This window comes from Micromonospora sp. SD19, assembly GCF_054462275.1.
The window spans coordinates 115,023-171,756 of sequence record NZ_JBTLMN010000007.1 but is presented as its reverse complement, the minus strand read 5'-3'; the positions used below and the strand labels follow the sequence as shown (position 1 = coordinate 171,756).

General features: G+C 72.0%; 54 protein-coding genes (2 of these 54 only partly in view). 20 read left to right on the top strand and 34 right to left on the bottom strand.

Annotation, left to right across the window (positions count from 1 at the left end; translation table 11 throughout):
• The 3 genes from ACX27O_RS22795 to disA form a co-directional block, all read left to right on the top strand.
• A protein-coding gene (locus ACX27O_RS22795) for a hypothetical protein (protein ID WP_458940047.1) crosses the window boundary here: on the top strand, positions 1-100 show its 3' end. The gene continues 650 nt to the left of window position 1, outside the view; only the last 100 of its 750 coding nucleotides appear in the window; its start codon lies beyond the left edge, outside the window; its stop codon occupies positions 98-100.
• 85 nt (positions 101-185) lie between these two features.
• Positions 186-1,643: a DNA repair protein RadA gene (radA, locus tag ACX27O_RS22790; RefSeq protein ID WP_030327919.1), complete on the top strand. Its 1,458-nt coding sequence runs from the start codon at positions 186-188 to the stop codon at positions 1,641-1,643.
• 131 nt (positions 1,644-1,774) lie between these two features.
• Positions 1,775-2,959 (top strand): DNA integrity scanning diadenylate cyclase DisA, encoded by a 1,185-nt coding sequence (gene disA / locus ACX27O_RS22785; RefSeq protein WP_030327921.1) that lies wholly within the window; start codon positions 1,775-1,777, stop codon positions 2,957-2,959.
• 6 nt (positions 2,960-2,965) lie between these two features.
• On the opposite strand, the gene ACX27O_RS22780 is transcribed toward disA, so the two are convergent.
• The 3 genes from ACX27O_RS22780 to ACX27O_RS22770 all read right to left on the bottom strand — a co-directional run bounded on the left by ACX27O_RS22780 (position 2,966) and on the right by ACX27O_RS22770 (position 4,882).
• Positions 2,966-3,682: a hypothetical protein gene (locus ACX27O_RS22780; RefSeq protein ID WP_358127909.1), complete on the bottom strand. Its 717-nt coding sequence runs from the start codon at positions 3,680-3,682 to the stop codon at positions 2,966-2,968.
• A 106-nt stretch (positions 3,683-3,788) separates the two neighbouring features.
• Entirely contained in the window at positions 3,789-4,373 is a 585-nt protein-coding gene (locus ACX27O_RS22775; protein ID WP_458940046.1) for a peptide deformylase, read from the bottom strand.
• Positions 4,370-4,882, bottom strand: a complete 513-nt coding sequence (locus ACX27O_RS22770; protein WP_030327926.1) for a glycine cleavage system transcriptional repressor — start codon at positions 4,880-4,882, stop codon at positions 4,370-4,372. The genes ACX27O_RS22775 and ACX27O_RS22770 overlap by 4 nt, the downstream gene beginning before the upstream one ends.
• Before the next feature lie 96 nt (positions 4,883-4,978).
• Between ACX27O_RS22770 and ACX27O_RS22765 the strand changes: the two genes are divergently transcribed.
• Positions 4,979-5,890 carry an HhH-GPD family protein gene (locus ACX27O_RS22765; protein ID WP_030327928.1) on the top strand — a complete coding sequence of 304 codons (912 nt, stop codon included), beginning with the start codon at positions 4,979-4,981 and terminating at the stop codon, positions 5,888-5,890.
• Positions 5,891-6,162: 272 nt separating this feature from the next.
• Here ACX27O_RS22765 and ACX27O_RS22760 read toward each other — a convergent pair whose 3' ends face one another.
• The 3 genes from ACX27O_RS22760 to lysS all read right to left on the bottom strand — a co-directional run bounded on the left by ACX27O_RS22760 (position 6,163) and on the right by lysS (position 11,256).
• Positions 6,163-8,706, bottom strand: a complete 2,544-nt coding sequence (locus tag ACX27O_RS22760; protein WP_030327930.1) for an ATP-dependent Clp protease ATP-binding subunit — start codon at positions 8,704-8,706, stop codon at positions 6,163-6,165.
• 583 nt (positions 8,707-9,289) lie between these two features.
• A complete protein-coding gene (locus ACX27O_RS22755) occupies positions 9,290-9,634 on the bottom strand; it encodes a histone-like nucleoid-structuring protein Lsr2 (RefSeq protein WP_081883668.1) in 345 nt (114 codons plus the stop codon).
• A gap of 113 nt (positions 9,635-9,747) precedes the next feature.
• Positions 9,748-11,256, bottom strand: coding sequence for a lysine--tRNA ligase (gene lysS, locus ACX27O_RS22750; RefSeq protein WP_458940045.1), 1,509 nt, complete (start codon positions 11,254-11,256; stop codon positions 9,748-9,750).
• 89 nt (positions 11,257-11,345) lie between these two features.
• Here lysS and ACX27O_RS22745 point away from each other — a divergent pair, with 89 nt between their 5' ends.
• Positions 11,346-12,086: a class I SAM-dependent methyltransferase gene (locus ACX27O_RS22745; protein ID WP_210864863.1), complete on the top strand. Its 741-nt coding sequence runs from the start codon at positions 11,346-11,348 to the stop codon at positions 12,084-12,086.
• Between the two features lie 36 nt (positions 12,087-12,122).
• Here the strand turns inward: ACX27O_RS22745 and ACX27O_RS22740 are convergent, their stop codons facing one another.
• The 8 genes from ACX27O_RS22740 to ACX27O_RS22705 form a co-directional block, all read right to left on the bottom strand.
• Complete coding sequence (locus tag ACX27O_RS22740) at positions 12,123-12,881, bottom strand: type III pantothenate kinase (RefSeq protein ID WP_030327937.1); 759 nt, start codon at positions 12,879-12,881, stop codon at positions 12,123-12,125.
• Positions 12,882-12,898: 17 nt separating this feature from the next.
• Complete coding sequence (gene nadC, locus ACX27O_RS22735) at positions 12,899-13,801, bottom strand: carboxylating nicotinate-nucleotide diphosphorylase (protein ID WP_247675554.1); 903 nt, start codon at positions 13,799-13,801, stop codon at positions 12,899-12,901.
• Between the two features lie 11 nt (positions 13,802-13,812).
• Positions 13,813-15,510, bottom strand: a complete 1,698-nt coding sequence (locus ACX27O_RS22730; protein WP_210859461.1) for an L-aspartate oxidase — start codon at positions 15,508-15,510, stop codon at positions 13,813-13,815.
• 108 nt (positions 15,511-15,618) lie between these two features.
• Positions 15,619-16,515, bottom strand: coding sequence for a septum formation family protein (locus ACX27O_RS22725; RefSeq protein ID WP_358127916.1), 897 nt, complete (start codon positions 16,513-16,515; stop codon positions 15,619-15,621).
• Between the two features lie 96 nt (positions 16,516-16,611).
• Complete coding sequence (gene panD / locus ACX27O_RS22720; protein ID WP_030327945.1) at positions 16,612-17,040, bottom strand: aspartate 1-decarboxylase; 429 nt, start codon at positions 17,038-17,040, stop codon at positions 16,612-16,614.
• Between the two features lie 44 nt (positions 17,041-17,084).
• Entirely contained in the window at positions 17,085-17,933 is an 849-nt protein-coding gene (gene panC / locus ACX27O_RS22715) for a pantoate--beta-alanine ligase (protein WP_210864865.1), read from the bottom strand.
• The gene (locus tag ACX27O_RS22710) at positions 17,930-18,904 is read right to left on the bottom strand and encodes a Rossmann-like and DUF2520 domain-containing protein (protein ID WP_458940044.1); all 975 of its coding nucleotides are present in this window, start codon (positions 18,902-18,904) and stop codon (positions 17,930-17,932) included. The genes panC and ACX27O_RS22710 overlap by 4 nt, the downstream gene beginning before the upstream one ends.
• 111 nt (positions 18,905-19,015) lie before the next feature.
• Positions 19,016-19,591 (bottom strand): TetR family transcriptional regulator, encoded by a 576-nt coding sequence (locus ACX27O_RS22705; RefSeq protein ID WP_210864866.1) that lies wholly within the window; start codon positions 19,589-19,591, stop codon positions 19,016-19,018.
• Between the two features lie 118 nt (positions 19,592-19,709).
• Here ACX27O_RS22705 and ACX27O_RS22700 point away from each other — a divergent pair, with 118 nt between their 5' ends.
• From ACX27O_RS22700 to ACX27O_RS22690, 3 genes are all read left to right on the top strand, one after another.
• On the top strand, positions 19,710-20,624 hold the full coding sequence (locus tag ACX27O_RS22700; RefSeq protein WP_210864867.1) for an SDR family oxidoreductase: 915 nt from the start codon (positions 19,710-19,712) through the stop codon (positions 20,622-20,624).
• Between the two features lie 81 nt (positions 20,625-20,705).
• Positions 20,706-21,983 carry an SAM-dependent methyltransferase gene (locus tag ACX27O_RS22695; protein ID WP_458940075.1) on the top strand — a complete coding sequence of 426 codons (1,278 nt, stop codon included), beginning with the start codon at positions 20,706-20,708 and terminating at the stop codon, positions 21,981-21,983.
• The gene (locus ACX27O_RS22690) at positions 21,980-23,167 is read left to right on the top strand and encodes an NADH-quinone oxidoreductase subunit D (RefSeq protein ID WP_209444462.1); all 1,188 of its coding nucleotides are present in this window, start codon (positions 21,980-21,982) and stop codon (positions 23,165-23,167) included. The genes ACX27O_RS22695 and ACX27O_RS22690 overlap by 4 nt, the downstream gene beginning before the upstream one ends.
• An 18-nt stretch (positions 23,168-23,185) precedes the next feature.
• Here ACX27O_RS22690 and ACX27O_RS22685 read toward each other — a convergent pair whose 3' ends face one another.
• The 4 genes from ACX27O_RS22685 to ACX27O_RS22670 all read right to left on the bottom strand — a co-directional run bounded on the left by ACX27O_RS22685 (position 23,186) and on the right by ACX27O_RS22670 (position 27,585).
• Positions 23,186-24,847, bottom strand: a complete 1,662-nt coding sequence (locus tag ACX27O_RS22685) for a hypothetical protein (RefSeq protein ID WP_210864868.1) — start codon at positions 24,845-24,847, stop codon at positions 23,186-23,188.
• 109 nt (positions 24,848-24,956) lie between these two features.
• On the bottom strand, positions 24,957-25,961 hold the full coding sequence (locus ACX27O_RS22680) for a glycine betaine ABC transporter substrate-binding protein (RefSeq protein ID WP_357596764.1): 1,005 nt from the start codon (positions 25,959-25,961) through the stop codon (positions 24,957-24,959).
• Positions 25,962-26,161: 200 nt separating this feature from the next.
• The gene (locus tag ACX27O_RS22675; protein WP_210858995.1) at positions 26,162-26,896 is read right to left on the bottom strand and encodes an ABC transporter permease; all 735 of its coding nucleotides are present in this window, start codon (positions 26,894-26,896) and stop codon (positions 26,162-26,164) included.
• Between the two features lie 2 nt (positions 26,897-26,898).
• Complete coding sequence (locus ACX27O_RS22670; RefSeq protein WP_210858987.1) at positions 26,899-27,585, bottom strand: ABC transporter permease; 687 nt, start codon at positions 27,583-27,585, stop codon at positions 26,899-26,901.
• Between the two features lie 2 nt (positions 27,586-27,587).
• Between ACX27O_RS22670 and ACX27O_RS22665 the strand changes: the two genes are divergently transcribed.
• Positions 27,588-28,592 carry an ABC transporter ATP-binding protein gene (locus ACX27O_RS22665; protein ID WP_210858990.1) on the top strand — a complete coding sequence of 335 codons (1,005 nt, stop codon included), beginning with the start codon at positions 27,588-27,590 and terminating at the stop codon, positions 28,590-28,592.
• A 39-nt stretch (positions 28,593-28,631) separates the two neighbouring features.
• Here the strand turns inward: ACX27O_RS22665 and ACX27O_RS22660 are convergent, their stop codons facing one another.
• The 7 genes from ACX27O_RS22660 to folP all read right to left on the bottom strand — a co-directional run bounded on the left by ACX27O_RS22660 (position 28,632) and on the right by folP (position 33,225).
• Entirely contained in the window at positions 28,632-29,135 is a 504-nt protein-coding gene (locus tag ACX27O_RS22660; protein WP_210858991.1) for a hypothetical protein, read from the bottom strand.
• Between the two features lie 53 nt (positions 29,136-29,188).
• Positions 29,189-29,497: a hypothetical protein gene (locus ACX27O_RS22655; protein ID WP_030327972.1), complete on the bottom strand. Its 309-nt coding sequence runs from the start codon at positions 29,495-29,497 to the stop codon at positions 29,189-29,191.
• A 53-nt stretch (positions 29,498-29,550) separates the two neighbouring features.
• On the bottom strand, positions 29,551-30,765 hold the full coding sequence (locus ACX27O_RS22650; RefSeq protein WP_030327973.1) for an ABC transporter permease: 1,215 nt from the start codon (positions 30,763-30,765) through the stop codon (positions 29,551-29,553).
• 118 nt (positions 30,766-30,883) lie between these two features.
• Positions 30,884-31,420 (bottom strand): DUF3180 domain-containing protein, encoded by a 537-nt coding sequence (locus tag ACX27O_RS22645; protein ID WP_030327975.1) that lies wholly within the window; start codon positions 31,418-31,420, stop codon positions 30,884-30,886.
• A 19-nt stretch (positions 31,421-31,439) separates the two neighbouring features.
• Positions 31,440-31,967, bottom strand: a complete 528-nt coding sequence (gene folK, locus ACX27O_RS22640; RefSeq protein WP_030327977.1) for a 2-amino-4-hydroxy-6-hydroxymethyldihydropteridine diphosphokinase — start codon at positions 31,965-31,967, stop codon at positions 31,440-31,442.
• Positions 31,964-32,332, bottom strand: a complete 369-nt coding sequence (gene folB, locus ACX27O_RS22635) for a dihydroneopterin aldolase (protein WP_210864870.1) — start codon at positions 32,330-32,332, stop codon at positions 31,964-31,966. Before folB ends, folK begins: the two co-directional genes overlap by 4 nt.
• Positions 32,329-33,225, bottom strand: coding sequence for a dihydropteroate synthase (folP, locus tag ACX27O_RS22630; protein WP_030327980.1), 897 nt, complete (start codon positions 33,223-33,225; stop codon positions 32,329-32,331). The genes folB and folP overlap by 4 nt, the downstream gene beginning before the upstream one ends.
• Positions 33,226-33,581: 356 nt before the next feature.
• Here folP and ACX27O_RS22625 point away from each other — a divergent pair, with 356 nt between their 5' ends.
• From ACX27O_RS22625 to ACX27O_RS22595, 7 genes are all read left to right on the top strand, one after another.
• A complete protein-coding gene (locus tag ACX27O_RS22625; protein ID WP_030327982.1) occupies positions 33,582-33,896 on the top strand; it encodes a hypothetical protein in 315 nt (104 codons plus the stop codon).
• A gap of 13 nt (positions 33,897-33,909) precedes the next feature.
• Positions 33,910-34,272, top strand: a complete 363-nt coding sequence (locus ACX27O_RS22620) for a hypothetical protein (RefSeq protein WP_030327985.1) — start codon at positions 33,910-33,912, stop codon at positions 34,270-34,272.
• Positions 34,273-34,342: 70 nt separating this feature from the next.
• Entirely contained in the window at positions 34,343-37,741 is a 3,399-nt protein-coding gene (locus ACX27O_RS22615) for an ATP-binding protein (protein ID WP_358127923.1), read from the top strand.
• A gap of 1 nt (position 37,742) precedes the next feature.
• Positions 37,743-39,755, top strand: a complete 2,013-nt coding sequence (locus tag ACX27O_RS22610; RefSeq protein ID WP_358127925.1) for an MFS transporter — start codon at positions 37,743-37,745, stop codon at positions 39,753-39,755.
• Positions 39,752-40,309, top strand: coding sequence for a hypothetical protein (locus ACX27O_RS22605; protein WP_036410627.1), 558 nt, complete (start codon positions 39,752-39,754; stop codon positions 40,307-40,309). The genes ACX27O_RS22610 and ACX27O_RS22605 overlap by 4 nt, the downstream gene beginning before the upstream one ends.
• Entirely contained in the window at positions 40,306-41,478 is a 1,173-nt protein-coding gene (locus tag ACX27O_RS22600) for a M23 family metallopeptidase (protein WP_030327993.1), read from the top strand. Before ACX27O_RS22605 ends, ACX27O_RS22600 begins: the two co-directional genes overlap by 4 nt.
• Before the next feature lie 13 nt (positions 41,479-41,491).
• A complete protein-coding gene (locus tag ACX27O_RS22595) occupies positions 41,492-42,091 on the top strand; it encodes a hypothetical protein (protein ID WP_030327995.1) in 600 nt (199 codons plus the stop codon).
• Positions 42,092-42,093: 2 nt separating this feature from the next.
• On the opposite strand, the gene ACX27O_RS22590 is transcribed toward ACX27O_RS22595, so the two are convergent.
• Positions 42,094-42,657: a hypothetical protein gene (locus ACX27O_RS22590; protein WP_081883661.1), complete on the bottom strand. Its 564-nt coding sequence runs from the start codon at positions 42,655-42,657 to the stop codon at positions 42,094-42,096.
• A 194-nt stretch (positions 42,658-42,851) separates the two neighbouring features.
• On the opposite strand from ACX27O_RS22590, the gene ACX27O_RS22585 reads away from it, so the two are divergent.
• Both ACX27O_RS22585 and ACX27O_RS22580 read left to right on the top strand, forming a co-directional pair.
• Positions 42,852-45,413 (top strand): FtsK/SpoIIIE domain-containing protein, encoded by a 2,562-nt coding sequence (locus tag ACX27O_RS22585; protein WP_458940043.1) that lies wholly within the window; start codon positions 42,852-42,854, stop codon positions 45,411-45,413.
• Positions 45,414-45,441: 28 nt separating this feature from the next.
• Positions 45,442-46,161, top strand: coding sequence for a hypothetical protein (locus ACX27O_RS22580; RefSeq protein ID WP_210860355.1), 720 nt, complete (start codon positions 45,442-45,444; stop codon positions 46,159-46,161).
• A gap of 70 nt (positions 46,162-46,231) precedes the next feature.
• Here ACX27O_RS22580 and folE read toward each other — a convergent pair whose 3' ends face one another.
• The 4 genes from folE to ACX27O_RS22560 all read right to left on the bottom strand — a co-directional run bounded on the left by folE (position 46,232) and on the right by ACX27O_RS22560 (position 50,294).
• Entirely contained in the window at positions 46,232-46,897 is a 666-nt protein-coding gene (gene folE / locus ACX27O_RS22575; protein WP_458940074.1) for a GTP cyclohydrolase I FolE, read from the bottom strand.
• Between the two features lie 35 nt (positions 46,898-46,932).
• Complete coding sequence (gene ftsH / locus ACX27O_RS22570) at positions 46,933-48,951, bottom strand: ATP-dependent zinc metalloprotease FtsH (protein ID WP_279515393.1); 2,019 nt, start codon at positions 48,949-48,951, stop codon at positions 46,933-46,935.
• A 529-nt stretch (positions 48,952-49,480) separates the two neighbouring features.
• A complete protein-coding gene (hpt, locus tag ACX27O_RS22565; protein WP_030328005.1) occupies positions 49,481-50,056 on the bottom strand; it encodes a hypoxanthine phosphoribosyltransferase in 576 nt (191 codons plus the stop codon).
• 100 nt (positions 50,057-50,156) lie between these two features.
• On the bottom strand, positions 50,157-50,294 hold the full coding sequence (locus ACX27O_RS22560; RefSeq protein WP_210864874.1) for a hypothetical protein: 138 nt from the start codon (positions 50,292-50,294) through the stop codon (positions 50,157-50,159).
• Between the two features lie 150 nt (positions 50,295-50,444).
• Here ACX27O_RS22560 and ACX27O_RS22555 point away from each other — a divergent pair, with 150 nt between their 5' ends.
• Entirely contained in the window at positions 50,445-51,407 is a 963-nt protein-coding gene (locus tag ACX27O_RS22555; RefSeq protein ID WP_030328007.1) for a GlxA family transcriptional regulator, read from the top strand.
• A gap of 9 nt (positions 51,408-51,416) precedes the next feature.
• Here the strand turns inward: ACX27O_RS22555 and tilS are convergent, their stop codons facing one another.
• From tilS to dacB, 3 genes are all read right to left on the bottom strand, one after another.
• The gene (tilS, locus tag ACX27O_RS22550; RefSeq protein ID WP_210864875.1) at positions 51,417-52,397 is read right to left on the bottom strand and encodes a tRNA lysidine(34) synthetase TilS; all 981 of its coding nucleotides are present in this window, start codon (positions 52,395-52,397) and stop codon (positions 51,417-51,419) included.
• A 10-nt stretch (positions 52,398-52,407) separates the two neighbouring features.
• A complete protein-coding gene (locus ACX27O_RS22545; protein ID WP_030328010.1) occupies positions 52,408-53,478 on the bottom strand; it encodes a zinc-dependent metalloprotease in 1,071 nt (356 codons plus the stop codon).
• Between the two features lie 92 nt (positions 53,479-53,570).
• Positions 53,571-55,061 carry a D-alanyl-D-alanine carboxypeptidase/D-alanyl-D-alanine endopeptidase gene (gene dacB / locus ACX27O_RS22540; protein ID WP_307857756.1) on the bottom strand — a complete coding sequence of 497 codons (1,491 nt, stop codon included), beginning with the start codon at positions 55,059-55,061 and terminating at the stop codon, positions 53,571-53,573.
• A 497-nt stretch (positions 55,062-55,558) separates the two neighbouring features.
• Here dacB and ACX27O_RS22535 point away from each other — a divergent pair, with 497 nt between their 5' ends.
• Positions 55,559-56,065: an inorganic diphosphatase gene (locus tag ACX27O_RS22535; RefSeq protein WP_210864877.1), complete on the top strand. Its 507-nt coding sequence runs from the start codon at positions 55,559-55,561 to the stop codon at positions 56,063-56,065.
• A 32-nt stretch (positions 56,066-56,097) separates the two neighbouring features.
• Here ACX27O_RS22535 and eccD read toward each other — a convergent pair whose 3' ends face one another.
• Positions 56,098-56,734: the end of a type VII secretion integral membrane protein EccD gene (gene eccD, locus ACX27O_RS22530; RefSeq protein WP_458940042.1), read on the bottom strand. Its footprint extends 767 nt past the window's final position; 637 of the gene's 1,404 nt are visible here — the last part of the coding sequence; its start codon lies off the right edge, out of view; the stop codon is at positions 56,098-56,100.

Below are 56,734 nucleotides of genomic sequence, written 5' to 3'. Positions count from 1 at the left end.
GCCGGTCGCGGTGCCGCTCACCCCGGCGGCCCCTCCGTCGCCGATCATCGAGCGCGAGGGCGGCTACGAGGGCGACGAGGGCGGCACGACCCACGAGTGACCCGTAGCGCACATCGACGAACGCCCCGGCGTGGTGACCACCACGCCGGGGTGTTTTCGTCGTACGCGGGGGCTAGCGTCCTGATGTGACCACGTCCCGATCGACCCCTCCGCGTGGCGGCACGGCCGGTGCCGCCCGTGCTCGGTCCGCCGCCCGCGAGCCGCGTCCGGCCTACCAGTGCGACGCCTGCGGGCACCAGCCGCCCAAGTGGGTGGGGCGCTGCCCGGAGTGCGGCGAGTGGGGGGCGGTGGTCGAGAGCACGGTGACCGGCCCGACCGTCTCCGGTCGGGTGGTCAGCTCCCGGATGCCGGCCGAGCCGGCCCGGCCGATCGCCACCATCAGCGCCGCTCCGGCCCGCGCCCGTCCCACCGGGGTCAGCGAGCTGGACCGGGTGCTCGGCGGCGGCCTGGTCCCCGGTGCCGTGGTGTTGCTCGCCGGCGAGCCCGGCGTGGGCAAGTCGACCCTCCTGCTCGATGTGGCACAGCAGTGGGCGGTCAATGCCGGCAGCCCTTCGCTGGTGGTCAGCGGCGAAGAGTCGGTGAGTCAGGTGCGGCTGCGCGCCGAGCGGATGGGCACCCTGCACGAGCAGCTCTACCTCGCCGCGGAGAGCGACCTGGCCTCGGTGCTCGGGCACCTCGACGCGGTCAAGCCGGGCCTGTTGGTGCTCGACTCGGTGCAGACCATCTCGACGACCGGCACCGAAGGGGTGCCCGGTGGGGTGACCCAGGTCCGCGCGGTCACCGCGGCGCTGGTGTCGGTCGCCAAGGAGCGGGGCATCGCCACCGTGCTGGTCGGGCACGTCACCAAGGACGGCCAGGTGGCCGGGCCTCGGGTGCTTGAGCACCTGGTCGATGTGGTGCTGCACTTCGAGGGCGACAAGCACTCGTCGCTGCGCCTGGTGCGCGGCGTGAAGAACAGGTTCGGCGCGGCCGACGAGGTCGGCTGCTTCGAGATGCACGAGGGCGGCATCAGCAGCCTGGCCGACCCGTCCGGGCTGTTCCTGACCCGCTACGCGGAGCCGGTCCCGGGCACCTGCGTCACGGTGGCAATGGAAGGCCGGCGGGCCCTGGTCACCGAGGTGCAGGCGCTGATCGGCGCGACGGTGGCGGGCTCTCCCCGACGCACCGTCTCCGGCCTCGACTCGGCGCGACTGGCGATGGTGCTCGCGGTGCTGCAACGGCGCACCGAGCGGCTGACCCTGCACGACCGGGAGGTTTTCGCCGCCACCGTGGGCGGGATCCGGGTGGTGGAGCCGGCCGCCGACCTGGCAGTGGCCCTGGCGGTCGCCTCCGGCGGGCTCAACCTGGCGATCGCGCCGCACCTGGTGGCGATCGGTGAGGTGGGGCTGACGGGCGAGGTGCGGCGGGTCGGGGCGGTGCCGCGCCGACTGGCCGAGGCGGCCCGGCTGGGGTTCAAGGTGGCCCTGGTGCCGCCCGGCTGCGGCCCGGCCAGCACCGGCGCCGGGCCCGAGCAGATGCGGGTGACCGAGGTCACCGACGTCCGTTCGGCGCTGCACCATGCGGCCCGTGCGTCCGCCGAGTGACCCACCGTGCCGACGAGGGCGGCGAAACCGGACAGCGGGTCGTAAGCGGGAAACGCCGGAGAGGGCGGCATCGTGACACATCACAGTAACCACGACAGCACCCACCGCACGGCAGTCCGTAGACTGTGCCCGTGCCGATCGACCGCGATACCACCAAGCCAGCCGGCGCGCCGCCCCAGGCCCGCACCGGCGCCGTGGGCTCGCCCGCCCGCCCGATCAGCGTGAGCGTGACTGCGGGGGCCGCCGGGAGCGCCGGAGATCCGCTGCGGGCCAACCTCGCCCTGATGGCCCCGGGCACCGCCCTGCGCGACGGTCTGGAGCGCATTCTGCGGGGTCGCACGGGTGCGCTCATCGTGCTCGGCTACGACAAGGTGGTCGAGGGCCTGTGCACCGGCGGCTTCCCGCTGGACGTGGAGTTCTCCGCGACCCGGGTGCGCGAGCTGTGCAAGATGGACGGCGCCGTTGTGCTCTCCAGCGACGGCACCAGGATCGTCCGGGCCGCCGTGCACCTGATGCCTGACCCGTCCATCCCGACCGAAGAGTCCGGCACCCGGCACCGCACCGCCGAGCGGGTGGCCCGCCAGACCGGCTATCCGGTCATCTCGGTCAGCCAGTCCATGCGGATCATCAGCCTCTACGTCAACGGCCAACGACACGTGCTCGACGACTCGGCGGCCATCCTCTCCCGCGCCAACCAGGCGCTCGCCACCCTGGAGCGCTACAAGCTCCGGCTGGATGAGGTCTCCGGCACGCTCTCCGCCCTGGAGATCGAGGATCTGGTCACCGTGCGCGACGCGGTGGCAGTGGTGCAGCGACTGGAGATGGTCCGCCGGATCGCCGACGAGATCGCGGGCTACGTGGTGGAGCTGGGCACCGACGGCCGCCTGCTCGCCCTGCAACTCGACGAGCTGATGGCCGGCGTGGACGCCGACCGGACCTTGGTCATCCGGGACTACCTCCCGGTCGGCCGCAAGTCCCGCACCCTGGACGAGGCTCTTGTCGAGCTGGACCTGCTCGGTGCCACCGAGCTGATCGACCTGGTGTCGGTCGCCAAGGCGATCGGCTACCCGGCGGCGTCCGACGCGCTCGACGCCGCGGTCAGTCCGCGCGGCTTCCGACTGCTGGCCAAGGTGCCCCGGCTCCCGGTGGCGGTGGTCGACCGCCTGGTGCTGCACTTCGGCAGCCTCCAGCGGCTGCTCGGCGCGACAGTGGAGGACCTGCAAGCCGTCGAAGGGGTCGGCGACGCCCGGGCCCGTGGCGTCCGTGAAGGGCTGTCCCGGCTCGCCGAGGCATCCATCCTGGAACGCTACGTCTGAGCGGGCTCAGCCGGTGACGGTCAGCTTCACCGGCTCGCTGAGCTTCGTGCCGACCCTGGCGAACACCTGATACGACCCGACCGGCGCGAACGGCCCACCGGCCAGCGCACCGTCGCAGCGGCTGGTGTCCCGCCCGTTCCACGGAACCTCGTAGGAGCGCACGAAGCCCGGCGTGAAGGACTGCACGTCCGACCCCTGGACCTTGCCGCAGGTGTCCGACGACCAGACCTTCTCGGCACCGGACTTGATGAAGATCTCCTGCAGGTCGGCGCCGACGTTGCGACTGCACGTCCGGTCCGACGTGTTCTTGATCTTCAGTTGCAGCTCGACCACCGCGCCTCGCTGCACCGAGGTCTGGCTCGCCGACGAGACCACGCTGATCTCCCCGTCGGTGCAGGTGCCGTCGTCCTCCGAACCGGCCGCCGCGCCCAGCGGCGGGGTGTTGCTGGTGATCGCCGGGCTCGGAGTCGTCGCAGTCGAATCAGCGGGCGCGGGCGGTGACGGAGACCCGGTCTGCGGTGTCAACACCGGCCCGCCGGGATCAGACGTCGCGGAGGACGTCGCCGACGGGGTGCCTCCCGCCGTCGGCTTCTGACCGCCGGACCGATCCGAACCGGTGCAGGAGTAGAGCAGGACAATCAGGAACAGAAACCCCGCTCCGAGTACGACGGCGCGACGCCGCCAGTACACGGCGGGTGGCAGGGGGCCGACCGTCAGACGCATGATGCCCTCCACCGTAGCCGCGCCGTACCCGGCAGTGCGGCGCGACGCGCCGGAACCGATTCGAGGGGTACGCCCCACCGTCCACTGAGGACGGACGACGCACTGGTCACAGGTAGACCTTGCGCTGATAGATCGCGTGCGCACCGGCCACCCGGTCCAGGAAGAGCAGCCCCGCGCAGTGGTCGATCTCGTGCTGCAACGCCCGAGCTTCGAAGCCGTCGGTCACCAACCGGACCGGCTCGCCACTGCCCGGCAGGTCACCCTCCACCACCAGCCGGCTGGCCCGCTTCACGTCACCGGTCAGGTCCGGCACCGACATGCAGCCCTCCCGGCCCGGCTTCCACCGGGTCGCCTCGACCACCCGCGCGTTGCACAGCACGAACGTGCCGTGCACCGTCACCGCCTTCGGATGCCCGGTCACGTCGACAGCGAAGACCCGAGCGCCCACCCCGACCTGCGGTGCGGCCAGCCCGACGCAGCCCGGCGAGACCCGCATCGTGGCCACCAGGTCGGCCGCCAACTGGACCGTCTCCGCGGCGGTGGGATCGACCTCGTCAGCGGCCCGGCTCAACACCGCGTGCGGGGCGGACACCACCGGCCGCACCACGCCGGGCACCAACAGCGAGTCCGGCGTCCAGTCACCCAGACCGGTGTACGCCTCGACGTCCGGCACGCGCTCCTCGCCCGTCACAGCAGATCCGGGTCCGCCGGCCGGAGGGTGACCTCCACGCCCAGCTCGGCAGCCGTCCGGTGTAGCCGGTCAACCAGAGTGTCCGCCACCCCGGCCGGCAACTCGACCTCCGCCAGGACCACGTAGAGCTCACCGGTCAACCGGGTGCTCAGGTCGGTGACATTCCCCCCGGCGTCCACCAGCACCCGGGTCATCGCCGCGACGATCCCCATCCGGTCCGAACCGTGCACCGCCATCACGTACGGCTCACCGGCCGGCGGCACGTCGCCGTCCGGTGTGACCGCGCGTACCGTCGCCAGCAGCTGGCCCTCGGCGGTCAGTGACGCCAGTGCGGCCTCGACCTCGGCGGCGGCCGGGCCGGTGCAGATGAGGGTCATCGCGAAATGCCCCCGCAGCCGCGTCATCGTGCTGTCGGTGAGGTTCGCGCCCAGTCGGGCCAGCACCTCCGCGACGTCGGCCACGATGCCCGGCCGGTCCCGACCGATGACGGTGATCGCGAGCTCGTTCATCCGGGCATTCTCCCCCGTCCGCCGGACGACGTCGTGGCACCCCGCCCGAGCCGCCCACCCAACGGGAACGCCGGGCGTGACATCATCGACGACGCCATGACTCAACCCGACTTCGCCACAGCGGTCAGCCGATGGTTCCAGCAGCACGCCCGGGACCTGCCGTGGCGCGAGCCCGGTGTCACCCCGTGGGCCATCCTGGTCAGCGAGGTCATGCTTCAGCAGACGCCAGTCGTCCGGGTCGTGCCGGCCTGGGAGGCCTGGCTGGCGCGATGGCCGGAGCCGGCCGCGTTGGCGGCGGACACCCCCGCCGAGGCGATCCGGATGTGGGGACGCCTCGGCTACCCCCGTCGGGCGGTGCGGCTGCGCGAATGCGCGGTCGCGATCGTCGACCGGCACGCCGGCCAGGTGCCGGACCGGCTGGAGCACCTGCTGGCACTGCCCGGCGTCGGCACCTACACCGCGCGGGCGGTGGCCGCCTTCGCGTACGGGCAGCGGCACCCGGTGGTCGACACCAATGTACGCCGGGTCGTGTGCCGGGCAGTGGCCGGTGAACCGGACGCCGGGCCGGTCACCCGACCCGCCGACCTGGTCGCCACCGAAGAACTGCTCCCACTGGAACCGGCAGCGGCAGCGCTGGCCAGTGCCGCGTTCATGGAGCTGGGAGCGGTGATCTGCACCGCCCGGTCGCCGCGCTGCACGGCCTGCCCCGTCGAGTCGACCTGCGCCTGGCGGGCGTCCGGCCAGCAGGCACCGGCGGGGCCGACCCGTCGGCCCCAGCGGTACGCGGGTACCGACAGACAGGTACGCGGCCTGCTGCTCGGGGTGCTGCGGGACAGCACCGGACCGGTTCCGCACCAGCGGCTGGACCAGGTCTGGACCGACGACGTGCAGCGCGCCCGCGCCCTCGCCGGCCTGGTGCAGGACGGGCTGGTCGAGCCCGCCGGCACCGACTCCTTCCGCCTGGTCGGTGACGGCCCCTCCCTGCCAACGGCCGACCTCACGACCTGACCGTCCGCAAGATCGTGCTCGATCCTGGAAGTAGTGGTGTCAGGCGCGACGGATGCCACTACATCCTGGATGTTGTGCGATCTTGCGGGCGGAAGCGCTCCACCGGGACGAGGCCACCGCCGAGCGGGTGCGACGGGTCGGGCGGGTCGGGCGGTCCTGGAGGGTGGTCGGCCGGGCGGCGGCGGGGTGGCGGGTGTTGTTCGTGCGGGTGGCGCACGAAGGCGGGGCCCCGGTGGCTTGCGCCACCGGGGCCCCGCCCCTTGCCGGTTGTGCTACTCGTCCACGCCTGCGGCGGCGGTGCCAGCGGCAGTGCCACCGAGATCGGCCGGGACGGCGTCCGGAACTTCGACCGGCTTGTCCGAGCCCCGGAAGACGAGCTTGGACTTGTCGATGTCGTCCGGGTCGCCCTCGCAGTCGACCACCACGATCTGACCGGGGGTCAGCTCGTTGAACAGGATCCGCTCGGAGAGGTTGTCCTCGATGTCGCGCTGGATCGTGCGACGCAGCGGACGGGCACCGAGCACCGGGTCGAAGCCCTTCGCGGCCAGGTACTTCTTGGCGTTGTCGGTCAGCTCCAGACCCATGTCCTTGTTCCGCAGCTGGCCCTCGATCCGCTGGATCATGATGTCCACGATCGAGAGGATCTCGGTCTGACGCAGCTGGTGGAAGACGATGGTGTCGTCGATCCGGTTGAGGAACTCAGGCCGGAAGTGCTGCTTGAGCTCGTCGTTGACCTTCTGCTTCATCCGGTCGTAGTTGGACTCGGAGTCCTCCGACTGCTGGAAGCCCAGCGACACCGCCTTGGCGACGTCTCGGGTGCCCAGGTTGGTGGTCAGGATGATGACCGTGTTCTTGAAGTCCACGATCCGACCCTGACCGTCGGTGAGCCGACCGTCTTCGAGGATCTGCAGGAGCGTGTTGAACACGTCCGGGTGGGCCTTCTCGATCTCGTCGAAGAGGACCACCGAGAACGGCCGACGCCGCACCTTCTCGGTCAGCTGCCCGCCCTCGTCGTAACCGACGTAGCCGGGAGGGGCACCCACGAGCCGGGAGACCGTGTAACGGTCGTGGAACTCGGACATGTCCAGCTGGATGAGGGCGTCCTCGCTGCCGAAGAGGAACTCGGCGAGCGCCTTGGACAGCTCGGTCTTACCGACACCGGACGGGCCGGCGAAGATGAACGAGCCCGACGGGCGCTTCGGGTCCTTCAGGCCGGCCCGGGTACGCCGGATCGCCTTCGAGACCGCCTTGACCGCGTCCTCCTGGCCGATGACGCGCTTGTGCAGCTCGTCCTCCATGCGCAGCAGGCGCGAGGTCTCCTCCTCGGTCAGCTTGTAGACCGGGATGCCGGTCCAGTTGCCGAGCACCTCGGCGATCTGCTCGTCGTCAACCTCGCTGACGACGTCCAGGTCACCGGCCTTCCACTCCTTCTCCCGCTGGGCCTTCTGGCCGAGCAGCTGCTTCTCCTTGTCGCGCAGCTGGGCGGCGCGCTCGAAGTCCTGCGCGTCGATCGCGGACTCCTTGTCGCGACGCACCTGGGCGATGCGCTCGTCGAAGTCACGCAGGTCTGGCGGCGCGGTCATCCGGCGGATCCGCATCCGGGCACCGGCCTCGTCGATCAGGTCGATCGCCTTGTCCGGCAGGAAGCGGTCGGAGATGTACCGGTCGGCCAGCGTCGCGGCGGCCACGAGCGCCGCGTCGGTGATGCTCACCCGGTGGTGGGCCTCGTACCGGTCGCGCAGACCCTTGAGGATCTCGATGGTGTGGGCCAGCGACGGCTCACCCACCTGGATCGGCTGGAACCGGCGCTCGAGAGCGGCGTCCTTCTCCAGGTGCTTGCGGTACTCGTCGAGGGTGGTGGCACCGATGGTCTGCAGCTCGCCACGGGCCAGCATCGGCTTCAGGATGCTGGCGGCGTCGATGGCGCCCTCGGCGGCACCCGCACCCACCAGGGTGTGGATCTCGTCGATGAACAGGATGATGTCGCCGCGGGTGCGGATCTCCTTGAGCACCTTCTTGAGGCGCTCCTCGAAGTCACCGCGGTAGCGGGAACCCGCGACCAGCGCACCCAGGTCGAGCGTGTAGAGCTGCTTGTCCTTGAGGGTCTCGGGCACCTCGCCCTTGATGATCTTCTGGGACAGCCCCTCCACCACAGCGGTCTTACCGACGCCGGGCTCACCGATCAGGACCGGGTTGTTCTTGGTACGGCGGGAGAGCACCTGCATGACCCGCTCGATTTCCTTCTCGCGCCCGATGACCGGGTCGAGCTTGCCCTCGCGGGCGGCCTGGGTCAGGTTGCGGCCGAACTGGTCCAGCACCAGGCTGGTCGACGGCGCGGCCTCACCCGGCGCGGCGCCCGCCGCGGCAGGCTCCTTGCCCTGGTAGCCGGAGAGCAGCTGGATCACCTGCTGGCGGACCCGGTTGAGGTCGGCGCCGAGCTTGACCAGCACCTGGGCGGCGACGCCCTCGCCCTCACGGATCAGCCCGAGCAGGATGTGCTCAGTGCCGATGTAGTTGTGGCCGAGCTGCAGCGCCTCGCGCAGCGACAGCTCCAGCACCTTCTTCGCCCGCGGCGTGAACGGGATGTGCCCGCTCGGCGCCTGCTGGCCCTGGCCGATGATCTCCTCGACCTGCTGGCGGACGCCCTCCAGGGAGATGCCGAGGCTCTCCAGGGCCTTAGCCGCGACGCCTTCACCTTCGTGGATCAGGCCCAGCAGGATGTGTTCCGTACCGATGTAGTTGTGGTTGAGCATCCGGGCCTCTTCTTGGGCCAGGACGACAACCCGTCGCGCTCGGTCGGTGAACCGCTCGAACATGCCCTCGTGCTCCTCACGTGCCGTGCGCCTTGATGGTCAAGATCTTGGCGGGGCCGGTGCACGAACGTCCAGGACGGGCGTCCGTGCCTCCTTACTCTATCGTCGCTGACCGACTCAGCTGAGGTCGTGTGTCTCCGGTCTGGGTCAGTTCCACGTCGTTTTGAACAACCGTCCGCGCTCAGGAGGTGTTCCGGTAGCCCTGTCGCTACGCGCAGAGCGAAATCCGACTGGCGCCACCGAAGCCCGATCCGGGGTCCGGAAGCGCTCCCGGAGGCTCCGGGCGGCCGGACCGGCGGTCGCGACAAGCGTCGCGCCGGACCCTGGGGAGGTTGTCCACAGGTTGTGGACAGCTGGTCCACTGGTTGTGGACAACGACGGTCGGCTCGAATTGCTTCCCGGCCCGGACCGGACCCGACGACGCCGCCCCCGAGCGGCCACCGCGACCCCAGCGGCGAAACGGTCACTCACCCCGAACGGGCACACGACGCGACATCCCGGATACGGCGACGCCGGCCCGGAGAACTCCTCCGGCCCGGCGTCGGTGTCGCCTGCGGTGGCGGCTGGCCACCACGCTGCTGACAGGTCAGCGCTTCGCGTGGAACTCGTCCACGATCTCCTGGGGGATACGACCCCGGTCCGAGATGTCCTTGCCGGCCTTCTTGGCCCACTCCCGGATCGCCTTGTTCTGTTCCCGATCGGCGGTCGCGCCACCGCGACCGCGGGCAGCCCGCCCACCGATCACGACACCACCACGGCCGACCTTGGTGCCGGCGCCAACGTACGCGGCAAATGCATCACGCAATTTCGCGGCGTTGGCGCTCGACAGGTCGATCTCGTACTGAACGCCGTCGAGGGCGAACTTGACGGTCTCGTCCGCGTCCCCGCCGTCCAGGTCATCGACCAGCTTGTGAATGATCTGCTTGGCCACGTCCCACATTCCTTTCGAGCAGGGCGCTCCTGCTAACTAGAGCACAATAACCCCCGCGCCGCTCGTCGCGTCAATAGGACCCCGTTACGGCCCGCCGTGAGCTCCGGCCCGGACTACTCCTGGCGGACCAAGGGGAAGAGGATCGTTTCCCGAATTCCGAGGCCGGTCAGCGCCATCAACAGCCGGTCGATTCCCATTCCCATACCGCCGGCCGGCGGCATTCCATACTCCATCGCCCGAAGAAAGTCCTCATCGAGACGCATCGCCTCGTCGTCGCCACGGGCGGCCAACTGCGCCTGGGCGACCAGCCGCTCCCGCTGCACGATCGGGTCGACCAGCTCGGAGTACCCGGTGCCCAGCTCGAAGCCGAGCACGTAGAGGTCCCACTTCTCGGCCAACCCCGGCTCGCTGCGGTGGCCCCGGGTGAGCGGGCTGGTCTCCTCCGGGTAGTCCCGGACGAAGGTGGGCGCCTCCAGGCCGGGAACGACCAGCTCCTCGAACAACTCCTCGGCCAGCTTGCCCGGGCCCCACTTCGGGTCCACCGCCAATCCGACCTTGTCCGCGTACTCCACCAGGCGTGAGCGTTCGGTGCGGACCGTGACCTCCTCGCCCAGCGCTTCGGAAAGCACACCGAACAACGTCACGGACCGCCACTCGCCGCCGAGGTCGAACTCGCGCCCGTCGGCGTGGGTCACCACAGTCGAACCGCTCACCGCGATCGCCGCCTGTTGCACGAGATTACGGGTCAACTCGCCGATCGTGTCGTAGTCGCCGTACGCCTGGTACGTCTCCAGCATCGCGAACTCCGGCGAGTGCGAAGAGTCGACACCCTCATTACGGAAGTTGCGGTTGATCTCGAAGACGCGGTCGACGCCGCCGACCACAGCGCGCTTGAGAAACAGTTCGGGAGCGATTCGCAGATACAGATCGGTGTTCAACGCATTGCTGTGGGTCACGAACGGTCGAGCCGTCGCGCCGCCATGCAGCAGTTGCAACATCGGCGTTTCCACCTCGATGAAGCCCTGCCCGTGCAGTGAATCGCGCAGACTGCGTACGGCGGCGGCCCGGGTACGCACCATCTCCCGTGCCTGCGGCCGGACAATCAGGTCGACGTAACGCTGCCGGACGCGCGCCTCCTCGGACAGCGGCTTGTGGGCCACCGGCAACGGTCGCAGCGCCTTCGCCGTCATCTCCCAGTGCTGGGCCAACACCGACAGCTCACCCCGGCGGCTGGTGATCACCTCACCGGTGACGCCGACGTGGTCGCCGAGGTCGACCAGGCGCTTCCACGCCTCCAGCCGCTCCGGCCCGACCCGGTCCAGCGAGAGCATCGCCTGCAACTCGGTGCCGTCGCCGTCCCGCAGGGTCGCGAAGCAGAGCTTGCCGGTGTTGCGTACGAAGATCACCCGGCCGGTGAGAGCGACCTGGTCGCCGGTCGCGGTGTCGGTCGGCAGGTCGGCGTAGGCCGCCCGGACCTGCGCCAGGGTGGTGGTGCGGGGGAAGCCGACCGGGTAGGGCTCGACACCCTCGGCGAGCATCCGGTCCCGCTTCTCCCGGCGGACCTTCATCTGCTCGGGAAGGTCGTCGGCGGGGTCCACTGGCACGGGGTTCTGCTCGCTCACGGCACGCTTCCTCGTCACGATGACTACGGGGGGTCAGGCCCGAGCGTACTCAAGCGCTCAGGTGGCTGTTACCGGATAACCTGCCCGTCATGGCGGATCACACTCACGCCCTGTCCTTCGGCGTCGCGGCGAGTGACTATGACCGCTTTCGGCCACGTTATCCCGAAGCTGCGGTCCGCTGGGCCCTCGGCGGGCTGCGGGCGGGCCAGGTGGTGGATCTCGCGGCCGGCACCGGCATCCTGACCCGCGCCGTGCTGGCCCTGGGCCACCAGGTCGTACCGGTCGAGCCCGATCCGGGGATGCGGGCGCAACTCGCCGTCAGCACCCCGGGCACGACCGCGCTGGCGGGCACCGCCGAGGCCCTGCCGCTGCCCGACTCGGCCGCGGACGCGGTGCTGGTGGGCACGGCGTACCACTGGTTCGACCGGGAGCCCGCGCACGCCGAGATCGCCCGGGTGCTCCGTGGCGGTGGCACCTTCGCCCCCCTGTGGAACATCCGTGACGACAGCGTCGACTGGGTGGCCGAGCTGGGTCGTATCGCCCACTTCGGCGACAACTCAGCCAGCCTGGCGGGCAACGACCACCCCGACTTCGGCTCCGCCTTCGACCCGATCGAGCGGCGCGAGTTCCGGCACCACAGCACGCTCACGCCGGACGAGCTGCGCGGCGTGGTCCGCACCCGTTCGTACTGGCTCACCGCCACCACGGACGATCAACGGCGGGTCGAGCGGGAACTGACCGAACTCCTGAACACCCACCCCGCCCTCGCTGGCCGGGACACCATCGAGCTGCCGTACCGGACGCTGGTGCTGCGCGCCCGACGCCGCTGAGGCCCACCCGACGGCCGCCCCCGACGGCGGCCGGGGTCACCGGTTGCGCTCGTAGACCATCCGCAGGCCGATCAGCGTGATCATCGGCTCGTGGTGGGTGATGGTGCGGCACTCGTTGATCACCAGGGAGGCGAGGCCGCCGGTGGCGATCACCGCCCGCACCTCGCCCAACTCCTCGGTCATCCGCTCGACGATCCGGTCCACCTGCCCGGCGAAGCCGAAGTACAGGCCGGCCTGAAGGCACTCCACGGTGTTCTTACCGATCACCGAGCGGGGCTTGGTGGCCTCCACCTTGCGCAACTGCGCCGCCCGAGCGGCCAGCGCGTCGAAGGAGATCTCGATACCCGGGGCGAACGCGCCGCCCAGGAACTCACCGCGCTCGCTGATCACGTCGAAGTTGGTGGTGGTGCCGAAGTCCACAACGATCGACGGGCCGCCGTAGAGGGTGTACGCCGCCAGGGTGTTCACCACCCGGTCGGCGCCCACCTCCTTCGGGTTGTCGATCGCCAACTGCACGCCGGTCCGCACACCGGGCTCCACGATCACGCTCGGCAGGTCGGCGTAGTAACGGCCGAGCATCGTCCGCAGCGACCGCAACGCGGCCGGCACGGTGGAGCAGGCGGCCACGCCGGTGATCTCGACGTTGTCCCCGGCGAGCAGACCCCGGAACTTCAGGCCCAGCTCGTCCGCCGTCGAGCGGGCATCGGTCTTGATCCGCCAGGAGTGCACCAGCTTGTCGCCGTCGAAGGTCGCCAGCACGGTGTTGGTGTTTCCGATGTCGATGCAGAGCAGCACGCACGCAGCCTAGACAACTAGTCGGTACGCAGGTCCATCGCGATGTCCAGGATCGGCGACGAGTGCGTCAACGCGCCCACCGAGAGGAAGTCCACGCCGGTGGCCGCGTACCGGCCGGCCACCTCCAGGGTCAGCCCGCCGGTCGCCTCCAGCTCCGCCCGGTCACCCACCGCGGCCACCGCCTCGGCCAGCGCCTCCGGCGTCATGTTGTCGCAGAGCAGGAAGTTCGCCCCGGCCTCCACCGCCTCCACCGCCTCGTCGACGCTGGTCACCTCGACCTGCACCGGCACCTCCGGGAACGCCTCCCGGACCCGCCGGTAGGCCGCCGTGATGCCCCCGGCCGCCAGCTTGTGGTTGTCCTTGATCATGGCGACGTCGTAGAGGCCCATCCGCTTGTTGGTGCCACCGCCCGCCCGCACCGCGTACTTCTCCAGAGCCCGCAGGCCCGGCGTCGTCTTGCGGGTGTCCAGCACCATCGCCTTCGTACCGGCCAGCGCGTCCGCCCAGGCCCGGGTGTGGGTGGCCACCCCGGACATCCGGCAGAGCAGGTTGAGCGCCGTCCGCTCGGCCGTCAGCAGCAACCGGGTCGGGCCGGTCACCGTCGCCAGCACGTCACCGCGGGCCACCCGCTCACCGTCGCGGGCCAGCACCGACACCTCGACGGTACGACCGAAGCCCGTCACCTCACCCACCAGCTCGAACACGGCGGCGGCCACCGCCATCCCGGCCAACACCCCGTCCGCGCGGGCCACCAGGTCGGCCGTGTCGGTCTGCTCCGCCGGGACGGTGGCCACGCTGGTGACGTCCAGGAAGTCCGGGCCCAGATCCTCGACCAGCGCGCCCTCGATCACCTGCCGCACCTGTGCCGGCTCCAGTCCGGCCGCCTGCAACGCCACCGCCGTCGGCCCCGTCAACGCCATCTCCGTCGCGCTCACCGTGAACTCCCCTCCCACTGTTGCGTCACCCGGCCCTGCGCCCCGACCGCCCCGACGAGATGGCCCAGCCACCGTTCGTCGGCCGTCGGAAAGTCCTCCCGCCAGTGGCAGCCCCGAGTCTCACCACGGGCGTACGCGGCGGCGACCAGCGTCGACGCCACGGTCAGCAGGTTCGTCGCCTCCCAGTCGGCGGTGCGCGGGCGACCCCGGGCAACACCCAGCTCGGTCAACGTCCCGGCCGTCTCGGCCAGCGTCGCCGCGGATCGGAGCACCCCGGCCCCCCGGGTCATCGCCCGCTGCAGGGTCGGCGTCACCTCCGCCGGCAGCACCCAGCCCGTGCCGCCACGCCAGGCGCCGACGTCCGCCGGCTGGGCCTGCTCGGGCAGGCCGGCCGCGATGTCCTCGGCGATCCGCCGGGAGAAGACCAGCCCTTCCAGCAGCGAGTTGCTGGCCAGCCGGTTCGCGCCGTGCACGCCAGTGCAGGCCACCTCGCCGCAGGCGTACAGGCCGGGGATGGAGGTACGGCCGCGCAGGTCGGTCCGGACCCCGCCGGAGGCGTAGTGGGCGGCCGGCGCCACCGGGATCAGGTCGGTCGCCGGGTCCACGCCGATCGCCAGGCAGGACGCCACGATGGTGGGGAACCGACCGGCCAGGAAGTCGCCGCCCAGGTGCCGCGCGTCGAGGAAGACGTGGTCCGCGCCGGTGGCCACCAACACCCGGTGGATGCCCTTGGCCACCACGTCCCGGGGGGCCAACTCGGCCAACTCGTGCTGGCCCACCATGAACCGCTTGCCGTCCGCGTCCACCAGGTACGCGCCCTCGCCGCGCAACGCCTCGGAGACCAGCGGCTGCTGCGCGTGCCCGGCCCCGGGCACCCCCGCGCCGGCCGGGGTGATCAGGGCGGTCGGGTGGAACTGGACGAACTCCACGTCGGTCACCGCCGCGCCGGCCCGCAGCGCCAGCGCCACCCCGTCCCCCGTGGAGACCGCCGGGTTGGTGGTGGCCGAGAAGACCTGCCCCATTCCGCCGGTGGCGAGCACCACCGCGCGGGCCAGCAGTGCGCCGACGCCGTCCTCGCTGCCCTCACCCAGCACGTGCAGGGTGATCCCGCACGCCGGGCCGAGCCCGTCCGGGCCGTCGCCGGGCGCGCGCAGCAGGTCCAGCACGAGGGCGTGCTCGACCAGCCGGATCCACGGGTCGCGCTGCACGGCGGCGTGCAGGGCACGCTGCACCTCCGCGCCGGTGGCGTCTCCGCCGGCGTGCACGATCCGGTCCGCCCGGTGCCCGCCCTCGCGGGTCAACATCAACGAGCCGTCCGGGTGTCTGTCGAACTCGGCGCCGATCCGCATCAGCTCACGCAGCCGGGGCGGGCCCTCCTCGACCAGCACCCGGACCGCCGCCGGGTCGCACAGCCCGACCCCGGCGACCTCGGTGTCCCGGGCATGCGCCGCCGGGGAGTCGGCCGGGTCGAGCACGGCGGCGATGCCGCCCTGCGCCCAGCGGGTCGAGCCATCGTCGATGTTGACCTTGGTGACCACCGTGACGTGCAGACCCGCCTCGCGCAGGTGCAGCGCCGCGGTCAACCCGGCCACGCCGGAACCCACCACGATCACGTCGGTGGTCTCCACCCAGCCGGGCGCTGGCGCGGCCAGCAGCGTGGGCAGGGCGGGCAGGTCGACGGTCGGGAAACGCATTCCCCCAGTCAACCCGAACCGTCCTCGCCCGGGGCGGCGGGGGCGGGACGAGTGGTTTGGGCGACGCCGTCCGGCGCCCGCCGCGCCGCGTCGACCGTCAGGCCAGTGTCACTTCGTCCGCACCGGCAGACCCGCCGGGCCGGCGCCCTTCAGGGAGGCGGTCACCGTACGGTCGCTGAGCCACAGATAGCAGCGGACCCCCCGATCACCGACCTTCCACCGCCCCGCCCCCGGCGGCCGGACCACCACCCCGCTGCGGAAACGCAGCGTGGCGTCGTCCGGTACGCCCGCGTACCGGGCGAGGACGCTGCGACAACCCGTGTAGAGCGGCAGCCAATCGGCGTCCCGGGTCGGGTACGGCCGATCCGGTGCCCGCCACACCCCGACGAACTCCGCGTCGTGCTGTGCGCCGCACTCCACCGGGATCAACGTCTGCACCCCCCGGCCGGCGCCCGCGCGGCTCTGCTGGCAACCCAGGCGCAGCGCGGTGGGCCCTTTCAAGGCGTCCCGCAGACTGCCCGACCGGACCACCACGGTGGCCGCCGCCTCGACGGTGGTCAGCTCGGTGACGTCACAGCGGAACCACCGGGAACCCGCCGCCCAACCCGGCCCGTTGGGCAGCGCCACTGACAGCCGCAGCCGGCCCGACCGCCAGTCGTCACCCAGGTAGCCGGCCGCCCGGGTGTCGCACTCGGCGAACGCGCCGCGCAACTCCGCCGAACCACCCGCCGGGGCGGTCGTCCGCTCGACCGGGAACGCCCCCACGTGCACGGTCTCCAGCCGGTGCGGGCCGGCGCAATCCACCGGCTGGTAGCCGGCCAGGCTGACCAGATCGGTGAAGTCGGCGGCGTGACACACGCCGGCTGCCGGGGTGAACGCCGACGGCGCCGGCAGGGCCGCCCAGTCGTCGGTCAGATCACCGTCCAGGCCGTCGGACCCGGCACAGGCCACCAGCAGCGCCGCCGCGGCAACAGCGGCGAACAGGGTCGTCATGGCACGGCGCATCGCGGCCTCCCCCAGCCACCGACCGGCTTCCGCCAGCGCGCCCAGGGTAACCGGAAATGACAGTCCGGTGACAGACCGGAATCGTGGTACCCGGGATCAGACTCCGGACACGGCCAACGGGCTGGGCACCGGGTTCCCGGCCGTGCCGGGTGCCGCCGCAGCCGGGTCGGCACCCAACTCGATCACCCGGTTGTCGGCGTCGACGTGCACCACCCGGGGCCGGTACGACCGGGCCTCGGCGTCGTCCATCTGCCCGTACGAGATCAGGATGACCAGGTCACCGGGGTGCACCAGGTGCGCGGCGGCACCGTTGATACCGATCACGCCGCTGCCCCGCTCGCCCGGGATCACGTACGTCTCCAGCCGGGCGCCATTGGTGATGTCCACGATCGCCACCTGCTCGCCGGGGAGCAGGTCGGCGGCGTCGAGCAGGTCCTCGTCCACCGTCACCGAACCGACGTAGTGCAGGTCGGCCTGGGTCACCGTGGCTCGGTGGATCTTCGACTTGAGCATGGTCCGCAACATCGGGGTGGCCTTTCGCGGGATTGGTGGAGGGTGGTGCGGCCGGGTCAGGGGCGCGGGGCGAGGTGGATCGCCGCGTTGTCGATCAACCGGGTGGCACCCACCCAGGCGGCGATCACCAACCGGGCCGGCCCGGACACCGGTCCCGGTTCCAGGTCGGGGTCGGTGAGCACCAGGTAGTCGAGGCGGGCACCGGGCGTACCGGCACCAAACGCGGCGTGCGCCGCGGTCAGCACCGCCCCCGCGTCCCGACCGTCGTCGGCGGCCCGCGCGCCGGCCCGCAACGCGGCGGACAGGCTCAGCGCGGCGGCCCGCTCCGACTCGCTCAGGTAGCGGTTGCGGCTGGACAGGGCCAGCCCGTCCGGCTCGCGGACGGTCGGCACGCCGACCACCTCGACCGGCACGTCCAGGTCCCGGGCCATCCGTCGGACCAGGGTCAGCTGCTGGTAGTCCTTCTCGCCGAAGAACGCCAGGTCCGGCCGGGTGAGCTGGAGCAACTTCAGCACCACGGTGAGCACGCCGTGGAAGAAGCCGGGACGACTCGCCCCCTCCAGCTCAGCGCCGAGCGGACCCGGGTCGAGGCGGACCCGGGGCTGCCCGTCCGGGTACATGTCCGCCACCGACGGGGCGAAGACCAGATCGGCGCCCGCCCGCCGGCACACCTCCAGGTCGGCGTCGAGGGTGCGCGGGTAGCGGTCGAAGTCCTCGTTCGGCCCGAACTGCAACGGGTTCACGAAGATCGTCACCAGCACGTGGTCGGCCTGTTCCCGGGCCGCGCGCAGCAGCGTCTCGTGCCCGGAGTGCAGCGCACCCATGGTCATCACCACCCCGACCGTGCCCTTCAGCCCGGCCCGGGCCTCGGCCAACTCGGCCCGCGTGTGCACCACCTGGGTCATGCCGCCACCTCCCGACCGCTGTCGGCCAGCACACCGAGCAGCGACTGTGCGTCCACCGGCCGGAGGCGGCCGGCGGCGATCGCCCGGTCGGCGGTACGACGGGCCAACGCCAGGTACGCGGGGACGGACTCCGGCGCGGTGGCCACCAACCGGTCCAGGTGCCGCCGTACGGTGCCCGCGTCGCCACGGGAGACCGGGCCGGTCAACGCGTCGTCGCCGAGCCGCAGCGCGTTCTCCAGGGCGGCCCGCAGCAGCGGGGCGAGCACCTTCTCCGGCCGGGACACCCCGGCGTCGCGCAACCGGTCGGTCGCCTCGTTGACCAGGGTCACCAGGTGGTTCGCGCCGTGGGCCAGCGCGGCGTGGTAGAGCGGGCGGTCCGACTCGGCCACCCACTCGGGCACGCCGCCGAGGTCGGCGACCAGTCGGGCGGCCAGCGGGCGCAACTCCGCCGGGGCGGTCACCCCGTACGAGATGCCGTCGAGGCGGGGCAGGTCGTCCGGCGTACCGGTGAAGGTCATCGCGGGGTGCAGGGCGAGCGGGCGGGCTCCGGCCGAGACGGCCGGCCCCAGCACGGCCAGGCCGTGCGCTCCCGAGGTGTGCGCGACGATCTGGCCCGGGTGCAGCGCACCCCGCTGGGAGAGGTCGGCCACCACGGCGGCCAACCGGTCGTCCGGTACCGCGACGAGCAGCAGGTCGGTGGCGGCGTGGGCCACCGCGGCGGCCGGGCGGCGGGGCACCTCGGGCAGCAGCAGGGCGAGGCGGGCGCGGCTGGCTCCGGAGCTGCCGGAGACGGCGGCCACCCGGTGCCCGGCGGCGGCGAGCGCGGCACCCAGCACGGCGCCGACACGGCCCGCGCCGACGACACCGACGGTGAGCAGACGGGAGGTGGCGCGGGCGCCGGGAACGGCGCTGTCCCACGACGCGGCAGGCCCGGGTGGGGCGGCCGGACGCGGGCGCATCGGTGCGCTCATGTCGATGATCCAGTCCTCGAGAAGGGGTACCGGTCGATCGCAAGTATGCGCCCGGCCCGCCGAACCGGGACAAGCATGTGTGAAAACCTTCACCACCGACGAGACGGCTCGTCAGGGCGTTTCGGTAGGGGCTGACGTGATGGCGCGTAGCTCGGCGGCCACCTCGGCGATCAGGTCGCTGAGCGGGGCGTCGCTGCCGGGCGCGACCCAGCGGGCGTACGCGACCCGGAAGACCGTCGCGCCCGACTCGGTGGCCAGGGTGGCAGTGGTCTCGTCGAGGCCCCTGGCGCGCAGGGCGGCGGTGACGGCGGCGGCGAGTGAGCCGGTCTTGCGCAGTTCACGCTCCTGCAGCTCCGGGCTGCTCTCGATGATGGCCTGCCGCGCCCGGACCAGTTCGAGACGGTCCGCGAAAAGCTCCTCCGCCACCCGGCGGAAGGCGGCGACGACCGCCTCGAACGGGCCGGCGTCGGTCTCGGTCACCGCCTGGACCAGGACCTCCTCGACGCGCCCACTGCCGCTGAAGAGCGCCTCGCGCTTGTCCCCGAAGAGCCGGTAGAAGGTGCGTTTGTCGAGGCCGGCACGGGCGGCGATGTCGGCGACGGTGGTCTGTTCGAAGCCGCGCTCGCGGAACAGCTCGAAGGCGGCCGCCTCCAGGCGGCCGCGCGCGTCCGGTTGCCAGCGGGCCATGCGGCGATGGTATCCGACGTCACACTGCGACATTAAGTTCGTCCGGATGTCGCGATGTGACATCACTCGGTATACGGTTATGTCGCAAGGTGACATCGGCACTCACGAAGGAACCACCATGCGCGTATTCGTCACAGGCGCCTCCGGCCACCTCGGCTCCGCAGTCGTCCCGGAACTGCTCTCCGCCGGGCACGAGGTCGTCGGCCTCGCCCGCTCCGACACATCCGCCGCCGCCATCGAGAAGCTCGGCGCCCACGCACACCGCGGCGACCTGGCCGACCTCGACGTGCTTCGGGACCAGGCGGTCGCCGCCGACGGCGTGATCCACCTGGCGTTCCGCCACGACCTCATGGTCAACGGCGACCTGGCCGGTGCCGCCAGGACCGACCTGGACGCCCTCACCGCACTCGCCGACGGCCTGGCCGGCTCCGGCAAACCCCTGGTCGGCACCGGCGGGACGGCCATGCTCGTGATGGGCGGCATCGTCGGCCGCCCCGGCACCGAACACGACACCTTCCCGGGCGGCGGCTACCGGATCGACGCGGAGAACTTCGTGGCCGGCCTCGGCTCCCGCGGTGTGCGCTCCTCCATCGTCCGGCTCGCACCCACGGTGCACAGCTCCCTCGACCGCTACGGCTTCATCAGCACCATCATCGCCGCGGCCCGACGCAAGGGCTACGCCGCGTACGTCGGCGAGGGCACCAACCGGTGGCCGGCCGTCCACACCCTCGACGCGGCAGTGCTCTACCGACTCGCCCTCGAAAAGGCCCCAGCCGGCACGCGCCTGCACGGAGCCGCCGACGAAGGCGTCCCCTTCCGACAGATCGCGGCAGCCATCGGCGACAACCTCGGCCTCCCGGTCCGAAGCATCAGCCCCGCCGAGGCCGACGAACACTTCGGCTTCCTCGGCTCGTTCGTGCAGATCGACAACCCCACGTCGTCCGCCCTCACCCGCGACCTGCTGGGCTGGACCCCGACCCACCCCGACCTGATCGCCGACCTCCACGAAGGGCACTACTTCCGGACGGCATGAACGGCACGACCCCGGGCGGGGATCACGGGTCGGCCCACAACCGGTGACCGTAGGGTCGGCACGGTGACGCACCCTGACCTGATGCCGATCCGCTGGCGGGACGCCATGAACCAGGCCCTCTACGGGCCGGGCGGCTTCTTCGTGGCCGGCGGCGGGCCGGCCGCCCACTTCCGGACCAGCGTGCACGCGTCCCCGGCGTTCACCACCGCCCTGCTGCGCCTGCTCACGCAGGTCGACGCCGCTCTGGGGCATCCGTCGCGGCTCGACGTGGTCGACGTGGGGGCTGGGCGAGGCGAGCTGCTGCGGGCTCTCGTCGGGCTCGCGGTGGGGGTTTCCGGGGAGCCCGCCCACTCCGGGCGGTCAGGCTTGATCCCTGCGTGGTCGGGCTCCCCGGAAACCCTGACTCCCACGGCCTCCGCCCGTCCGCTGGGCGGGGAGCCGCCGTCCGGCAATGTCCGTCCGTCGCTTGCGGAACGCATCCGCTTCACAGCAGTCGAGTACGCCGACCGCCCCGAGAACCTGCCCGAAGAGATCAGCTGGACCGCTGAGATTCCCGACGGGATCACCGGACTGTTGATCGCCACCGAATGGCTGGACAACGTCCCGTTGGACGTGGCAGTGCACACCGCCGATGGCTGGCGATACGTGCTCGTCGACCCCGACAGCGGCGCGGAGACGATCGGCGAGCCGGTCACCCCCGACGACGTCGACTGGCTCACCACCTGGTGGCCCAGCCTCACCAGCTCCCCGAGTGCGACCAGCGACCCGGATCCGGGGTTGACCTCGACTGACGCGACCAGCGGAAGCGAGTCGGGTTTCCGGGCAGCCCGGCCGGCGCAGGGATCAAGCCTGACCGCCCGGAGCTGGCCGGGCTGCCCGGAAACCCCCCACGGCAACCACCGCGCAGAGATCGGTAGACCGAGGGACGAAGCCTGGGCGAACGCGGTCCGGAAGATCAGCCGAGGGCTGGCGGTTGCCGTCGACTACGGGCACCTACGCGACGAGAGGCCGGTGGACGGGACGTTGACCGGGTACCGGGGTGGGCGGCAGGTGCCTCCGGTGCCGGACGGGACGAGTGATGTGACAGCCCACGTGGCCATGGACTCGGTCGCCTCCGCCGGTGCGGCGGTCGCCCGGTGCGCGTACTCAATGGTTCCGCAGCGGGAGGCGCTGCGGGCGCTCGGGGCCGACGGTGGGCGACCGCCGCTCAGCCTGGCCGGCACCGACCCGGCCGGCTACGTGCGGGCGCTGGCCGCCGCGTCGGCGGTGGCCGAGCTGACCGACCCGGCCGGGCTCGGCGGGCACCTGTGGTTGCGCCAGCCGGTCGGCATCCCGCTCGGGTCGGTCGTGGCACGATGACGGGCATGACCACCGACGCCGGGGACCTTCGTGAACTGACCGTCGGCACCGGGGCCGGCCTGGTCGCCGGCACCGGTGATCAGCAGCTCGGCACCGACATGGTGCTGAACATCGGCCCGCAGCACCCCTCCACGCACGGTGTGCTGCGGTTGAAGCTGGTGCTCGACGGCGAGCGGGTGGTCGCCTGCGAACCGATCGTCGGCTACATGCACCGGGGCGCGGAGAAGCTTTTCGAGGTGCGTGACTACCGGCAGATCATCGTGTTGGCCAACCGGCACGACTGGCTCTCGGCGTTCTCCAACGAGCTGGGTGTGGTGCTCGCTGTGGAACGCCTGATGGGCATGGAGGTGCCGGAGCGGGCCACCTGGCTGCGGATGGCCCTCGCGGAGCTGAACCGGGTGCTCAACCACCTGATGTTCCTCGGCTCGTACCCGTTGGAGATCGGCGCGATCACGCCGATCTTCTATGCCTTCCGGGAACGCGAAACCATCCAGGCGGTGATGGAGGAGGTCTCCGGCGGCCGGATCCACTACATGTTCAACCGGGTGGGTGGCCTCAAGGAGGAGGTGCCGTACGGGTGGACCGGGCGGGCCCGCGCGGCGATCGGTGAGGTACGCCGCCGGTTGCCCGACCTGGACCACCTGATCCGCCGCAACGACATCTTCCTGGCCCGCACCGTCGGCGTGGGTGTGCTGTCCGCCGCGGACGCCGCCGCGTTCGGTGCGTCCGGCCCGGTGGCCCGAGCCTCCGGGCTCGACCTGGACCTGCGCCGCGACGACCCCTACCTGGCCTACGACGAGCTGGACGTGCCGGTGGTCACCCGGACGGCCGGGGACTGCCACGCGCGGTTCGAGGTGCTGCTCGACCAGGTGTACGCGTCGCTGGATCTCGCCGAGCAGTGCCTGGACCGGGTGGATCGGCTGACCGGGCCGATCAACACCCGGCTGCCGAAGGTGCTCAAGGCGCCGGAGGGACACACGTACGCCTGGACAGAGAACCCGCTCGGCATCAACGGCTACTACCTGGTGTCGCGGGGCGAGAAGACGCCGTGGCGGTTGAAGTTGCGCACCGCCTCGTACGCGAACGTGCAGGCGTTGGCCACCCTGCTCCCCGGCTGCCTGGTCCCGGACCTGATCGCGATCCTCGGCTCGATGTTCTTCGTGGTCGGCGACATCGACAAGTGACCCGAGCCGGCTGACCGGTCAGCGCCAGCGGTCGGCGGGTGGCGCGCCCCCGGCGCGCGGCACGTCGTCCTGGGGCGGGTAGCCGTAACGCTCGTCGACCCGCCGCCGGCCGGTCCGTTCCGGCGCGGGTTCCGCCTGGTGGCCGCGTTGGCGCGGTGGACGCCACTCGTCGGGCACCGGCACACCGCCCGCCGGCAGCGCGGGCCGGCCCGGCTCGTCCCGCCAGCCACCGTCGCGGTCGCGGCGACGCGCCGGCTCGTAACCGCCGGCCTCCTCGTGGCGGCGCGGCTCCTCGTAACCGCTGGCGTCCTCGTAGCGGCGCGGCTCCTCGTAACCGCCGGCGTCCTCCTGGCGGCGCGGCTCCTCGTGGCGGACGGCGGCCCAGCGGTCGGCCATCCGGTACTCGGTGCCGGTGGCGTCGGCGTGCACCTCGGCCCGACGTTCGCCGACCCGCAGCTCGCGGCCGTTCTCGTCGTCGCGGACGGCGGCCCACCGGTCACCGGTCCGCAACTGCGACCAGTACTCGCCGGTGTCGTCAGCCCGCAGGGGCGGCCCGGGCTGCGGCGCGGCAGCCGCCCGGTCACGCTGCTCCGACCAGCCCCGATCGTCCGGGCTGTCCCAGGAGGCGGCCGCCGGCCGCTCCGGGGTGCGGTGCGACCGGGAAGGCGGGGTGGGCTCGTCGCGTGGGGCGTACCCGTCGCGCCGGTCGGTCCACTCTGGTTCGTCGCGGCGGCCCGTCCAGCCCGGCTCGTCGCCGTACCCGGCTCGGGGGCGCTCGTCCGGCTCGTGCCTCGCCCGGCCGGCCGGCCGGGGGCGCTCGTCCGCGTCGCCGCCCCGGGTCCACTCCTGCGCGGGCGGGGTCCACTGGCCGGCGTACCCGCCGCCGTAGCGCCCGGCGGGTTCGGCCGCGCCGCCGTCCACCACCGTGTGCCGAGTGGTGACGTGCACGGTCTCGGTGTGCCTGACCACGCCACCCGGCCGGTGGGCCGGTTCGGGGCGGTCGTGCTCCCGGGGTCGGGCTGAGCCGTACGCGGCGGCCGTTGGTCGTTCCCCGCCGTACGTCCCGGCGGTGGCCGGTGGCTCGGGGGCTGCCCGCGCGTACCCCGGCTCGTCGTCGTCCGGGTGCTCGGAGCGCCCCCACCGGGGCGCGTCGTCGGGGCTCGACACCCGGGCCCGGCCGGCCGACGCGTCACCCGGGACCCGGCTACGGGCCGCCGGCGTGTCGTCCACCGGCGGCTCGACGGCAGCCACCCGCGCCCGCCCGGCGCCCGCTGGTTCGACAGCGGGGGCGGCACCGGCGAGAGCGGCACCGCTGACGTCGAGTCGGCGACGCACCGCGGCGATCGCCTCCTGGGCCCGTTGCGCCTGGTCGAGCGCCTGGTTGCCGCGCTGCGCGGCGGCCACGATCTCGCTGCGCAGCTCCCGACGCAGCCCTTCGATCTCGTCCAGCAGCTCGTCGGTCCGCACCGAGTCGACCTCGCCCTCGGGCCGCAGCGCGATGGACAGACCGATCAACACCACCGCGAGGATGGCGAGCACGGCGGCGAAGCGCAGCGGGCCGTTGCCGTCGGCCACCAGCAGGATCAGCGCCGCCACCGGGGCGAGGGCGACGCCCGCCCAGAAGAGCATGGTCAGCAGCGGTGGTTGACGCCGGGCGTCGGGGGTGGCCGGGGCTGGCATGGATGTGCAGCCTACCCACGATGTCCGGCGGAGGGAACGGGTCCCCGGGACGCGCGGACGCCCCCGCCCGGTCGGGGGCGGGGGCGTCCACAGCGCGTGCGGGGAGGGCTCAGCTGGTGGCGAAGGCACCATCCGAGGAGAAGATCAGGCCCACGCTGATCGAACCGTCGCGCAGCCCGCTCTTGGTCAGCGGCCCGCCCTGGTCCAGCGAGGAGAACTTGCCGACCGACAGCCCGTACGTCTTCTCCAGGCCCGGCTTGCAGAACGGACGCTGCTCGCACTCCGGCGGCCCGCCCAGCACCGTCGCGCTGCCGGAGCACTTCGCCGCCAGCTCGGAGAGGGTCCGCACGCCGTACTTGTCGGCGAAGGCCTGGGTCACCGCGAAGGCGTTCTGGTCCTGCGCGGCGGCCGGGGTGCCGAAGGTGAGGCCGGCCTTGTCGCCCTCGGCCTTGAGCGCGGTCACCGTGGTGTTGATGTCCGGCGAGGAGATCGGCTGGGCGTTCTGGCCATTGGCCTTGGTGTTGAGGAACTCGGCCATGGTCGCCGCGTACTCCGGGACGACCTGGATCTCGCCCTTCTCCAGAGCCGGCGCGTAGAGCTCCCGGTTACCGATTTGCTGCACCTTGACCTGGTAACCGGCGGCGGTGAGCGCGATCCGGTACAGCTCGCCGAGGATCTGACTCTCGGCGAAGTTGCCGGCACCGACGGTGATGTCGCCGCCCGGGCCCTTGGCGATGCCAGCGGTGAGGTTGTTGGCGGACGCGAACTCCTCGGCCGCCACCTTGGGGGTCTTGCGGTCCTCGTTCACCGCCTTGTTGAGCTGGATCAACTTCGGGGTGTCGAGCGCGGCGGAGACCTTGTCCAGTGCCGCGATCAACTGCGGGTTGGCCGCCTTGCTGTTGACCGCCGGAATGACGTTGTCGGAGTTCTGGAGCTTCTTGTCGTCCTGCAGAGCGATGAGCTGCTGACCGGCGACCGGGGCGCACCCGGCGCCGGAGGCGCTCGACTGCGGTGCGTCGGTGCCGGACGAGCCGGCGTCACCGCAGCCGGTGAGGAGCGCTGCCCCGGCGACGGCGCTGACCGCCCCGATCGCCAGACGTGTACGTGCGCGCATGTGCCCGCCTTCCGTGTCCCGGCGCGGCCCGTCCCGGGCCGGCCGCGTGTCCGACGGGCGATCCTGACTGTCGGCCGCCCGCGAATATCCACCCAACATCCTCCGCAACCGACCGACAACTTGGGATGGACTTCGTCACCCCATCGTCACCGAACGAACCGGGCGGGGTGGTCAGTTCGACGCCGGCCCACCCCGACGGGTCACGCGCTGCCGGTGGCGTCGGCGGCCCGGGGGCGTCCCAGGCGCTGCCGCCCGCGTCGCAGTGGTTTGGGGGTGACCAGCCGTTCGACACCGCCCAGGACCACCTCGGCGAGCAGCGCGAGCCCGGCCACCAGCACACCGCCCGCGACGATCTGCCCGCCGCCGGCCGCGATACCGATCCCGAAGCCGGTCCGGATGATCTGGCCCAGGCCCCCGCCGTTGACGAAGGACGCCAGCGCGGCGGTCGCGATCACCTGAACCGCTGCGGTCCGGAAGCCGGCCGCCAGATAGGGCACGGCCAGCGGCAACTCCACCCGGCGCAGCAACTGCGCGCTGGACAGACCCATCCCCCGGGCCGCGTCCCGGGCCTCCGGGTCCGCCTGCCGCACCCCGGTGTACGCGTTGGCCAGCAACGGCGGCACGGCGAAGACGGCCAGCGCCACCACGACCGGCGTCTTCCCGAAGCCGCTGGCGAAGACCACCGGCAGGATGGTCAGCAACGCCAGGGTGGGGATGGCCAGGGTCGCGTTGGAGATCAGCACCACCAGGCCGCCACCTCGGCCGAGGTGCCCGAGCCAGAGCCCGAGCGGCCAGGCCACCAGGCACCCGAGCGCCACCGCCAGGGCGGAGATCGTCAGGTGCTCGCCGAGCCGGTCCAGCATGCCGCCCGGGTTGGTCCAGTTCAGCGGGTCGTTGATCCAGGTGATCGCCTGCCCGATCGGGTTCGCCGCCATGATCACCGCGCCCTCCGGGGGGACCAGGGGGTCACCAGCCGGGCGACCAGGATGAGCAGCAGGTCGAGCACTACCGCGAGCGCCACGCAGAGCAGCGCGGCGGTCATGATCTCGGCCTTGTAGAGGTTGTTCTGGAAGCCCGCGAAAATCAACTGCCCGAGCCCGCCGTGCCCGACCAGCACCCCGACCGTGACCAGCGCCACCGTCGAGACGGTCGCCAGCCGTACGCCGGTCACGATGCCCGGCAGCGCCAGCGGCAGATCGATCCGGAACAGGCGCCTCCACCTGCCGTAACCCATGCCCTCGGCGGCCTCGCGAACCTCCGGCGGCACCTGGTTGAGACCGGCCACCACGTTGCGCACGATCAGCAGCAGCGCGTAGAGGACCAGCCCGACCAGCACCGTTGTCGCACCGGTGCCCAGGTACGGGGCGATGAACGCGAAGAGCGCCAGGGACGGGATGGTGTAGACCACCCCGCTGACAGCGAGGATCGGGCCGGCGAGCGGACGGAACCAGTACGCCAGCACCGACAACGGCAGGGCGATCAGCACCGCGATCAACACCGCCCGCCCGGTGAGGGAGGCGTGTTCGCGCACCGCGGCGAGGATCGTGTCAGAGTTGTCCCGCACGTACTGCCAGGAGAACCAGGGGTTACCCGGGTCGGCCAGGTAGCTCAGGCGGAAGGACATACGTGGACGTTACCCCGGAGGCTGCCAGCGTGGCCCAGTCACCTCGCGCGGCGTCGATCTCCCTGCACGGCATCCAGAAGCGCTATCCGAACGGCACCGAAGCTGTCCGGGACCTCAGCCTGGACGTCCGGGCCGGCGAACTGGTGGTGCTGATCGGCCCGTCCGGCTGCGGCAAGTCGACAGTGCTGCGGATGATCAATCGCCTGATCGAACCGACCGCCGGCCGCATCACGCTCGGCGACGAGGACGTCACCGACGTCGACCCGGTGCGCCTACGCCGTCGGATCGGGTATGTGATCCAGAACGTCGGCCTCTTTCCACACCAGACGGTGCGGGCCAACGTGGCCACGGTGCCGGGCCTGCTCCGCTGGCCCAAGAGCCAGACCCGGGCCCGGGTGGACGAGCTGCTCGACCTGGTCGGGCTGGACCCGGCCGAGTTCGGTGGTCGCTACCCGCACGAGCTGTCCGGTGGCCAGCGTCAGCGCGTCGGGGTGGCCCGCGCACTCGCCGCCGACCCGGTGGTGCTGTTGATGGACGAGCCGTTCTCGGCCGTCGACCCGATCGTCCGGGCCCGCCTCCAGGAGGAGTTCCTGCGCCTTCAGGCCGAGGTGCGTAAGACGATCGTGCTGGTCACCCACGACCTCGACGAGGCGGTCCGACTCGGCGACCGGATCGCGGTGCTCTCCGCGGGCGGGCACCTGGAGCAGTACGACACCCCGGCCGCCCTGCTCGGCGCACCCGCCACCGAATTCGTACGCGAGTTCGTCGGCGCCGACCGGGGCATCCGCCGACTGGCGGTGACCCCACTGGACCGTGACGCGCTGGAGCCGGTGCCCGACGGCACCGCAGCGGACCTGCCCACCGTGACGGTGGACGGCTCCGCGTACGACGCGCTGGCGGTCCTGCTCACCTCGGGCCGGGACCGGCTCCTGGTGACCGACGCCGGCCGCCCGGTCGGCACGCTCAGCCGACAGCGCCTCCTCGACCTCGGCCGACAGACCACCTGACCGACCCGACCGAGGCTGACCCCGCCTCGGTCGGGTCGGTCAGGCGCGACCGCCCAGGCTGGCGACGCCGATGATCCACCCGGTGAGGAAGCCGTAACCGGCACCGGTGCTGGCGGCCTCCAAAGCACCCAGCAGCGACGACGTCGGGCCGAACAGCGTCGCCAGCAGGCCCGCGAGCCCGGCGGCCAGCACGTACGCGGCCCAACCGGAGAAGAACTGGCTGACCGGGCCCGGCACCCGGGCGACCTGGGCGGCGGGCAGCAGGTAGAGCAGGGCCACCGCCAGGACCACCAGCAGCACGGCCCGCACGTCGGCGGCGAACAACCCGCCGGCCTGCCCGTCCGCGTCCAACCGCCAGGCCGGCCAGGCGAGAAGGCGCGCGTAGAAGGCACCGCCCGACTCCGGGTCGGTCAGGGTGGCGGCCCAACCGGTGTACGCCGGACTGCCGCAGATGCCGACCAGCAACAACACGGCCAGCGCGCCGGTGCCGGCGGCCGTGCCGTAGCGGCTGACCGGGCCGGACCGGTGCAGGAACGACGCCATCCGCCCAGCCCCCGCACCGTTGGATCGGGCGGACCTGGGCTGCCCCGGGCGGCTCAGTGCTTCATCAGGTAGTCGATGAAGGCGGCCCGCAGCAGCGGCGCCGACTCCTCGTACCCGTGACCGGTGAGCTCCCGCCACAACGCGTTGGCCTCGTCGATCGTCGGGCCGATCGAGTTCGGGGCGCCGTCCAGCACGGTGGCCTCGTCCGCGTTCGGCAGGTGGCGGATTACCGACCAGTAGAACTTGACGTCGCGACGCTCCCGGGCCAGGGCGAACGCCCGCTCCCGCAGTTCCTCGGTGGGCAACGCGTCAAGCTCTTCAAACGAGGTTCCGCCGGGGGTGGCGGCAGGTGTGTCGGTCATGTCGCCGAGCCTAACTGTCGAGATCAGCTCCGGCTCGGCGGACGCGACGCGGCTCACCGACCGTCGGTGTCCCACTGCCGCGGGCCGTCCTCCCAGCGCGGATCCCGCCACGGGTCGGCGGGCGGGGGCGCGGCCTGGGTCGGCAGGGTGGGCGGCCAGTTGTCGACCGACTGCTGCTGCGGCATCGTCCAACCCGAGCTGATCGTGCCGTCGCTGACCGGCTCGGGCTGCTCGGGGCCGCCCGCCCGGGGCCGCCCGAGCGTCTCGACCAGCCGGGTCGCCAGGAGCCCGACGCCGAGCGCGGCCCCGCCGACCACCCAGTTGCTCAACGTCCAGTCGCGTTCCGACGCGTACACCTGGAAGACGGCGACCAGACCGACCGCCAGCAGCGTGCCGAACACCCCGCCCCGGCGGCCGTACGCGCTGGTGCCGGCGAGCAGGGCCACGCCGACTGCCAGCACGGTCCAGTCCAACCCCGAGGTCGGCGCCACCGGGCCGGGGTCGTTCGCGGCGAGCAGCACACCGGCGAGAGCGGCCAGCACCGTGGAGACGACCAGCGCGACAGCGGTCACCACGGCGGCCACCGCACCCCGGCGGCGGGCCGCATCGACGACCGGCCGGTACCGGCCGACGAGCCGGCGGATCGCCCGGATCGCGCCGAACAGCCCACCGAGGACGGCCACCGCGGCGAAGCCGGCGAAGAGGTACCCGGCGCTTCTGGTCGGTTCGTAGTCACCCTGCACCAGCACGGGCGCCGAACGGCGTTCGATGTACACCACCACGGCGGCGGCACCGGCCAGGCTGGCGGCCCAACCCGGCACGTGCAGCACCACCACGGCCAGCGCCAGCACCAGCCCGCCCACCGCCGCGACCGCCACCGCCGGGCCGATCGACGCCGGCAGGCCCCGGTCACCCTGCTCGGCGTAGTGCAGCGCAGCCGCCACCGCGACCGGGCCGATGGCCAGGTTGGGCGCGGCCGTCCGCAGACTCAGCCCAGCGGCCAGTGCGAGCAAACCCAACCCGACCGCGTCGATCAGCAGGGTGCGCAGGTTGCCGTCGCGCACCGCGGCCGGGTCCTCCTGCCAGAGCAGCCAGCTCACGGCCGCCAGACCGGCCAGCAGCACCAGCTCCCACCCCAGGTGTACGCCGATCCGGTCCCGGCCGGGTTCACCGTGGGTGGGGTCGTCGAAGACGTTCTCCAGTACCGCGGCCGGCACCCCCGACGAGGGCTCGGCCGACCGGTCCCGGCCCGCTTCTTCGTACCCCATGACGCCGCCTTCCCGGTGGCCGACCGCCCCCGGTCCGGCGCACGGACGGACCCTGGGCGGCCTCGCTCTCTGATCGCAGGCACCGTACCCGCGCCCGCAGCCGGGCGTAACCCCCTGCTCAGCGCTGGCCGGGGCGGCTCTCGCGTGGGTCCTGCTCGCGCTCGTCGTCCGGGCGTTCCGGCACCCGGCAGGAGCGCTCCAGCCAGAGCGCGGCGCCGACCAGGGCCAGTGCGGCGAGCAGGCCCCCACCGGCGGCCGGTCGATCGTCCAGGGCGGCCCGGGTGGTCTCCACGAAGAGCCAACCGGTGAGCCCCGCGTAGAAGCCCGCGAAGATCGCCGCGGCCAGTGCCGACGCCTTGGCCAGCACCACGAAGCGGGCGACCATCAGCGGGTTGACCGGGTCCCGGCCCGGCTTGCGCTCGATCCGACCCCGCGTGTTGATCGCCGCGTACGCCTCCAGCACGGCGAGCCCGGCCAGCGTCACCACCGGCAGCCAGGGCAACCGGGGAATGCCGCTGTAGTAGAGGGTGCTGATCAGCAGCCAGGCCACCGCCGCCGCGGCCAGCCCGGCCACGACCAGTGTCGAGATCCGGGTGGGGCCCATCCGGGACCCGTCCGGGCCCGACCCGCGGGGTGGGGGCTTCGCCTGCGTCATGCCGGCCGGTTCCGCTCGGTCATGCCGTCGACTCTAACGCCAACTCCGGCCGCGGACGCAGTTCCAACGCCTCGTCCGCCGCCGGGCCGGTGGTCAGCAGGTCGGTCAGCCAGCCGTGACCGGGCAGCTGACCGTACGGCTGGATGTCGATCCACGGGCGCAGCACGAAGGCGCGCAGGTGGGCCCGGGGGTGCGGCAGGGTCAGCTCCGCGTCGTCGCTGAGCACCGGCTCGCCGTCGTCGCCCCAGACCGCGATCACGTCCACGTCGAGGGTGCGCGGCCCGAACCGCCGCTGCGGGTCCCGGACCCGACCGGCCGCACGCTCCGCGTCGCGGGCCCGCTCCAGCCAGTCGCGCGGGGTCGCGCTGTCGTCCTGGGCCAGCACCACCGCGTTGAGGTACGCGGGCTGGTCGGTGTCGCCCCACGGTGGAGTCTCGTACACCCCGGAGAGCACGAGCACCGCGTCGCCGAGGGTGGCGACGGCCGTACGCAGGTGCTCCAGCCGGTCGCCCAGATTGCTGCCGAGCGAGAGGACCGCCCGGGTCACCGGGCACGCGCCCGGGTCATGGTGACGGCCACGTCGGTGAAGGTGTGCGGCACCGGGGCCTCCGGCTTGTGCACGGTGACCGTCGCGGAGTCGACCCGCTCGTCTGCCAGGCAGACCGTGAGGAGCCGGTCGGCGAGGGTCTCGATCAGGTTGACCGGTTCCCCGGTCACCACCGCGACCAGGCGTTCGGCCAGCTCGCCGTAGTGCACGGTGGCGGTGACGTCGTCGGTGGCTGCGGCCGGGCCGAGGTCCAGCTCCAGGACGGCGTCGACAACGAAGTCCTGCCCCTGTGCGCGTTCGAAGTCGTACACCCCGTGCCGGCCGTGCGCCCGCAGGCCGGTCAGCTGGATCCGGTCCGTCGTCATCGCCGTACCTCGTGTTCGTGATCGTGTTGCGCTCGCCAGTGGTCGCGGGATGCGGCGGCGAGACGGGGGCTGCCGGTGGCGGCCCAGACGGCGAGCGCGTCGGTGGTGGCCCGTACGTCGTGCACACGTACGCCCCAGGCGCCCGCGGCGACCGCCAGCACGCTGGTGGCCACGGTGGCAGCCTCCCGCTGGGCGGTCGGTCGGGGCGTGCCGTCCGCTGCGGCGAGCAGGCCGCCGAGATACGACTTCCGGCTGGCCCCGAAGAGCAGCGGGTAGCCGAGGTCCAGCAGCTCCGGCAGGCGGGCGCTGAGCTCCCAGTTGTGGGCGGCCGTCTTGGCGAAGCCGAGCCCGGGGTCGACGACGAGACGGTCGGCGGCCACCCCGGCGGCCAGCGCCGCGTCGATCCGTTGGGCCAACTCGGCCCGCACGTCGGCCACCACGTCGGTGTAGGTGGCCAGCTCGCGCATCGCGCGGGAGTGGCCACGCCAGTGCATCAGCACCCACGGGCAGCGCGCGTCGCGGACCACGCGGGCCATGTCCGGGTCGGCCAGGCCGCCGGAGACGTCGTTGACCACGGCCGCGCCGGCGGCCAACGCGGCCTCCGCCACCCGGGCGCGGCTGGTGTCGACGCTCACCGTCACACCGGCGGCGGTCAGCTCACGGATGACCGGCAACACCCGCTCCGCCTCGGTCGCGGCGTCGATCCGCTCAGCGCCCGGACGGGTCGACTCGCCGCCGATGTCGACCAGGTGCGCGCCGGCGTCGCGCAGACGGACGCCGTGTCCGACGGCAGCGTCCAGGTCGGCGTACCGTCCGCCGTCGGAGAAGGAGTCCGGCGTGACGTTGAGGACGCCCATCACCACCGGGCCCGAGGCCCGCACCAGATCGGTCACGACTAGACGGTACCGGTCGCGGCAGCGGCGCCCAGCGACCCGGGTCGACCCTGCGGCACTGCCCCTGACGTGCCGATTAGAACAGGTGTACGATCGGTCATCCGGGCAGCATCAGGCAGGCCCTTCGCGGCTTGTCGCAATCCGGGGCGGCCCGTACGCTTTGGAATTGGCCAGCATCGAGATGGCGAAGCTTGGAGGGAGGGCCGAAGCGGGGGAAATCCGCCCAAACCTCGCCACCCTCCGTGGTGAGTAACGAACACAGGGTCAAGAACGCCATGCCCTGTGGAGCACTTTTCCCGCAAGGCTTGCCTATTGCACCGCCGCGGCACCGCCGGCCGCGCTATGGGGAGGTTCCAGTGATCGCCTTCGAGCTCATGGAGACGGCGTCGTCCGGCGTCGCCCACGCGCTCTCCACCCTGGCGTCGGCTCCACTCGCGGAGCCGGCACCGAAGGGGATCGACACCAACAGTGTCGTCACCTTCTTCGCCAGCAAGATCGCGCCGATCCTGCTCGCCGTCCTGGGCGTCATCTTCATCGGCCGTGCCAGCCGAGGTGAGATCTCCAAGGTGCTGACCAGCTCCGCGATCGCCATCGTCGGGCTCGCCTTCATCGCCGGCGCGGCAACACTCTTCTTCGTCGGCGATTACCTGATCGACCTGATCTTCGAATAGGCGCGTTCACCAGATGCGGCTGCGCACCGACGACGACATCTACCGGGCCCGCCTGGTCTACCTCGGGCCGCCCGGTTACACCCTTCCGGTCCACCTGCCCTACGCCCAGTACGGGCTCTTCATCCTGCTGGTCCCCCTCTACATGTTCATCCACTGGCTGTTCACGTTGACGGTCGAGCTCTTCCCGGCCTGGGAGATCGCGCTCGCCATCGTGACCACGTCGTTCATCTTCCGGCACGTCGACCCCGACCGGCCGGCGCGGGTGGTCATCCGCACCGCGCTGACCGACTGGCGACGCACCCGGGAGCCGGCGGTCGAGCAGCGCGATCCGCGCCTGGTCGGCAGCCGGATCAGGATTCGGGAGGAGCTGGCATGACCGGAAGCATGGCGAACGGTCCGTCACCGGACGCGGGCACGGGTCTGCCGACAGTCGCTGAGGCGGTGGCATGAGCCGCTCCTCCACGCCGGGTTCCCCGGCCGGCCGCCCAGGCGCGCCGGCCGGTCACCGTGCGCACTCATTCGACTACACCGAAGACGAGGACGAGGTCGCCCTCGACCCCGCGCTGGTGACGTCGCCCGGTCACGGTGCCGTCGGCGTGTTCCAGGCCCCCCGGCCGGTCCCCCGCCGGACCCCACCGGCCGAACCCAGCACCGTGTCGGCCGGTGAGAACGCCGACATCGACTCCCCCTTCCTGGACCTCTTCGGCGGCGGGGCCCGGCCCGGCGCGACCCGAGCCGTCACGGCCGGCCCGAGCACCCGCGAGCAACCGGCGATCCCGCACCAGCCGCCACCCACCGCCAGCTCGGCACCAGCCCGTGCGGTTCCCGAAGTGGAGCCGCCGTGGACGCCCGCCGACCAGCCCGGCAGCGGTGTCCGACCCGTCGAGGCACGCCACGGAGGCGGCCAACCGACCGAGTCCCGGGTGCCGCATCAGGCCGGCGATCGACGGCCGATGCGGCGTCCGCCGGACGAGCCCGCCCCGGCCACCGGCCCTGGGCCATCGGCGGCGACCACCGACCCCGCCGGCCGGCCAGCCGGCGCCCCGCCGAGCCGACCCCCGGCACAGGCGGCCCGGCCCACCGCACCGGCCCCGCAGCCGGCCAGCATCGCCGGCACTGACCGCCCAGCCCTGGAACGCACGGCGCGGCGGGCGGCCGACCCGGGTCGCCCCAGGAGCACCGGCACCGCGTCCACCGGCAAGGAGGTCGCCGCACCCCGCCAACGTGCGGCGAGCCGAGCGGACCGACCGATCAAGCCGACCCGGGTACGGGCTCCAAAGATCAAGTTCGGAGACCGGGACCCGTCGGTCGAGTTGGCCATCACCGAGATCGCCGGCCACCTGACCTTCACGCCGAACACCGTCACGGCCTGGTACTGGTTGCCCGAGGTCCGCTGGGCGTTCCGGCCGGACGCCGAACGTGAGGCGCTCCTGTCGGCGATCTCCGAGCAGTACGCCGGCCTGGCCGGCTTCCGACTGCACCTGCGCCGCACCACCCGGCCGTTCCCCGCCGACGAGTGGGCCCGCACGATCGACACGCACACCTCGGCACCGCTGCCCGACGTCCCCGGCACCACCGGCTGGGCCGATCACCTGGTCGCCGCCCAACGCCACCTGATGGCGGTCAACCACGCCGAGGGGCAGACCTACCTGGGGGTCACCTTCGCCCGCCGCTCACTCGGCGACTCGCTCACCGAGCGGCTGCTGCGCACCTTCGGTCGGGGCACCGCCGACGGCGAACGCCGCAAGCTGGGCCGCACCGTCGAGCAGTTCGACGAGGTGCTCGGCGCGTTCGGCATGCGCGGCCGGCGGGTCACCGCCCAGGAGCTGGAATGGCTGCTCTACCGCTCGGTGGCGCTGTGCATGTCGCCGCCGAGCACCCTCTCCCCCGTCACCGACGGGCGCTGGGAGCGCGGTGACCTGCTCGCCATGACCGAGCAGGTGGAGCGCTACCGCACCCCGTACGGCTCGACGGTGAAACTGGTCAACCGGATGACCGGTGAGGAGCGGCACGTGGCCGTGCTCGCCGTCGGCCGGATGGAGCCGCTGGAGATCCCCGAACGGCACGAGCCCTGGCTGCACTTCCACGAGCGGTTGCCGTGGCCGATGGAGATCTCCACCCGCGTCGACATCCTCGGCTCCGGTGACTCCTTCCGCAATCTCGAACACCGGCTGCGGATGATCCGCTCGCAACAGCTCGACTACGCCGAACACGGCATCGACGCGCCCCCCGAGCTGGAGCGACTGGCCAAGCGCGCCCTGGTGATCGGCGACGAGATGACCACCGGCCTGCCGGTCGACTCGGCCCGAGCGCACGGCTGGCACCGGATCGCGGTCGGCGGCCGGACCAGGGAGGAATGCCTGGAGCGGGCCCGCCGGCTCATCCAGCTCTACTCCCGGGAGCTGCGCATCTCATTGCAGCACCCGAAGAACCAGGACTGGCTGGCCCGCGAATTCATCCCCGGCGAGCCGATCGCCAACACCGGTTACGTCCGGCGCATGCCGGTGCCGTTGCTCGCCGCCGCGCTCCCCCAGGCAGCATCGAACGTGGGCGACCGGCGGGGCGACCTCATCGGCCGGACCGCCGGCACCTGCCGCCGCCCGGTCTTCCTCGACCTGCACTTCCCCATGGAGGTCCGGGAACGCTCCGGGCTCGCGGTCTTCGTCGCCGAACCGGGCGGTGGCAAGTCGACACTGCTCGGCGCCCTGGGCTACCTGGCCGCCCGCCGAGGTGTCCAGGTGACCCTGCTCGACCCGTCCGGCCCGCTGGCCCGCCTCTGCGCGATGCCCGAACTGCGGCCGTACTCCCGGGTGTTGAACCTGACCGGTTCGGAGCACGGCACCCTGGCGCCCTACTCACTCATCCCGACGCCGCTGCGCTCCGAGTTCGGCCCCGGAGCCTCCGGCGACCGGGAGTTCGAAATCGCCGTCTCCAACGCCCGGGCCGAGCGGCGGATGCTGGTCCAGGACATCTGCATGATGCTCGTCCCACCGCAGGTGGCCAGGGAGGCGTCGACAGCCACCCTGTTCCGGCACGCCGTCCGGCAGGTCCCCGCCGAGGAAACCTCCACCCTGGACGACGTGGTGAGCTGCCTCGGGCGGCTCGACGACGACGCCGGGAAGGAACTGGCGAACCTCCTGCTGGACACCGCCGAGATGCCGTTGGCCATGCTCTTCTTCGGCCGACCGCCGGAAGGGCTGCTCGGCGCCGACGCGGCACTCACCGTCATCACCATGGCCGGGCTGCGGTTGCCCGACCTCAAGATCGAACGTGAGTACTGGTCAGCCGAGGAAGCCCTCGCCCTGCCGATGCTGCACACCGCGCACCGGCTCGCCGTCCGGCGTTGCTACGGCGGCTCGATGTCGTCCCGCAAGCTCGTCGGCCTGGACGAGGCGCACTTCATGGAGGGCTGGCGCTCCGGGCGCTCCTTCCTGGTCCGGCTCGCCCGCGACTCCCGCAAGTGGAACCTGGCCGCGCTGGTCGCCTCCCAGAACCCCCGCGACATCCTCGGCCTCGACGTGCAGAACCTCGTCTCCACCGTCTTCGTCGGCCGCATCGCCGAGGACGCCGAAATCGCCTCCGAGGCCCTGCGGCTGCTGCGGGTGCCGGTCAACGACGGGTACGAGGCCACCCTCGCCTCACTCTCCGCCGCCGACACCAGCTCGTCCAGCCGACTCGGCTTCCGTGAGTTCGTGATGCGCGACGTCGACGGCCGGGTGCAGAAGGTCCGAGTCGATGTCTCGTACGTCGAAGGCCTGCTGGACCACCTCGACACGACGCCCGCCGCGATCGCCGCAGCGGCCGGAGTGCTGCCGAGCATCCCCCTGCCGGATCTGGAGGCGTGACATGGCTAGGGCCTGGGTCAAGGTCCTCGGTCGAGCCGAGGCGGAGGGCCGTGACCGAGGCCCGGGAGCCTGGGGAAGGCTCACGTCGTTCCTGCTCGCCCTCGGCGTACTGGCCGGGGCCAGCCTCACCTGGCCGCTGATCGGCGCGGAGGCCGCCGCCGCCGCACCACCAGCCGCCCAGGCCCGCGCCGACCTCTGCACGACCGCTGAATGGCAGGCCGACTTCCGCACCTGCGTGGGCAAGCTGAAGCAGGTCAGCCAGGCTGAGATCGATTGCCGAAAGCCACCTGTACCGTCCGCCCCGGATTCTGGCCTTGCCGGCTGGTTCGCTTCCCGCCCAGACTCGTCAAAGCTGCCCGGGCCGAAGGGCATCTACAGCGACTACGGGTACGGCGGTTACAGCTTCAACACCTATGACGTGGATGGTGGTTGCGCCTCCACCATTCTCCATCCGGACTACAAGTTCACCACCACGGTCGCCAACGGTGAGCTCATGATCGCCACTGCGGTCGTGGGCGCCTCGAACGCCCTGCGGGAACGGGCCTGGGATCCACGCGCGATGTGGGACTGGGCCGACCCACTGGTGGAGAAGGCCACCAAAGCCGTCTACCAGAAGGTGTTCAGCGTCTTCGGGATCGTCACGCTCTGCGTGGTGGGCCTCTACCTGCTCTGGCGCTCCCGGCAATCGGACATGAGTAACGCGATGACCACCGCAGGCTGGGCATTGCTGGTGATGGTGGCGGTCACGGCCCTGGCCGCCTGGCCGGTCAAGTCGGCGAACATCGCGGACGGCACTCTGATCACCTCGCTCGGCGTCGTGCACGACGCCATAGGCCCGGCTTCAAGGGATACCCCGCCGGATCAATGCGACGATCCGGATCCCAAGGCCTGCAAGGACAACCGACCGCCGGCTGTCCGGGCCAGCGACACTGCCACCGAATCCATGCTCTACCGCAACTGGCTGCGTGGAGTACTCGGCTCGGCGGACAGCGAGACCGCTCGTAAGTACGGGCCGGCACTCTACGACGCGAAGGCCCTCTCCTGGGAGGAGTCGGAAAAGCTCCGTGCCAACCCGGCCACCCGTGATGCCACGATCAAGGCCAAGCAACAGCAGTGGATGACGGTTGCCGAGCAGATCAAGACTGAAGACCCGGAGGCGTACGAGTTCCTGACGGGGACCCGAGATATGGACCGGATTGGGTCCGGATTCATCGCGGTACTCGCGGCAGTGCTCTTCGCGATGTTCGACCTCACCGCGTCGGTGCTCGTGCTGCTCGGCTTCCTGATCTTCCGCTGGGCGGTGATCGCTGCCCCGATTCTCGGCACCATCGGTCTACTCCGACCGGCCAGCGCCGGGCTTCGCCGGCTGGCCAATGCGGTCGTTGCCGCAGTGTTCAACATTGCCATTTTCGGCACTGGCGCCGCTATCTACCTGTTCGCGGTTGATTTGATCATGAGCACTCCCACCCTGCCGGGTTGGCTTCAGGTGGTGCTGGTGTGGCTCTGTGGGGTGGTCGGATGGCTGCTGCTGCGGCCGTACCGACGGATCACCCAACTCGGCGGCAAGGACAGCAGCGAAGCGGTGAGTTCGGCCGGCTCCTGGCACCGCCGGTTCTTCCGTGACATGCGGACCGCAGCGCGGCTGGACGTGGCGGAGCCGGGCGGCACCGCCGAACCGGTGGGCGGACGTCGACGGTCACCCGACGCGGAGCAGACCCGGCTACGACCGGAGGCGCGGCGGGAGGACCCGGCCCCGGTCCCGACCGCCGCCGCCGAGGGCCGGCGCAGCGACACGGTGCGTCCGGACGGTCGAGAGCGGCCCGACGATGCGCCGGCCGAGGAGGGTCGCGGTCGGAGCCGCCCGGTGGCACCGCAGCCCCGACGCCGAAAGCCGGCGACCTGGACCGAACCCGATGTGCCGGCTGAGAACCCGTCGTTCGTGGTCTACCGCCCGGGCTCCTCCGAACGAGCGCCGGATCGCACCGGACCTCGGGTGCGCTCAGAGGCGAGGTGACAGCCATGCGGCGGGCGTTGGAGTTCCTCTTCACCCGGGCGCTGCGGTCCCGGCTGGGCATTGCCCTGTTGATCGGGGTGGTGGTTGTCGGTGTGCTCGGGGCAGCCCGGCTGGTCGGCAACCCGGTCGATTCGACGGATGGGTTGAGCAACCGTCCTGATGGACCGATCATCACCGTGGACCCAACAGCCGGGGACGACGGCCTGCTCAACAGCGCGGCTCCGCCGTCACCCGTGACGTCGCCGGGTGCCCGCACCCCCGAACAGACCGCTGACCGCTTCGCCGCAGCCTGGCTGGGTCGCCCCGGGATGACCACCGAAGACTGGCAGGCTGGCCTGCGGCCGCTCTCCACACCGGCGCTGAGGGAGAAGTTGACCGGCGCCGAGCCCGAGAGCGTGCCCGCCGAGAAGGTCACCGGTCCGCCGACCATGCGGGAGCGAACCGAGACGTTCGTCGAACTGCTGCTCCCCCTCGATACCGGCCGGCTCCGGCTGGAGCTGGTCACCTCCGACGATGGTTGGCTGGTCGACGTTCTGGACTGGGAGCGGCCGTGAGCGACGTTGATAGCCCCACTCGCCGCCGGCCCCGGCTCGGCCTGATCGCCGCGGTGCTCACCGGGATGCTGCTTCTGCTCTGCTGCACGGGCGGCACCGCGGCGTTCTTCCTCACCGGGCTCGGCGGCGACGACGCCGAGAACGGGGACGCCCTCGCGGGAATGGAATGCGGACCGATCCGAGCGGTGAACGTCGCGGGCAAGCTGCCGCGGTTCGCCGAGTACGGCGACAGCCAGGTCCGCAATGCCGCGATCATCATCAAGGTTGGTCAGGACATGGGCGTGCCGTCGCGCGGCTGGGTGATCGCCCTCGCCACCGCGATGCAGGAATCCGCCCTTCGCAACCTGGCGAACAGCGGCGTACCCGAGTCCCTGGCCCTGCCCCACGAGGGCGTTGGCGCGGACCACGACTCGCTGGGCCTGTTCCAGCAGCGTCCGGGGTGGGGCTCCGTCGCCGAGCGGTTGAACCCGGCGTACGCGGCCCGCAAGTTCTACGAGAAGCTCGTCAAGGTTCAGGGCTGGCAGGGCCGACCGCTGACAGTTGTCGCGCAGCGGGTGCAGGTCAGCGCGTACCCGGACGCGTACGCCAAACACGAGGAGGTGGCCAGCCGGATCGTGGACGCGCTGGCCGGCGGTGCGGCCCGCACCGTCGAGATCAACGGCAAGGCGGTGTGCAACGCGGCGGAACGCGGCCAGATCGCCGCCTCCGGCTGGACCGCGCCGATACCCGGCCGAGTGGGCTCCGGTTTCCGCACCGCCAGCCGGCCCAGCCACAACGGCGTCGACATTGGCGCGGCCAAAGGCACCGAGATCCGCGCGGCAGCGACCGGTCGGGTGCTGGTCTCGACCTGCGACGAGGACCACCGCGGCCGCCAGGACTGCAACGTGGACGGATTTCCCGGCAAGGGGGGTTGCGGCTGGTTCGTCGACCTGCTGCACGCCGGTGGCTACATCACCCGGTACTGCCACATGGTGGTCCAGCCCTTCGTCAAAAAGGACCAGATCGTCACGGCCGGTCAGGTGATCGGCAAGGTCGGCAGCAGTGGCAACTCCTCCGGCCCGCACCTGCATTTCGAGGTACACCTGCGCAACAACCGCAGCGCCTCCGGCGCGGTGAACCCGGTCCCGTTCATGCGCGAGCGGGGCGCCCCGCTGCGCGCCGCTGAGTGAGGTCACCGCGGGGATGACCGGTCCATTGCCCGACCCGTTCGCCGACCAGCCCGACTGGGCACCGCAACCACCTCGACCGCTGGCCATCGTCCCCGCGACGGATCGGGTCGACCTACGCGGGCGACGGGTGCTGGTCGGGTTGCCCGGGCTGGGTTGGCGTGGCGATCTGCGCGCGGACGACCGGGTGGTGCAGAACGCCCGGACCTACGTGCCGGTGATTCCCGAGCACGAGTGGTACCGGGCCGAAGCCGAGCAGGTCGAGGTGTTCGCTCCGTTGGTGCCGGTGGAGCGGGTCTGGGTGGAGACCGTCGGCAGCCGACCGGTGGTGGATGGTGCCCGGGACACCGGCATCCGGTTGGTCTCGCTGGACGGCCCGGCACACCGGGCTCCCACGCCGGTCTTCGAAGCCGACGCGGTCACCGGGCGGCGGGTGGTGCACGTCGAGAACGGCCTGGAGCACCGTGACCTTCGAGCGGTCACCGAGACCTACTCAGGCGCCGAAGGGGACATCTGCGTGCGGATCACACCCGAGGTGGAGTGGTACCGCTGGGCCTGGCGCGGCCAGTCACCCACCACGCTGGAGGTTCCGGTTCACCTGCTCTGGATCGAGTGACATCAGCCAGCACGTGCGCCGCCACATACCTGCCAACCGCCGTCATCCTCGACGACAGTAAACGTCCAGTCCTCTCGGCGACTGCTTCGGACGACACCCTCAGCAGCGCCGGAAATAGTCAGCGTGGTGGCAACAACTTCTCCCGCACCCGACTGTGTGCGAGTCAGTGCACCCCAACTGACTCGCACAGTGACCCCGAACTTCGCCTCACGCTGCTCAGCCTCAGCTCGCAGGTCTCGAACGGGCTGAAGGTCGGCTCCGCTCTCGCAGGTGAAGAGGTCTGCTCTCGTGTCATTGCGATCCACAAGGAACGCGCGCAGATAGTTGTCCACCACTACGTCGGGTGCGCTGCGATCCGGGGCTGAGGCGCGGTCGTACCAGACGTAGGCGGTGGCGATTCCGCCGAGACACAGCAGCGCGAGCACGCCAGCGGCGACGGTGAGAACCGTCCGCATCCGGCGGCGTGGGGGCTGCGGTGCCGGCGCTGCCGGGGCGGGCGGCAGCTGCTCGGACGGTGTCCGCTGGGCCGGTACGCGGGAGACCTGGGAACCGGCGGGGGGCTGCACTGATTCCACCTCCTGAAGTTATCGGCTGGACGCTCCGGAGCCAATGCCTCAGATCCAGCGGATCGTGACGGACCCCTCCCCACCGGTGAGATCCGCGACAACACCGGCGCAGCGCCGAGGCACCTCCCGGAGGTGCGCCCGCGGCTGGGATACCGTCTCTGCTTGGGAGGGGTTGCCAACCTCGGGTAGAGGGGGTGGACGCGGTGGCCGGTCCGAAGGCTCGCACGAACCGCGCCGCAGCCCTGCACCGTCGGGCGACGGCTGTCGCGACCGCGGCTGCCGGAATCCTGGACGAGACGCGGCCGGCTCCGGCGGATCAGCGCCGTCAGTACGAGGTGGCTGACCGGCTACGGGCGGCTGCGGCGTTGGTGGCTCCGGGTTGGGCGGGCGCGGCGCTGGATTCACTTTCCGTGGACTCTCCGGCTGGTGATGGTCCGCCGCCGTTCGTTCGGGTCGGCACTGCGGCGCCGTTGGACGACGCTCGTTTCCCCGCGTTGGTGCCACTTGTCGGCACCGGTCATCTCAGCGTGGACGTTGACGCGCGCGAGGCGCGAGTGGCGGGGTTGCTCCGGGCCGTACTCCTGCGGTTGTTGGGTGCGGCACCGGCGGGTGCCCTGTTGATTCGCGCGGTGGATGCCACCGGGGCGGTGTTGACGCCGTTCGGGGCGCTCGCGGATGCCGGTCTGCTGCCGCCGCCGGCGGTGGATGTGGCGGGTCTGCGTGCGGTGCTGACCGAGGCCGAGCAGTGGGTCACGCCGGGGGCGAGTGGGCGTCGTCGTCACGACCGGACGCTGTTGCTGGTGGTGGCCGCGTTGCCGGAGTCGACCGGTCCGACCGATCTGGCGCGCATCGAGACGTTGGCCGAGCAGGGGCCGGCAGCGGGGCTGCACCTGGTGGTGGCGGGTTGGCCTCCCGCCGGCCCGTACTCGGCCCGGGCACCGCTGCCGCTCAGCACCGCGCTGGCGTTGCGTAATGCGTACGCGCTGCTCGGTGACCCGCCGGGGGCGTCGTTCGCCGGCCCGGGCGCGGATCCGCCGGGTGGTTTGAACTCTCCGGTCTTCGTGGAGTCGGACCCGCCGGCCGAGTTGGTCGACGCGGTCTGTCGGCGGCTCGCCGAGCAGGTGGAGGCGGGTTCCCGGTTGGCGTTGGGGGCCCTGCTGCCGCCGACGGGTGAGCGGCTGTGGGAGTCGGACTCGGCCGACGGTTTGACCACGACGGTCGGCGATGCCGGGGGCCGGTCGGTGTCGCTGGGTTTCACCGAGTTGACCCCGCACTGGCTGGTGAGCGGTCGTTCCGCGGCGGCCCGTGCGGCGTTCCTGACCACCGCGCTGCTCGGCCTGGCCGCCCGGTACGGCCCGGATGACCTGGCGTTCTACCTGGCGGATCTCGGCGACGGCGAGTCCTTCGTGGAGTTTTTGCAGACCGAGCGGGACCGGTCGTGGGTTCCGCAGGTGCGGGCGGCGGCGATGGCTGCCGACCGGGAGTACGTCAGGGATCTGCTTGAGGAGTTGACGGCCGAGGTCCAGCGCCGCACGGAGGCGGGTGCGCGGGCCGGGGGGCAACGCTTCGCGGAGTTGCGTCAGCATCAGCCGCTGCCGCGGATCGTCTGTGTGGTGGACAATGCGCCACTGCTGTTCGCCGGGCGGGATCGGCTGGCCGCCGAGGTGGCCGCCCAGTTGGACGCGCTGGCCCGGGCCGGCCGGGCGTACGGCGTGCACCTGGTGTTGGCCGGTGCGGGTGAGTTGGGGTTGAGTGCGCGCGCCGACGCCGGTCATCGCGATTCGGTGCTCGGGCAGTTTCCGGTTCGGGTGGCGCTGCCGGGTGGCAGTCCGGTGCTGGAGCCGACGAACGACTCGGCCGCCGGTCTGCCGGTGGGCAGTGCGGTGGTGAACACGGCCGGTGGGCTCGGCGGTCCGCGGGGGGCGATCCGGGGTCATGAGCGGTTGATCCGTCACCCGGATCCGCAGGATCATCCGGAGGTCGTGGAGGCGTTGCGGCACGAATTGTGGGCGGCGCGTCCGACGGGGTCGGTGCCGCCGGTGGTCTTCGCTGGTTACGCCCGGCCTCTGCTCGGCAACGATCCGCGCCATCGGGCGGCCTTGGCGGGGCAGGCGCACGGGCCGGCCGCCCTGTTGGGCCGGGCGGTGGACGTGGCCCGTTCGACGGTTGCGGTGCCGTTGGGGCCGGCGGCCGGGCGCAACCTCGCGGTGCTGGGCTCGGGCACCGCGGCGGGCGGGCTGTTGGCGACGGCGGCGCGGAGCACAGCGGCTCACCACACACCGGGTGGCGCCCGTTTCCTGGTGGCGGCACCGGACCCGGGCTCCCGGGCGTTGGCGCAGGCGTTGACGGCCGAGTTGGCGGCCCGGCATTCGGCCGAGTTGGTGGATCTGCCGACGCTGCTCGCGGACACTGCCGACGACCTGCCGACGTACCTTGTGGTGTTCGGGCTGGACCGGCCGGGTCCTCGGGAGTTGCCGGTGGACCGGCTGCGGTCGCTGCTGCGGGACGGGCCTCCGGCGGGCAGGCATCTGCTGGGCTGGTGGCGTGCGGTGCCGCCGTTCGCGGCGTTGTTCGAGCCGGCGGGCGAAGTCGACAAGCTGGCTGCGGTGGCAGTGCTGGACGTGCCGGTCGCGCAGCTCACCGCGGTCTTCGGCCGGCCGGTCGAGTGGCACGCGCGCCCCGACCGGGCGGTGCTCTGGGACGGCCCGGACGAGCGGGGCACCGTCCTGGTGCCGTTCGCCGACGGGGCCGGCTGATCGGGTGGCGCGGGTGGGGGGTGCCGAGGTGAATTCGAACGCGACGGTGACCGGGCCGGGGCGACAGCGGGCCGCTGCGGCGACCGGGGACGCCACGCTGCCGGCTGTCGAGCCCAGCACGGCCTGGGCGGGGTATCTTGCGGCCGCCCGTCAGTTGGACGGGGTACGCCGTAGCGCTGCTGCGGCCGCCGGTGAGCAGGCCCGGTCGGCGGAGGCCGCGCGGGAGGAGTTGACGGTGCTCCGTACCGGGCTGGCGAGCCAGCAGGAACGGCTGCGTGAGTTGGGCGTACCGGCGATCTCTCTGGTGCCGTCGCCGCCGGAGGTGTCGGAGGCGGCCCGGTCGATGGCGGGTGGTCCGGCGGCCGTGCTGGCGGCGTTGCGGTCCGCGCGGGGGTGGGCCGAGGCGGCTGACGCGGCGTTGGCCGCACGCCGCCGGATCCGGCCGGGGTCCTGGCCCGCGCGAGCGCGCAACCTCCTGGTGTACGGGCCGTTTGCGCTGCTGGTGCCGTTGATCCAGGTCGTGGTGCTGGCGGCCACGGGGGTGGGACCGGCGACCGTGGCGGCGCTGATCTGTGGGCTGCCGATGCCGGCGGTGGCGTTCGTCGCGGGTTGGATCGGCATCGGGCGGTTGTTCCGGGTCAGTCCCACCGAGCGGTTGGACCGTACGGCGCGTTTCGGCGCGTTGGTGTGCCTGGTGCCGGCGGTGCTGGCCACGGCCGGGCTGCTGCTGGCCCTGCTCGCCGGCTGACGGGCACCAGGGACGCAACGGCCGGCCGTCCCCGCCAGGGGGTGTCGGCCGGCCGTGGTGCGTCGGGTTGTCAGCGGGGGATGATCAGCGCCATCGCCTCGGCCCGCGACTTGGAGTCCGTCTGCAGGATGCCGCGTACGGCCGACGTGATGGTCTTGGCGCCGGATTTCTGGATGCCCCGCATCGCCATGCACATGTGCTCGCATTCGAGCACGACGACGACGCCGCGGGGTGCGAGTTTGCTCATCAGCAGGTCGGCGACCTGCGAGGTGAGCCGCTCCTGCACCTGCGGGCGGCGGGCGAAGACCTCGACGAGCCGGGCCAGCTTGGACAGGCCGGTGATCCGCCCGTCGGGGCCGGGGATGTAGCCGATGTGCGCGCTGCCCCGGAAGGGCAGCAGGTGGTGTTCGCAGAGGCTCATCACGTCGATGTCCCGGACGATGACCAGCTCTTCGTGGTTGGCCTCGAAGGTGGTGCTGAGCACCTGGGCCGGGTCGACCCGCAGGCCGGCGAAGAGTTCGGCGTACGCGCGGGCGACCCGGGCCGGGGTCTGTTGGAGTCCGTCGCGGTCCGGGTCCTCGCCGACCGCGATCAGGATCTCGCGGACGGCCTTCTCGATCCGGCCGAGGTCGACAGCGTCCTCGACGGGGCGGCCGGTCAGCTTGCCGCTGATCAGCCGCGCGGCCACGTAGTCCAGTTCGTCGTCGCCGTCGGGTTCGGTCGCGGAGACGGGCAGCTCCCGGTGTGGGGAGCTGGCCGTCGGGTCGTTGCTCAGTGCGTGCCGTCCGAGTTGTTGGACGGCGCCACGCCGCCGACCGACGCCTGCGCGCCGTCGGCCTGGGCCTGCGCCTTGAGCTTGTCCTTCTCCGCAGGGGTGAGCACGGGCGGCTCGGTGGAGGGCTGACGCTTGCCGAAGCCGTTGTACGGTGCCAGCGGCGGGCGCTTGACCACCCGGGAGCAGATGCGCGCCATGTCGGCGGTGGAGAGGGTTTCCTTCTCCATCAGCTCGAGCACGATGTTGTCCAGGACGTCCCGGTATTCCACCAGGATCTCCCAGGCCTCGTCGTGCGCCAGCTCGACAAGTGCCCGCATCTCACCGTCGATCTCGGCGGCCACCGAGTCCGAGTAGTCCCGCTCGTGGCCCATGTTGCGGCCGAGGAACGGCTCGTCCCCGCTGGTGCCGTACTTGATGGCCCCGAGCTTGGAGCTCATGCCGTACTGGGTGATCATCGCGCGGGCCAGTTGGGTGGCCTTCTCGATGTCGTTGCCGGCACCGGTGGTGGGCTCGTGGAAGACCAGTTCCTCAGCGGCCCGACCGCCCAGCGCGTACGCCAGGGTGTCGATCATTTCGGCGCGGGTCTGGGTGTACTTGTCTTCGGTCGGGAGCACCAGGGTGTGGCCCAGCGAGCGGCCACGGGACAGGATCGTCACCTTGTGCACCGGCGCGGCGTGCGGCAGCGCCCAGGCGACCAGCGCGTGGCCACCCTCGTGGTACGCGGTGATCTTCTTTTCCTGGTCGCTCATCACGCGGGTCCGTCGCTGCGGACCGGCGATCACCCGGTCGATCGACTCTTCGAGCGAGTCGTTGGTGATCGCGCGCTGGTCCTTACGGGCGGTGAGCAGGGCCGACTCGTTGATCACGTTGGCCAGGTCGGCGCCGCTGAAGCCAGGGGTGCGCCGGGCCACCGAGTCGAGGTCGACGTCGGGGGTGAACGGCTTGCCCTTGGCGTGCACCCGCAGGATGGCCTTGCGGCCCTCCATGTCGGGGGCGTCGACCGGGATCTGCCGGTCGAACCGGCCCGGACGCAGCAGCGCAGGGTCGAGGATGTCCGGCCGGTTGGTGGCGGCGATCAGGATGACCCCGCCCTTGGTGTCGAAGCCGTCCATCTCGACGAGCAGCTGGTTGAGCGTCTGCTCCCGCTCGTCGTGGCCGCCGCCCATGCCGGCGCCGCGGTGCCGGCCGACGGCGTCGATCTCGTCGACGAAGACGATCGCCGGGGCGTTCGTCTTGGCCTGCTCGAACAGGTCACGGACCCGGCTCGCGCCGACACCGACGAACATCTCGACGAAGTCGGAGCCGGAGATGGAGTAGAAGGGCACCCCGGCCTCGCCGGCGACCGCGCGGGCCAGCAGCGTCTTGCCGGTGCCGGGCGGGCCGAACAGCAGCACGCCCTTCGGGATCTTGGCGCCCAGGGCCTGGTACTTCGCCGGGTTCTGCAGGAAGTCCTTGATCTCGTGCAGCTCCTCGACGGCCTCCTCGGCACCCGCGACGTCCGCGAAGGTCGTCTTCGGAGTGTCCTTGGTGATCATCTTGGCCTTGGACTTGCCGAAGTTGAGCACCCGGGAGCCGCCGCCCTGCATCTGCGACATGAAGAACAGCAGCAGGAGGACGAGCAGCGCGATCGGCAGCAGGTTGACCAGCAGGCTCACCCAGATGCTGTCCGAGGAGACCTTGGCGTCGGCGGGGCCGGTGACCCGGTTGTTCGCCTTGGCGTCCAGCACCTCGTTCCAGATCTGGTCGCCAGCCTGGTACGGGAACTGGGCCTCGATCCGGTCGGTCTCGGTCTTGCCGAACTTCGTCTTCTGGGCCAGATCCAGCTGGAGCGTCTGCTCCTTGTCCTGGAAGACAACCTTATTGATCTTGGCGGTGTGCAGTTGATCGAGCGCAACGGAAGTGTCCACGCGGTGGTAGCTGGGACCAGCGGTGAACAGCTGACTGAGCACAACGGCGCCGAGGATGACCAGGATGATCCAGACCACCGGTCGGCGGAAGAAACGCGTACGTTCCATACTGTTGTCGAGCGCCGGAGCGCCCGCATCCTCCTGATCGACGTCCTGACCGTCTGATGGTGTCGCCGCGCTGAGCGGCGGCCGGAGCCGCCGTGCGGGCCGGCTCGACCCCGAGACGCGAAAACTGCCGCGCCGCGGTCATTCGACGGTACACCGTGTACGCGAGGAGTGAGCTTGCGAGCCCCGCAGTCGTGCACCATCAAAAGACCGAGGACGCCGACAGCGAGCCTGCGAGCCTCCGCACTCGGCGCGCCTTCGACATCGACGACACGCACCGTGGGCAGGCCCACCAGCCCCGCAGCCAACGTACGGCGAGTCCGGGTGGAGCCGGCGTGGCGGGGAGTCCGGCTCGGCCACCCGAACGCCCGGTCACGCGATCGAGGGGGTCGAGCGCGGAGTAACCTCCGGGCCACCGTGCTACACGGTAACCGCATCAGCTGAGAGCGCGCTGAACGTCGGCTTGATGGATGCCGATGCGAGTTGGGCTCATTACGCCCGAGGGGCCACCCCGACGGGGTGGGACCCGTCGTCAGGAGCGGGCGTAGACCTCGGGCTTGAGCACCCCGACGTAGGGCAACTCCCGGTAGCGCTCACCGAAGTCGAGGCCGTACCCGACCACGAACTCGGTGGGGATGTCGAAGCCGACGTACTTCACCGGGACCGGCACCTTCACCGCGTCCGGCTTGCGGAAGAGCGCGACCACCTCGACGCTCGCCGCCGACCGGGACTCGAGGTAGCGCAGCAGCCAGGAGAGCGTCAGGCCGGAGTCGACGATGTCCTCGACGACGACCACGTGCCGACCCGCGATGTCGCGGTCCAGGTCCTTGAGGATGCGGACGACACCGGAGGAGGTGGTGCCCTGGCCGTAGGACGAGATGGCCATGAAGTCGAGCTCCGCCGGCGGGCCGTTGCGGCCCAGCGCCCGGGCGAAGTCCGCCATGAACATCACCGCACCCTTGAGGACGCACACCAGCAGCAGCCCGTCGCCCACGTGGGCGTAGTCGGCGGAGACCTGCTTGGCCAGCTCCGCCGTCTTCTCGCGGATCTGCGCCTCAGAGATGATCACGTGGTCGATGTCGGCGTCGTACCAGGAGCCGTCAGCCATGACTCCTAGCCTGCCGTACGTCTGCTGGCCTCCGTCGGCGGGGCCGCACCTTTTCGCGCGGTCCCGCCGAGGATTTTCTGGGCAAACAACGCCAATCACATCAGTTGGTACGTGACCGCCAGCGGCGGCCGTCGTCGCTGGGCTTCCAGTCGGCCGAGTCGTGGCTGTCGACGGTGAGGCCGGCCGCCGAGGCGGCGACGAGCAGGACGAGGAACAGGAGGAAGAACAGGAACTCCATGGCGGCGCTCGCTTTCGCATGATTGCTGTCGGTTTCGCCGCCGGTGCGCACCGGACTGAGACCAGTCTGCGACCTGCCGGAGCAACCGGACAGTGGCAGGAATGCCATTGGTCATCGATTTACTGCCACCTGTCGGGTTACCCTCGTCACATGCTGCGGTCCGTTGCCGTCCTCGCCCTCGACCAGGTCGCTCCCTTCGAGCTCGGCGTTCTCGCCGAGGTGTTCGGCACCGACCGGACGGCCGACGGTTTCCCCGCCTACCGCTTCCAGGTGTGCAGCCCCGACGGCGATCCCGTGCGGACCTCGTCCGGCTTCCACCTGACCCCACACGCGGACCTCGGCCCGGTCGACGAGGCCGACCTGGTGGCCATCCCCGCGCACAGCCAGGGCACCACCGTCCCCGGCCCGGTGCTCGACGCGCTACGCCGTGCCGACGCCCGCGGAGCGCACCTGTTCAGCGTCTGCTCCGGAGCCTTCCTGCTCGGCGAGGCCGGCCTGCTCGACGACCGCGAGTGCACGACCCACTGGCGGTACGTGGACGAGCTGCAACGCCGCCACCCCCGCGCCCGGGTGCGCTGCAACTCGCTCTACGTCCAGGACGGCCGGCTCCTCACCAGCGCCGGCACCGCGGCCGGCATCGACGCGTGCCTACACCTGATCCGCCAGGAACACGGCTCGGCCACCGCGACCCGGCTGGCCCGGCGGATGGTGGTCCCGCCGCACCGTGACGGCGGCCAGTCCCAGTACGTCGAGGCGCCCATCCCGAAGGCGCCCGAGGCACCCACCCTCGAACCGGTGCTGGAGTGGATGATGGGCCACCTGGACCGGACGATCACCGTGGAGGAGCTGGCCGCCCGCGCCGGCATGGCACCCCGCACGTTCGCCCGCCGGTTCCGCGCCGAAACCGGCACCACCCCGCACGACTGGCTCACCAACCAGCGGGTGCTGCTCGCCCGCCGGCTGCTGGAGGAGACCCCGTTGAGCGTGGAGGCGGTCGCCGACCAGTCCGGCTTCGGCGACGCCGCCGCGCTCCGGCACCACTTCAGCCGCCGGGTCGGCGCCACCCCGCACAGCTACCGGACCACCTTCCGGGACCGGGCACACAGCGGCTGACCGGACAGCTCAGCCCGGGGTCAGCCGGCCGTCGCGGCGCAGCACCCGGACACCCCCGGGCAGGTCGGCCGGGCCCTGACCGTGCCAATCGGTGACCAGGGCGTCCAGTGCGGCGACGTGCCGGTGCGACAGCGCGCCCGGCAGCGCGCCCAACTCACGGGCCCAGACGTGCAGCACCCGACCGCGTACGGCGGGCACCAGGCCCAGCAGCGCCGCAACGGACAGCCCTCCGTCGGGACACCGGGCCGCCGCCAGCGCCGCCCCCGCCAACTCGTCGAGCGCGGCGTTGTCGGCGGCCACCAGCCGGGCGGTACGCGCGAGGTTGTCCACCACGCCGGGACCGAGCGCCCGCACCAGCGCCGGCAGCAGGTCAGCCCGCACCCTCGACCGGGCGTACGACGGGTCGGTGTTGTGCGGGTCCTGCCACGGACTCAGCCCGAGCACGGCGCAGGCGGCCCGGGTCTGCTCCCGACCGACCTCCAGCAGCGGGCGCAGCAGCGGCACCCCGCCCAGATCCCGCCGGGCGGGCATCCCGGCCAGCCCGCGCGGGCCGGCGCCCCGGGCGAGCGCGAGCAGCACCGTCTCCGCCTGGTCGTCGCGGGTGTGCCCGGTGAGCACCGCTACCGCGTTCTGCTGCCGGGCCACCTCGGTCAGCGCCTGGTAGCGGGCCTCGCGGGCAGCCGCCTCCGGCCCGCCGGGGCGCCCGGCCACCTGCACCCGGACCACGGTCGCCGACGCGAACCCAACCTCCCGACCCCAGGCGGCCACCGCCTCCGCGCGGGCCGCGGAGCCGTCCTGCAAGCCGTGGTCGACGGTGACGAGCATCGCGGTGCGGCCCAGCCGAGGTGCCACGAACACGGTGGCCGCAGCGAGCGCCAACGAGTCGGCCCCGCCGGAGCAGGCGACCAGCACACCGCCGGACGGCAGACCGGTCAGGGCGCGGCGTACCGCCACCCGGATCGCGGCCACCGGCGGGGCGAGCGCGGCCACCGGCGGGTGATCAGCCGGCGGCCGGGACGGTGCCGGCCGGGCCGTGCACCCGGGCGACCCAGGCGTCCGGGTCGCCCAATTCCGACAGTCGGGGCAGGGTCAGCGGCGAGTTGAAGATCGAATTGAAGCCGTCCATGCCGACCCGCTCCACCACGCCGTGCACGAACTTGCGCCCCTCGGCGTACTGGCGCATCTTGACGTCCACCCCGAGCAGCCGGCGAATCGCCTTCTCCAGCGGGTTGCCCGCCTCCCGGCGACGGTTGAACGACGCCCGGATCCGCTCGACGCTCGGGATCACCTGCGGGCCGACGCCGTCCATCACGAACTCGGCGTGCCCTTCCAGCAGGGTCATCAACGCGGTGAGCCGGTCCAGGACCGCCCGCTGCGCCGGGGTCTGCACGATGTCCAGCACGCTGGTGCGGCTCTCCGGGTCACGGACCGCCTCGGACAACGTGGCCACCCCGCGCCGCAACCGCTCGACCAGGTGCTCGCTCCCGCTGGACGAGGCGTCCACGAACGCCTGCACCTCGCTGAGGAAGTAGGCCCGCATCCACGGCACGGCCGTGAACTGGGTGCGGTGGGTGACCTCGTGCAGACACACCCAGAGACGGAAGTCCCGAGGGTCGGCGCCGAGCTTGCGTTCCACCTCGACGATGTTCGGTGCGACGAGCAGCAGCTGGCCCGGCTCGGCCGAGAAGACCTCGTACTGGCCGAGCACCCGGCCGGAGAGGTAGGCCAGCACCGTGCCGGCCTGCACCCCGGTCAGCCGGGACCCGATCGCCTCGGTCAACGCTCCCGGTTGCTTGTCGCCGGAGAGCCGACTCACCAGCGGGGTGATCACCTCGCGGAGCCCGGCGATGTTGGTCGCCGCCCAGTCGCGGCGATCGACCACCCGGACCGGCGGATGCGACACCTGCGCCCGCAGCCCCGTGTAGTCGGCCACGTGCCCGGCCGCCTCGTCGGTCAGCCGGCGCAGGTCGCCGACCACGTCGGTGGCTTCGGCGTACGACACGCGGGGGCCAGACTTGCTCAACGCCCCCGCCGTGGCGGCGGCCAGATCCCAGTCCACGAACTGCGCCATGGACCCACCGTACCCGCGCCGCGACACCCCGGCCCGGGCTCGCGCCCTCGATCGACACCGATGGCGACCGCGTCCCGCCGCAGCGGCGCAGGTCAGCCGCAGCCGCAACCGGCCAGCGCGGCGGTGATCCGGTCCAGCGCCGGCTGGGCGGTCTCCCTGCCCCCCGGCACCTTGTCGGTGAGCACCGCGAAGGTCAACAACCGACCGTCGGCGGTGGTGACCAGGCCCGCGATGGAGTGCACCTGGGTCAGCGTGCCGGTCTTGGCCCGGACGCTACCCGCGCCGGCGGCGGTGCCCGCGGTGTTGCGGTAGCGCTCGTTCAGCGTCCCGGACCAACCGCCCACCGGCAGACCACCGAAGACACCTGCCAACTCCGGGTGGTCCGGGCTGGCGGCCAACCGGATCAGATCGGTCAGCAGCGACGGGCTGATCCGGTTACGACGGGACAGGCCACTTCCGTCGGAGACGCTGATCTCGTCGGCGGGCAGGCCCAACTCCGCCACCTCGGCGTCCATGGCTGCGGCACCCCCGTCGAACGAGGCCGGCTGGTTGCGGGCCAACGCGACCTGACGGGCGAGCGCCTCGGCGACCAGGTTGTCGCTCTCGCTGATCATCACGTCCACGAGCCGGATCAGCGGCGGAGACTGCACCACGCCCAACTCGGTTCCCGGCGCCGGGCTGGGGCCCGCCGCGGCCTGGGCCGGGGCCGAGCCACGCTTCACGGCGTCGGTCGGCACTCCGAGCAACCGGGCGAACGCCTTGCCGGCGGCCAGGTCCGGCTCGGCGAAGCGCTGGGCGGACCCGTGCTCGACGCCCGGGTCCGTACGCGCGCCGTCGGTCATCAACGCGGTCACCGCGCCGCCCGACCCACCGGTGGGGATGTCGTCGTCCCAGCCGGGGCCGTAGACCGGCCCGGAGTAGACCGAGCCGTCGACGGTGACGCTCGTCGGCGGTGTCCCGCCGAGCGCGGAACGCACCTGGGCGGCCAGATCGTCGAGCCGTGCCGCGCCCGGGTAGTAGCCCTTCTTGTCGATCGCCAGGGTCGGGTCACCGCCACCGACGATCACCACCTCGCCAGCCTTCGCGCCGGCCACCGCACGAGTGGGGATCCGGTAGCCGGGCCCCCGGGCCGCCAGCACCGTCACCGCGGTCACCAGCTTGGTCACCGAGGCGGGGACGGTGCCGTCGTCCGCCCCCTTGGCGAACAGCGTCTGACCGGTGATCACGTCGGCGACCGAGACGTTCACCCGGTCACCCAGGGCGGCGACGCCGACCAGGGGATCGAGCACGGCACTGACCCCCTCGGGGGTGGGCACCGGGGCGTTCGAATCGGGGCCGGCCAGCACCTCCGACGGGGCGGGGTCCGGGGGCACGCCGCCCGCGTTCGGCCCGGCCGCGGCGTCGTCGCCCAGCCACCCGGCGACCGGGCCGGGACGGGTGATCACCACTGCGACGCTGGCGAGCACCAGCACGAGCACGGCGGCCAGCACCAGCGGCAACCGCCGGCGGCGCGACGCGGGCGAGGGCTGGGGGGTGGGCGTGGCGCCGGCCGGTGCCGGCAACGCGGAGATCGGCGGGCCCACCGGGGGGACCCCACCGGGGCCGGCACCGAACGACGGGCTGACCGGCGCCGGGCTGACCGGGACCGTGGCACTGCCGCGTGGCGGGCCGCTCACCGGCCGCTCACCGCCGGCTACCGGGAAGTGCCCGGTGTTCGGGGTCGGTGACGCCGGACCGGCCGGCGGACGCCAGGGCAGCGGCGGGGGCCGCTCGGGCACCGTCTCCGGTGCCGTGTTCGGTGCTTCGGGAGCCCGAGGGAGGTGAGCCTCGGGCACCGGGACCCGTCCCTTGGCACTGCCCGAGCCGGATCGTCCGGTACCGTGCGCGGAGCCCCCGTCCGGGCGGTAGTGTGAATCTTCCCTCCCCACGACCCCCTCCTCCCCCAGCGAAAATCGGCTTGGGTGACACTACTTCGGTCCGAAGACTATGCGGCGGCCGGAGTCGGCGGGTGGGCATTCACCTGTCCGGAGGGCCGCCAGTGGTTCCGTTAGCCAGCGTGGGCAGACGAGGGAGCGTGCAGATGGATTTCGACGTGACGGTTGAGATCCCCAAAGGTCACCGGAACAAGTACGAGGTGGACCACAAGACCGGCCGGATCCGGTTGGACCGCACGCTCTTCACCTCCACCCAGTACCCGGCCGACTACGGGTTCATCGAGGGCACGCTGGGCGAGGACGGCGACCCGTTGGACGCCCTCGTGCTGGTCCCCGAACCGACCTTCCCGGGTTGCCTGATCCGCTGCCGCACCATCGGCATGTTCCGGATGACCGACGAGAAGGGCGGGGACGACAAGGTCCTCTGCGTGCCCTACGAGGACCCCCGCCAGGAGCACCTGCGCGACATCCACCACCTGGGCGAGTTCGACCGCCTGGAGATCCAGCACTTCTTCGAGGTGTACAAGGACCTGGAGCCCGGCAAGTCGGTGGAGGGCGCGACCTGGGTCGGCCGCACCGAGGCCGAGGCCGAGATCCACGCCTCCTACCAGCGGGCCAGGGACGCCGAGGCGCGCGGCGAAACCATGCACTGACCGACCGTTGACGCACCGGGCCCGGGGGCCGCTCAGCCGAGCAGCCCTCGGGCCCGGTCGTACAGGTCGAGCACCGCGCAGGCGATCGGCACCACGGCGACCACCAGTGCCGTGTCGGTGAGGTCCGCGACCCTCCCGACGTACGGCGAGACCGGCCGGCGGGCGTACCCGGTGCCGCTGGCGACTGCCACCACGGCCAGCGCCGCCCCGCCGAGGACCAGCACCAACCGCCCGGTCTCGTCGGCCCGACCGACCAGCGCCGCGCCCAGCACCGCGTAGCCGGCCAGCCCGGCGAGCACCGTCGGCACCCGCTGCCGCAGCGCCACGAACAGCCGCGACCGCAGCAACAGCACGGCCGACGTGACCGCCACCAGCACCCGACCGGCAGTGCCACCGGAAACCACGAGTACGACCGCTGTGGCCGCCGCCAGCAGGGCGTGGCCGATCAGCATCCCGGTGAGCATCTCCTCGGTGCGGATCACCGCGGCGTGCACCCGGCCCCGGTCCGGCAGGTCCCGGGCCCGCTCCGGCTCCGGCGCGGGCGTCGAAGCCGGCAGGGTGATCGGCGGCAGCGGCAACTTGCCCAGCCGGATGGCCAGCAGCGGGATCACGCCGACGGCGAAGACCAGTGCGCTGAGCAGCACCGCCGCCGTGCCGGCCGTGGTCATC

Excerpts from the sequence above, each read along its gene's own strand:
- ACX27O_RS22615 (WP_358127923.1), top strand. The coding sequence starts at position 34,343 with ATGAGCCGCTCCTCCACGCCGGGTTCCCCGGCCGGCCGCCCAGGCGCG.
- ACX27O_RS22650 (WP_030327973.1), bottom strand. The coding sequence starts at position 30,765 with ATGGGGTACGAAGAAGCGGGCCGGGACCGGTCGGCCGAGCCCTCGTCG.
- ftsH (WP_279515393.1), bottom strand. The coding sequence starts at position 48,951 with ATGGAACGTACGCGTTTCTTCCGCCGACCGGTGGTCTGGATCATCCTG.
- ACX27O_RS22685 (WP_210864868.1), bottom strand. The coding sequence starts at position 24,847 with ATGCCAGCCCCGGCCACCCCCGACGCCCGGCGTCAACCACCGCTGCTG.
- ACX27O_RS22770 (WP_030327926.1), bottom strand. The coding sequence starts at position 4,882 with ATGAACGAGCTCGCGATCACCGTCATCGGTCGGGACCGGCCGGGCATC.
- ACX27O_RS22535 (WP_210864877.1), top strand. The coding sequence starts at position 55,559 with ATGGATTTCGACGTGACGGTTGAGATCCCCAAAGGTCACCGGAACAAG.
- folB (WP_210864870.1), bottom strand. The coding sequence starts at position 32,332 with ATGACGACGGACCGGATCCAGCTGACCGGCCTGCGGGCGCACGGCCGG.
- ACX27O_RS22725 (WP_358127916.1), bottom strand. The coding sequence starts at position 16,515 with ATGCGCCGTGCCATGACGACCCTGTTCGCCGCTGTTGCCGCGGCGGCG.
- ACX27O_RS22730 (WP_210859461.1), bottom strand. The coding sequence starts at position 15,510 with ATGCGTTTCCCGACCGTCGACCTGCCCGCCCTGCCCACGCTGCTGGCC.
- ACX27O_RS22555 (WP_030328007.1), top strand. The coding sequence starts at position 50,445 with ATGCTGCGGTCCGTTGCCGTCCTCGCCCTCGACCAGGTCGCTCCCTTC.
- ACX27O_RS22670 (WP_210858987.1), bottom strand. The coding sequence starts at position 27,585 with ATGTCCTTCCGCCTGAGCTACCTGGCCGACCCGGGTAACCCCTGGTTC.
- ACX27O_RS22675 (WP_210858995.1), bottom strand. The coding sequence starts at position 26,896 with ATGGCGGCGAACCCGATCGGGCAGGCGATCACCTGGATCAACGACCCG.
- nadC (WP_247675554.1), bottom strand. The coding sequence starts at position 13,801 with ATGGCGTTGACGGGGCCGACGGCGGTGGCGTTGCAGGCGGCCGGACTG.
- ACX27O_RS22705 (WP_210864866.1), bottom strand. The coding sequence starts at position 19,591 with ATGGCCCGCTGGCAACCGGACGCGCGCGGCCGCCTGGAGGCGGCCGCC.
- ACX27O_RS22595 (WP_030327995.1), top strand. The coding sequence starts at position 41,492 with ATGACCGGTCCATTGCCCGACCCGTTCGCCGACCAGCCCGACTGGGCA.
- ACX27O_RS22690 (WP_209444462.1), top strand. The coding sequence starts at position 21,980 with ATGACGGGCATGACCACCGACGCCGGGGACCTTCGTGAACTGACCGTC.
- ACX27O_RS22560 (WP_210864874.1), bottom strand. The coding sequence starts at position 50,294 with ATGGAGTTCCTGTTCTTCCTCCTGTTCCTCGTCCTGCTCGTCGCCGCC.
- ACX27O_RS22780 (WP_358127909.1), bottom strand. The coding sequence starts at position 3,682 with ATGCGTCTGACGGTCGGCCCCCTGCCACCCGCCGTGTACTGGCGGCGT.
- ACX27O_RS22620 (WP_030327985.1), top strand. The coding sequence starts at position 33,910 with ATGCGGCTGCGCACCGACGACGACATCTACCGGGCCCGCCTGGTCTAC.
- ACX27O_RS22610 (WP_358127925.1), top strand. The coding sequence starts at position 37,743 with ATGGCTAGGGCCTGGGTCAAGGTCCTCGGTCGAGCCGAGGCGGAGGGC.
- ACX27O_RS22700 (WP_210864867.1), top strand. The coding sequence starts at position 19,710 with ATGCGCGTATTCGTCACAGGCGCCTCCGGCCACCTCGGCTCCGCAGTC.
- ACX27O_RS22645 (WP_030327975.1), bottom strand. The coding sequence starts at position 31,420 with ATGACGCAGGCGAAGCCCCCACCCCGCGGGTCGGGCCCGGACGGGTCC.
- ACX27O_RS22655 (WP_030327972.1), bottom strand. The coding sequence starts at position 29,497 with ATGACCGACACACCTGCCGCCACCCCCGGCGGAACCTCGTTTGAAGAG.
- hpt (WP_030328005.1), bottom strand. The coding sequence starts at position 50,056 with ATGGCTGACGGCTCCTGGTACGACGCCGACATCGACCACGTGATCATC.
- ACX27O_RS22765 (WP_030327928.1), top strand. The coding sequence starts at position 4,979 with ATGACTCAACCCGACTTCGCCACAGCGGTCAGCCGATGGTTCCAGCAG.
- ACX27O_RS22695 (WP_458940075.1), top strand. The coding sequence starts at position 20,706 with ATGCCGATCCGCTGGCGGGACGCCATGAACCAGGCCCTCTACGGGCCG.
- ACX27O_RS22660 (WP_210858991.1), bottom strand. The coding sequence starts at position 29,135 with ATGGCGTCGTTCCTGCACCGGTCCGGCCCGGTCAGCCGCTACGGCACG.
- ACX27O_RS22680 (WP_357596764.1), bottom strand. The coding sequence starts at position 25,961 with ATGCGCGCACGTACACGTCTGGCGATCGGGGCGGTCAGCGCCGTCGCC.
- ACX27O_RS22545 (WP_030328010.1), bottom strand. The coding sequence starts at position 53,478 with ATGGCGCAGTTCGTGGACTGGGATCTGGCCGCCGCCACGGCGGGGGCG.
- ACX27O_RS22760 (WP_030327930.1), bottom strand. The coding sequence starts at position 8,706 with ATGTTCGAGCGGTTCACCGACCGAGCGCGACGGGTTGTCGTCCTGGCC.
- ACX27O_RS22710 (WP_458940044.1), bottom strand. The coding sequence starts at position 18,904 with ATGAGCGCACCGATGCGCCCGCGTCCGGCCGCCCCACCCGGGCCTGCC.
- ACX27O_RS22745 (WP_210864863.1), top strand. The coding sequence starts at position 11,346 with ATGGCGGATCACACTCACGCCCTGTCCTTCGGCGTCGCGGCGAGTGAC.
- panD (WP_030327945.1), bottom strand. The coding sequence starts at position 17,040 with ATGTTGCGGACCATGCTCAAGTCGAAGATCCACCGAGCCACGGTGACC.
- panC (WP_210864865.1), bottom strand. The coding sequence starts at position 17,933 with ATGACCCAGGTGGTGCACACGCGGGCCGAGTTGGCCGAGGCCCGGGCC.